The sequence below is a fragment of the Kitasatospora sp. NPDC048365 genome, from assembly GCF_043200835.1.
GTDB lineage: Bacteria > Actinomycetota > Actinomycetes > Streptomycetales > Streptomycetaceae > Kitasatospora > Kitasatospora terrestris.
In genome coordinates this window covers 279,509-323,169 of the sequence record NZ_JBICYJ010000002.1, presented here as the reverse complement: position 1 = coordinate 323,169, position 43,661 = coordinate 279,509, and the positions used below count along the sequence as shown (strand labels likewise).

Sequence of the window (43,661 nt, the reverse complement as noted above, 5' to 3'; positions counted from 1 at the left end):
CGACTGGCTCCACACCTACAATCACCACCGCGGACACACTGCGCTCAGGGGAAAGCCACCCGCCAGCCGCGTTCCCAACCTCTGGGGTCAGAACACCTAGCGCTTGCCGCGGGCGAGCAGTTGGCCCTGGACGTAGGCGGCGAAGTCGGGCCCGGCGGCGGTGGCCACCGGGTCCGCGGCCGTTCCGCCCCTGGTCGTGCCGGAGACTGTGTAGTAGCCGTAACGGCCGATCGCCGCGTGGGTGTTGGTGCAGCCCGCGGAGGTGCAGTAGGCGGTCGAGCCGGCCTTCACCAGGCCCTGCACCTGGCCCTTGTGGGCGGCCTGCGCGGCGTCCGCCTGGGCGCGGGTGTCCATGACGGCGACGCCGACGGTCACCACGCTGGTACCGGAGACGTAGCTGACCCTGAGCAGCGAGCGGCAGCCCTGGGCCGCCAGCACGTCACCGAGGCCGCCGGTGGTGGCCTGCCAGCAGGTGCTCGTGGAGCCGTCGACCAGCCGGGTCCAGGTCTTGCCGTCGACGCTGAGGGTGGCGGCGGGGAAGAGCGCGACCGGGCTGAGGGGCGCGGTGTCGGTGGCGGCGGAGGAGATCACCGTCAGCGGGTCGGGCGGGGTCGGAGGGGCGGCCGGGCCGGTGGTGGTCGCGCTCGCGCTCGGCTTGCCGGCCTTGGTGGCGGAGGGGGTGGCGGAGGCGGATCCGGAGGCCGAGGCCGAGGCCGAGGCGGACGGTGAGCCGGTGGCGGAGGGCGTGGCCGAACCGTCCTCCGGCGAAGGGGCGGTGGCGGTGGGCGCGGTCGGGGCGCCGGTGGCGTCCAGGGCGAGCCGGTCGGCGCCGCCGCCGTCCCCCTTGGCGTGGCCGCCGAGGGCGACGGCGGTCGCGGTGACCCCGCCGACGGCGAGGACGGCGGCCGCCACCGCACCCGCCCTGCGGAGCCGCTTGCGCCGGGACTGTTCGCGCTCGTGCTGTTCGGCCAGCGCGGTCCAGTCCGGCGTGCTGTCCGTCCCCCACCCGTCACTCATGGTCGAGGATCATAGGGCCTGTCCGCTCCCGGCCCGGGGCCGGGAGCGGAGGTGCGGCTCCGTGGTCGGTCAGGCGATGGAGAAGTCGTCGCCGTAGACGTTGGCCTGGCCGTACCAGCCGTGCAGGTACACGGTGACGGTGCCGTTGGCGCCGGTGGTGAACGGGACACTCAACTTGGTCCAGCCGGCCGAGTTGGTCCAGGTGGAGGCGGTGGCGCCGCCCCGGACGCCGAGGTAGGCGTAGCTGCCCTGGACCCACGCGGTGAGCGTGTAGCGGGTGTTGGGCGCGAGCGTGACGCTCTGGCCGCACTCGCCGGTCTGGCCCGCGGTCGGGGCGACCCGCAGGGCGCCGCTGCCGGCGTGCACCGGGCCGGTGGCGAGGCCGCCGCCGGCCTGGCAGGTCCACGGGGCGAGCGTGCCGGACTCCAGGTCGCCGTTGGCGAGTTGGGTCGAGGTGCCGCCGCCGGTGACGGTCAGGGTGTAGACCGCCGAGTGGCTGCCGCTCGCGGAGGTGCCGGTGACGGTCAGCGGGTAGCTGCCGGGGGTGGCCGAGGCGGTGGTGGTGACGTTGAGGCCGGCGCTCGCGCCGGCGGTCACGGTGGAGGCGCTGAGCGCGGCGGTGACGCCGGCCGGGGCGCCGCTCACCGAGAGGTTGACGGTCTGCGCGGTGCCGGAGACCACGGCGGTGGACAGCGTGCTGGAGGCCGAGCCGCCGGGCGCGACCGAGCCGGCGGCCGGGTTCAGTGCGAGCGAGAAGTCGTTGGTGGCCGGGGTGCCGTTGGTGAACGGCGCGAAGATGTGGGTGAAGTCCCAGGTGCCCTGGGCGATGCCGGAGCAGCTGTCCGAGCCGGCCGTGCCGGGGCAGCCGCCGTTGTCGCGCTGCAGGGCCCAGAAGGAGAGGGTGTTGATGCCCTTGGAGACGGCCCAGTTGTAGACGGTGGTGGCGTTGGCGACGGTGAAGGTCTCGGCCGGGCCGAAGTCGTCGATGCCCAGCATCTCGGTGATGCCGATCGAACCCCACAGCTGCGCGGGCGTCCTGGCCGGGTAGAGCTTGGCGAGCTGGTTGTACAGGCCGGTCGCGGCGGTCTGGGTGTCGGCGGCCATGTCGTGCGCGGCGTTGTCGTAGTAGTCGAAGGTCATCAGGTTGACGACGTCGATCCGCGCGTTGTTGGCGACCGCGTTCTTCAGCACGTTGAGGCCGCTGGCCGCCAGGCCCGAGGTGGTCGTCGGCAGGGTGTAGCCGAACTGCACGGTGCGGCCGTTGGCGGCGGCCCAGTCCTCGACCAGCTTGATCGCCTTGTTGCGGCGGTCGATGCCGGCGGTGTTGGTCAGCGAGTTGTCCTCGATGTCCAGGTCGATCCGGGTGATGTCGTAGGTGGTGATCACCTTCTCGAAGGCGGCCGCGATGGCGTTGACGTCGGTGCAGCTGTCGGCGAGTTCGGTGCCGGTGTTGTCGGCGGTGTAGCCGCCGAAGGACGGGATGACATCGCCGCCGTTGGCCCGGATGGTGGCGATGTCGGAGCCGAAGGTGGAGGCGGCCACCGGCATCGCCGGGTCGCCGTTCCACAGCGGGGTGCACGAGCCCTTGCTCTGGGTCTGCAGGAACGCCATGGTCAGGTGCTTGGCCCCGGACTGGGCGGCGAGCGCCGCCGGGCTCTGGCCGGTCCACGCCTCGAAGTAGGGGGCGAAGACGTGCTGCGGCAGGGGTGTGCCGGCCGCGGCGGGCGCCGCGTTCGCGGGTGCGGCGAGCAGGCCCAGCGAGGCGGCCAGCAGGGTGCCGGCCGTGAGCAGGGCGTGCAGGGGTCGGTGCAGTCGCATCAATGCTCCATCAGGCGAATACCGAGGGCGCCGCATGCCCGGGCGGCGCGCGGCGGTGGTGCCTGGTGCAGGGAGGAGCGGCCGGTGGGCACACCCCCACGATGCGTCCCGGTCGGTGGATACAGAGCCCTATGGTTGGTCTGGACCACTCGTCTGTCAAGAGTCCTGACTGTTCGTCAACCATCCTTCCCGCGGCGGCTTCGACCCGGTGCGGTGCGGCGGGCGGAACCACCCGGAGGCCCGGACCGCCGGTGTCGGTCGGGGCCTCCGGAGGGGGCGGTCAGCCGAGGCCGTTGGTCTTCAGCCAGTCCTTGGCGACCGCCGACGGGTCCTCCTTGTCCACCGAGACCCGCTTCATCAGCGCGGTCAGCCCGGCGGTGTCCAGCTTCGCCGAGACCGCGTTGAGCGCCGCGCTCGCGGTGGCGTCCACGCCCGCCTTGTTGACCAGCGGGGTGACGTTCTGGACGCTGAACACGTTCTTCGGGTCGGCCAGCGGGACCAGCCCGAACTGGACGATCCGCGGGTCGGTGGTGAACACGTTGCCCACCTGGATCCCGCCGTCCTTCAGCGCGTTGGCGGTGGTGTCGCCGGTGGGCTTCCACTCCTTGAAGGTCAGCCCGTAGACGTCCTTGAACTGCTGCTCCCGCCGGGTCTTGAACTCCGGCGGGCCGCCGATCGCCAACTCGCCCGACTTGCCCGCCAGATCGGCGACGCTCTTGAGTCCGAGCCGGTCCGCGGTCTCCTTGCTGACGGTCAGCGAGTCCTTGTCCTCGGCGGCCGCCGAGTCCAGGATGCCGAGCGCCGACGGCAGCTTCTCCTTCAGCGCGGCGTTGACCTGCTCGGTGCCGGACGCGGTGCTCTTCGCGTCCAGGTAGCCCAGCAGCGCGCCGTTGTACTCCGGCAGCACGGTCAGCGAACCGCTCTGCAGCTGCCCGTACAGCACCTCGCGGCTGCCGATGTTGAACTTCTCCTCGACCTTCACGCCCTTGGCCTTCAGCGCCTGCGAGTAGATCGACGCCAGCAGCACGTTCTCCGGGAAGTTGGCCGAGCCGACCACCACCGTCGTACCGCCGGACCTGGGGGCGCCGGAGCCGTCCGCGGCCAGCGGGTCGCCGCCGGCGGAGGACGAGCAGGCCGCCGCGCCCAGGACCAGGGCGGCCGCGGTCAGCGTACGTACCAGACGGGTCGTCATATCAGTTCCTCGTGGTGAGTGCGGGTTGAACGGTCAGTGCGGTCGGTCGGGGTGCGCGCGGCCCCGGTGCCGGGCGGCTCCGCCGCGCGGATCAGCACGGCGAACAGCAGTTGGGCGGCCACCGCCAGCAGGACGACCAGCAGGGCGCCGCCGAGCGTGGTGGCGAAGTTCCGGGTGGCCAGGCCGTCCACCACGTACCGGCCCAGACCGCCGAGCCCCGCGTACGCGGCGATCGTCGCCGTCGCGATCACCTGGACGGTTGCGGTCCGCAGGCCCGCCAGCAGCGTCGGCAGCGCGGTCGGCAGGCAGACCCGGAACAGCGTCTGCGGATGGGACAGCCCGATGCCGCGCGCCGCGTCCCGGACCTCCGGGTCGGTAGAGCGGACGCCCTCCGCGGCCGCCACCAGCAGCGGCGGCGCGGCCAGCGCCACCAGCGGCACCAGGACCGAGAGTTCGCCGACGCCCACGAGCAGCACCGCCAGCGTCACCAGGCCCAGCGTCGGCAGTGCCCGGGCGATGCCGGTCAGCGCCGTCACCGCGACGACGCCCCGGCCGGTGTAGCCGATCAGCAGGCCCAGCGGGACCGCCAGTAGCGCGGCCCAGAACAGGGCCTGGGCGGTGAACGCCAGATGCTCCGACACCCGGACGGCGATCGAATCGGGGCCCGCGCGGTGCGCGGGGTCGGCGAGGAAGTCGTTGATCCAGGCCAGCCAGTTCACCGGGCACCGCCCCTCGTCGCCCACGGAGCGAGCACCCGGCCCGCCAGCACCAGCAGCAGGTCCACCGCCAGCGCGAGCAGCACCACCAGCACGATGCCCGCGACGATCGGCGTCGGGAACGTCCGCTGGAAGCCGTCGATGAACAGGTAGCCCAGACCGCCCCGGCCGATCAGCGCGCCGACGGCCGCGAGCGAGATGCTCGACACCGCCGCCACCCGCAGACCCGCCACCAGGAACGGCAGCGCGGCCGGCAGCTCGACGGCCGCCAGGCGGTGCCACGGCCCGTAGCCCATCGCGGTCGCCGCCTGCCGGACCGGATCCGGCACCGTCCGCAGGCCGTCCACCGTGGTGGGCAGCAGCACCGCGACCGCGTAGAACGTCAACGGGATCATCACGGTGGCCATCTCGGCCAGGCCCGTGTACGGGATCAGGACGACGAAGACCGCCAGCGACGGCAGCGCGTAGACGACGTTGAAGACGGCGGCGAGCGGCTGGTAGAGCCGCGGGAACCGCGTGCACGCCAGGCCGAGCGGGACGGCCAGCACCAGCGCGACGGCCACCGGGACGAGGGCGATCACGGCGTGGTCGGCGGTGAGGGAGGAGAGGTAGCCCAGATGGCTCCCGATCCACGGCCACCGCACCAGGGGCTCACCGTCCACGCGGGCCCCCGTCCGGGGAGGTGTGCGCGACCGCGCCCGGCAGGGCGGCTCCGGCCGCCGGTGGCGGGGTGGCGTCCAGGGCGGTGACGACGGCGGCGCGGGTGGCGAGGCCGAGGGGGCGGTGGTCGGGGGTGAGGGCGAGGGCGAGGCCGGTGGGGGAGAGGACGGCGGCGTCGAGGGCGGTGCGCAGGGTGTCACGGCCGGGGTGGAAGGAGGGGGCGGGGTGGAGGCCGGTGGGGCCCCGCCAGCCGAGGGGCCGGCCGTCGGGATCGAGGGCGAGCTCCCAGTCGTGCTGGGCGGGGTGGCCGACGGGAAGGAGTTCGATGTGGTCGGCGGGTCGCAGGCCGAGGCCCCGCAGGCCGCGGTCGCGGCCGAGGAAGGCGGCCACGCCGTCGTCCGCGGGCCGGGTCAGCAGGGTGTGCGGGTCGGCGAGTTGGGCGATCTCGCCGTGCTTGCGCAGGACCACGACCCGGTCGCCGAGCCGGACGGCTTCCTCGATGTCGTGGGTGACGAAGAGCACGGTCTTGTGCAACTCGGACTGCAGGCGCAGCAGTTCCTCCTGCAGCCCGGTGCGGACCAGCGGGTCGACGGCGCTGAAGGGTTCGTCCATCAGCAGGACGGGCGGGTCCGCGGCGAGCGCCCGGGCCACGCCGACCCGCTGCTGCTGTCCGCCGGACAGCTGGGCGGGGTAGCGGCGGCCGAGTTCGGGTTCGAGGCCGACGAGTTCGAGGAGTTCGGCGGCGCGGGCGCGGGCCCGCCGGCGGTCCCAGCCGAGCAGGCGCGGCACGGTGGCGATGTTGTCGAGGACGCGCCGGTGCGGGAACAGTCCGGCCTGCTGGATCACGTAGCCGATGCCGCGGCGCAGTTGTGCGGGCGGCAGGGCGGAGACGTCGGCGCCGTCCAGCAGGACCCGGCCGGCGGTGGGCTCCACCATGCGGTTGACCATCCGCAGGACGGTGGTCTTGCCGCAGCCGGACGGGCCGACCAGCACGGTGATCTGCCCGGCGGGGACGTCGAGGTCGAGGCCCCGGACGGCGATGGTGCCGTCCGGGTGGCGCTTGGCGGCGCCGTCGAATGTGATCACGGAGGGGTTCCTAGCGGGTGGCCGCGGATGGTTCGAACACTGGTCTGATTATGGCGTCAGGCCGGCGGCCCGTCAGGGAATTCGGCGGCGTGTCCGGGTACTGGACGGGTCGTCGGGAGGCCGGCCGCCGCCCAGGCGCGGAATCCGCCGTCGAGGTCGGTGGCCCGGTGCAGGCCGAGTTCGCGCAGGGTGGCCGCGGCGAAGCTGGAGGCGTAGCCCTCCGAGCAGACCACGATCACGGCCTGGTCCGGGCCGGTCGCCTCGGGGATCCGGTACGCCCCGCCGGGCTCCAACCGCCATTCCAGGACGTTGCGTTCGATGACGAGGGCGCCGGGGATGCCGCCCTCCTCGGCGCGCTGCGCGGCGGGCCGGATGTCCACCAGCAGCGCCCCGCCGGCGACCGCCTGCCGGGTCTCGTGCGGGCCGGGCCGGCGGACTCCCGCCCGGGCCCGGGCCAGCAGTTCGTCGACGCTCACCACTGCTCCGCCCCCTCCACCGCGGTGCGGACCAGGCCGCCGGCCCGCAGCTCGTACCGGGACATCGTGCTGAGCGGCGGCGAGTACGCGTGCAGGGTGACCGCCGGGCCGGTGGAGGTGTTGCGGACGTCGTGCAGGTACTGCGGGCCGAACGCGCGGTGCGCGCCGGACGCCAGGCGACGGACCGTCAGGCCGTGGTCGGGCCCGGCGAGGGCGAGTTCCTCCAGTTCGCCGAGGGCGACGGTGAAGGCGCCGCGGGCGCCGCCGTGGTCGTGGAAGCCGGTGGACTGGCCGGGCAGCCAGCTGATCAGCCACACCTCGTGGTCGTCGGCGGTGACCAGCCGTTCGTACCAGCGGTCGGCGTGGGCGAGGCGGACCCGGTGGATCCACTCCTCGGGGCGTTCGGCGAGATCCCGGACGATCGCGCGCAGGGCGTTGGGCGAGAGCGGCTTGACGGCGTGCGGGGACGCCAGATCGACAGGCATGTGTCAGGTCCTCGGGGTGTGCCGGGGCGCCGCGCGGCACGAGGGTGCGCGCGGCGGGGGACGGCAGGTCGGAAGGGGGTGGTTCAGTGGCCCCGGAGGTCGGCACGGGGCTGGGGGGAGAGCGTCAGCGGGCACACATGTCGCTCGCCTGGCGTCGCAGATCGACGTGCAGGCGGCAGACCAGGGGGGTGCCGGGTTTCATGGGGCGATCGTTCACGACCGGGCGCCCGCCCGTCAAGTGACGTCCACGGCGCGGCGGGCCGCGGATGGCGCCGCCGGCCGGACGTGATCTAGGGTCGACGAGGATCGGACGTACTGGGAGGGTCGGGGGATGGACCAGGACGAACTGCTCGCCGCGCGCTTCGAGGAGCACCGCGGTCAGCTGCGCGCGGTGGCGTACCGGATGCTCGGCTCGCTCGGCGAGGCGGAGGACGCCGTGCAGGAGGCGTGGTTCCGGCTGCACCGCGCGGACGTCTCGGAGGTCCGCAACCTCGCGGCGTGGTTGACCACCGTGGTCGGCCGGGTCTGCCTGGACCTGCTGCGCTCGCGCACCTCCCGCCGGGAGGACCCGCTGGAGTGGGAGTCGCACCTGCCGGACCCGGTGATCAGCGGCCCGGACGGGGTCGACCCGGAGCAGCAGGCGCTGCTCGCCGACTCGGTGGGCCTGGCGCTGCTGGTGGTGCTGGACCGGCTGCCGCCGGCCGAGCGGCTGGCGTTCGTGCTGCACGACATGTTCGCCGTGCCGTTCGAGGACATCGCCGAGATCGTGGACAAGTCCCCTGCGGCGACCCGGCAGTTGGCCAGCCGGGCGCGGCGGAAGGTGCAGGGCGCCGGTACCCCCGACGCGGACCTCGCCCGGCAGGCGGAGGTGGTCGACGCGTTCCTGGCGGCCGCCCGCGGCGGGGACTTCGAGGCGCTGGTGGCGCTGCTCGACCCGGACGTGGTGCTGCGGGTGGACACCGGGGTGTCCGCGATCATCCGCCGGGGCGCGGCCGAGGTGGCGAGCCAGGCGATGCTGTTCCGCGAGGCCGCGGCGGTCTCCCGCCGGGTGCTGGTCAACGGCCTGCCGGGGATGGCTGCGGTGCCGGACGGCGGCGCCGTGCAGTCGGTGATGGGCCTGACCGTCCGGGACGGCCGGATCGTCGAGATGTACATCATCGCCGACCCGGAGCGGCTGGCCGGCCTGTCCCGGCTCTGAGGGCGCGCGGCTGCCCCGGGTCCGTCGCGCCCCCCACGGGCGGCGGACCCGGGGCGGTGCTCACTCGTCCCCGGCCGCGTCGCTCTCGGCCTGCGCCGCGGCGCTCTCGGCGGCGTCCACGGCCTGCTGGTACTGCTGCACCTGGGCCGAGTCGTCCTTCGGGCTGCCGCTCGCTGCACCGGAGTTCGGGCCGCACGCGGTGAGCAGCGCGGTCGCGGCGAGAGCCAGCACGCCGACGGCGGCGGCGGTCCGGCGGCGGATCACTTGGACGCCCCGGCGGACTCGCCGTGCGAGGCGCACCACGTGGCCACCGCCTTCAGGTCGTTCTGCCGGGTCTGCAGGGTCGGCAGCAGGCTCTTGCGGAAGGTCAGCCGGTCGTTCAGGTAGGTCCCAATCTCGGCGTGCCCGGCGGTCTTGGCGTTGGCCACCCGCTTCTCCATCCGGGCGACCGAACCGACGACCGTGGCATCGCCGTTGAGGCGCTCCACGGCCTTGGTGACCCGCTCCTGGATCTTCGGCAGCCGCTTGCAGATCGCCTTCGCGCCGTCCCCGGTCGGGACGGGCTTAGGGCTGGCCGCCTGCGCGGGCGCGGCGGCGGCGAGCAGCGAGCCGGCCAGGGCCAGGGCGCCGAGGGCGGTGGCGGTGCGGTTCACGAGCATGGGTCTCCCCTTTCCGGACCCGCGCGGGTCCGCGCGGTCTGCGGGGGAGAGTAGGGATGCTTCTTGTGGATTCCCTGTGACCTCCCCGGCCCGGCGCCGGGCCGGGTCAGTTCCCGCTGATCCAGTCGCGGTGGCGGGGGAGCGGGACGGTCGGGGTGTCGGGGCGCAGCAACGGCAGGCGGACCTCGATCCGGCAGCCCGGGGCGGCGTCCGGTGCCGTGCCCGGTGCCGTGCCCGGTGCCGTGTCCGGGGCGGCTTCCGGCGGTGGGAGGACGCGGACGGTGCCGCGGTGCAGGGCGGCCTGCTGGGCGACCAGGGTGAGGCCGAGGCCGGAGCCGGGGCTGTCGGGGCGGCGGTGGAAGCGGCGGAAGACCGCCTCGCGCTGCTCGGCCGGGATGCCGGGGCCGGTGTCGTCGACGGTGAGGACCGCCCGGCCGTCGTCGGTGCCGAGGCGGACGGTGATCCGGGCCGGGGCCCCGGCGGTGCGGCCGTGCACGGCCGCGTTGCCGAGCAGGTTGGCGACCATGATCCGCAGGCCCGGCTCCCAGCCGAAGACCCGCGGCTCGGCGTCGGTCTCGGCGGTGATCACGGTCTCCGGGTGGCGGCGGGCGGCCTCCGCGACGGCGGCGTCCAGCAGGTCGGCCAGGTCGACGGGGCCGAACGCGGAGACCTCCACCAGGTCGCCGCGGGCGAGCGCGGCGAGCGCGGTCAGCAGGTCCTGCAGCCGGGTGTGGTCGGCACGCAACTCGCCGACCACCTCGGCCTGTTCACCGGCGGGCAGGTCGGGGTGGGCGGCCAGTACGTCCAGGTTGGTGCGCAGGCTCATCAGCGGGGTGCGCAGCTCGTGCGAGGCGGCGGAGGAGAACGAGCGGGCGGTGTCCAGGGCCTGCGCGGTGCGGGCGGCCTGCTCGTCGTAGCGGGAGAGCAGCAGGGCGATCGCGTCGGCGAGCTCGTCCACCTCGGCGGTGCCGCTGCGGTCGGGGGCGAAGGCGGCCGCGCCGGCCTGCGGGTCGAGGGTGGCGGCGCGGCGGCCGAGCCGGCGCAGCGGGGCGGTGGCGAACTCGGCGAGGACGAAGGCGAGGACGGCGGCCAGCGGCGCGGACAGGGCGGCGACCAGGAAGACCCGGCGGCGGACGGTCCGGGCCTGGGCCTCCGGCGCGTCGGCGGGCGCGGACACCCACAGCGTGGCGTGCGCGGTGCCGCTGTCCACCGGGACGGCGAGCACCCGCCAGGCGACCGCGTCCGGCTCGCGGACGGTGACCGGCTTGCTCGGCGCGGGCGGCAGCCGGCTCGGGTCGGCGGGCTGCGGGCCGACGGACAGCAGCACCGTGCCGTCCTCGGCGACCACCCGGACCCCGGCGTCCAGCGCCGAGTCCACCACCTTGCGCTGCTGGTTCTGCTCGGCCTTGGGGCGGCCCTTGCCGTCCGCGGTGACCAGCGCCCTCACCCCGGGCAGCACCGCGGCCGCGCGGTCGTTGAGCCGGGCGTCCTGCTGCTTGCGCAGGTCGGCGGTGACCAGTGGGAGCAGCAGCAGCCCGGCGGCCAGGACCAGCAGGGTGACCAGGGCGGCGGCGCCGAGCGCGAGCCGGGTGGCGAGCCTCACCGCGCACCGTCCTCGGCCGGGGCCCGCAGCACGAAGCCGACGCCGCGCACGGTGTGCACGATCCGGGGCCGCCCGCCCGCCTCCAGCTTGCGCCGCAGGTAGCTGACGAAGGTGTCCACCGCGTCGGTGCGGACCTCGAAGTCGTAGCCCCACACCCGGTCCAGCAGCAGCTCCCGGGAGAGCACGATGCCCGGGTTGCGGGCGAACTGGGTGAGCAGCTCGAACTCGCGCCGGGTCAACTGCAGCTCCTGGTCCGCCCAGGCGGCCCGGCGGGTCTCCGGCTCGACGGTCAGCGGGCCGACGCACAGCCGGTCGGAGGGCGCGGGCGGGCGACGGCGCAGCAGTGCGTGCAGCCGCAGCACCAGCTCCTCCAGCGCGAACGGCTTGACCAGGTAGTCGTCCGCGCCCGCCTGCAGGCCGGCCACCCGGTCGGCCAGCTCGTCGAGTGCGGAGAGCATCAGCACCGGGGTGTCGTCGCCCCGGGCGCGCAGGGTGCGGCAGACCTCGGTGCCGGACAGGCCGGGCATCGAGACGTCCAGCACCAGCACGTCCGGCGGTCCGGCGGCCGACTGCTCCAGCGCGGCGGCGCCGTCCGCGGCGAGGGCCACGCTGAACCCGGCCAGCCGCAGCCCGCGCTCCAGCGCGCGCCGGATGGCGGCGTCGTCGTCGACCACCAGGACCCGTCCGTTGCTCATGCCCGGCACCCTCTCACGCCGGCGCCCCCACCGGGGCGGGCCCGGGCCCGGAGAGGGCTCCGCCGGCGCGCCAGGCCGAGGGCCGGCCCGAACTGCCCGGTCCGCGACAGTGAGCGGCAACCGTCGGCCCCGGCTGCTCGCCACCCGGGGCCAGGACGGCACGGTCGGATGGTCCTTGAGCGCGGCGAACGGCCGACGCCTCGCCTGCTCGGCGACCGGCTACCGTTCGGAGGAGACGCTGCGGTCCGCCCTGCGCCTTCTTCCTCGCCACCCACGACACCCCGGGCCGGATCGTGGAGGCCGGGCCGACCGCCAGGATCTTCGCCGACCCCGCCGACCGGCGCACCGCCGACTACGTCAACGGCCGCTTCGGCTGAGGTGGGGTGGGCCGCGGGCGGTCCGGCCCGCGGCCCACGGCCCGGGCTACGGCTTGCGGGCGACCGCGCCGTACATCGAGACCCGGTCGGCGCCGGCCGGCGGCTCGGTGTCGGGGCGCCAGAGCGGGACGGTCACCACGCCCGGGTCCAGCAGGTCGAGGCCGCTGCCGGTGAGGAACGCGCCGACCTGCTCCCGGCTGCGGCCCACCAGCGGCGCGGTCGCCTTGCTGTAGACGCCGGTCACCCGGTCCCGGATCTCGGCCGGGATGAAGTCCGCGGTGCCGTGCGAGAGCACCAGGTGGCTGCCCGGGGCCAGCGCGTCCACCAGGGTCCCCACCACCTCGGCGGGCTTGTCCTCGTCGGTGAGGAAGTGCAGCACGGCGGCCAGCACCAGCACCACCGGGCGGGAGAAGTCGATCAGCTCGCGGACCTCGGCGGAGGCCAGGACGCCCGCCGGGTCGCGCAGGTCGGCCTGGACCACCTCGGTGCGGCCCCGGCCCATTCCGGCCATCAGCGCGCGGGCGTGGGTGAGCACGATCGGGTCGTTGTCCACGTACGCCACCCGGGCCTGCGGGTCGACGTCCTGGGCGATCTCGTGGGTGTTGCCGGCGGTCGGGATGCCGGTGCCGATGTCCAGGAACTGGTCGATGCCCAGGCCCGCGGTGAACCGCACCGCGCGCTGCAGGAAGCCCCGGTTGGCGCGCGCGGTCGAGCGGAACTCCGGGTTGGCGGCCAGGGCCCGCTCGGCGGCCTCCCGGTCGGCCGGGAAGTTGTCCTTGCCGCCCAGGTAGTAGTCGTACATCCGGGCCGGGTGCGGTATCTCCGGGCGCAGATCGGCCGACGGCGTCACACCCGGCTCTCGCGTGCTGTCCTGCCCCACGGCGGATCCCCTCCACTCGAACATGATCACAGCGGTCGGGGCGACAGCCTATGCGGTCGGCGGCGGCGGGTCGACGGGCGATCAGAAACGCGCTGCCGGACGACCGTTCGGGCGGCCCCCGGACGGCCGGAACCGGGCGCCGCCGTGTCCGCGTCCCCTCAGGAGGGAGGCGGACACGGATTCGCCGCCGCGGACGGAGGGCAGGACACCTACATGAGCGTCATCAGCTGGATCATCCTCGGCCTGCTGGCCGGAGGCATCGCCAAGTTCCTGCTGCCCGGCCGGGATCCGGGCGGCCTGATCGTCACCACGCTGATCGGCATCGCCGGCTCCTTCGTCGGCGGCTGGCTGGCCAGCAAGGTGCTGCACCGGTCGATCAGCGCGAGCTTCTTCGACCTGCCGACCTGGATCGCGGCGATCGCCGGCTCCCTGGTGCTGCTGATCGCCTACCGGATCGTCTTCGGGAACTCGCGCAGCTGACCCGTCAGGCCGCGTCGGCGACCCAGGCAGGCAGCTGCTCGCAGGCGGCCCACCACGGCGCCGGGACCTGCCCCGGCCCCGTCCGGGCCGCCACCACGCCGGCCGCGATCGCGCAGGTGGTGTCCCGGTCGCCCCAGCCGCCCAGGGTGTCCCAGACGGCCTCCGGCAGCGAGTCCGGCTGCCCGGCCGCGGACCAGAGCGCGAAGGGCACGGTGTCCGGCGCGGAGACCCGCTCGCCCGAGCCGAGCACCACCGCGGCGTGCCGGACACCGGTGCCCTCGGGCATCCGCGCGGCGATCCGCAGACCCGAGCGGACCTCGCCCTCCGGCAGCCGCCCGGCGATCTCCAGCAGGAACTCGGACCGCGCCGGGGCCGCGCCGCCCCGGCTGCGGGCCGCCAGGGCGGCACCGAGCGCCACCGCGACCGCGCCGGCCGCGGCCTCCGGGTGGAAGTGCGTCACGGCGGCGGACAGCGCCGCCTGCTCGGCGACCCGGTCGAGGTCGTCGGCGAACCAGGCGCCCAGCGGGGCGACCCGCATCGCCGCGCCGTTGCCGTGCGAGCCCTGGCCGCCGAACATCCCCGAGGTGACGGCGTACCAGCCTTCCCCGGCGTGGATCCGCCGCATCACCTGGTGCATCGAGGGCCCGTACTTGCGGCCCGGGTCGGCGGTGTACATCGCCGCGAAGCCGCGCGCCAGCTCGTCCTGCCGCACCTCGCCGTGCTCGACCAGGTGGCGGACCAGGACCAGGGCCATCGCGGTGTCGTCCGTCCACCCCCAGGGCACCGGGCGCAGGGTGCGCGAAGCGTGCGCCAGCTGCCCCTCGTCCACGTCGGAGAAGAACCAGCGGTCGCCGAAGGCGTCACCGAGCGCCAGGCCGTGCAGGCTGTCCAGGGCGGCGATCGGGGCGGGCATGTTGTCCTCCAGGTGAGAATGACTGAGGGTGGTCATTCTGCCGACCCGCCGGACCGCGGTGCGAACGGTTTTGCCGGACGGGTCAGCCGGCCCGCAGGCCGTTCAGCAGCAGGGACCAGACCGCCTCGAAGTCCGCGTCGGCGCGGTCGTGCTTCCACTCCGCCGCGTGCACCGGGTCGTGGAAGTGCGCGGTCGCCTGGAACACCGCGCGGGCCGTGAACTCCGCGTCGGCCGGACGGAACTCGCCCCGGTCGACGCCGTCCCGGACGATCTGCGCGATCTGCGCGACCAGCGTCTCGATGTGCTCCTCCACCGTGCTGCTCAGCTCGCCGACCAGGGCCTGATAGGTGGCGAACAGCTCCGGATCCTCCAGCGCCTTGCGCTTCTTGGCCGCGAACAGCGTCGCCAGCCAGCGGTGCAGCCGCTCGTCGGCCGGGCCGGGCTCGGCGGAGATCGCCTCCAGGGCGGCGTGCGCCTGGTCCAGCCAGCGCTGGGTGACCGCCTCGCGCAGCGCCGCCTTGCTGGGGAAGTGCCGGTAGACGCTGCCGTGGCTGACCCCCAGGGCGCGGGCGATGTCGACCACGGTGGCCTTGGCCGGGCCGTACCGACGCAGGACGTCCTCGGCCGCGGTCAGGATCTGCTCGGGCGTGAGAGTACTGTCCGTGGTCACGGCGGGGACGTCCTCCGGTGGGTGGATGCGGGCTGGTCAGCGCTCGCTGTCCAGGTGGGCCATCTGTGCGGCAGCGTACCGCTCGCCCGCCGCCGCGCCGTCCGGCACCGCGGCCTCGATCGCCGCCAGGTCGGCCGCCGACAGCTCCAGCCCCCGGGCGCCCAGTGCCTCCGCCAGCCGCTCGCGCCGGCGGGCGCCGACCAGCGGCACGATGTCCGCCCCGCGGGAGGCGACCCAGGCGATGGCCACCTGGGCCACAGTCGCGCCCTTGGCCGCGGCGACCGCGCGCAGCGCCTCCACCAGCCGCAGGTTGTGCGCCAGGTTGTCGCCCTGGAAGCGCGGGCTGTGGCCGCGGAAGTCGCCCGCCGCGAGCGGCCGGTCGGCCTGCCAGTGGCCGCTGAGCAGACCGCGGGAGAGCACCCCGTACGCGGTGATGCCGATGCCCAGCTCGCGGGCGGCGGGGAGGACCTCGGCCTCCAGGCCGCGGGAGAGCAGCGAGTACTCGATCTGCAGGTCGCTGATCGGGTGCACGGCGGCCGCCCGGCGCAGCGTCTCGGCGCCCACCTCGGACAGGCCGATGTGTCGCACGTACCCCGCCTTCACCAGCTCGGCGACGGCGCCGACGGTCTCCTCGATCGGCACCGCCGGGTCGAGCCGGGCCGGGCGGTAGACGTCGACGTAGTCGGTGCGCAGCCGGCGCAGGGTGTACGCCAGGGACGCCTTGGTGTGGGCCGGGCTGCCGTCGAAGCCGAGCCAGCTGTTGTCCGGCCCGCGCAGGGCGCCGTACTTGACGCTGATCTCGACCGAGGCGCGGTCGCGGCCGCGCAGCGCCTCGTGCAGCAGCAGCTCGTTGTGGCCCATGCCGTAGAAGTCGCCGGTGTCGAGCAGGGTGACGCCCGCGTCGAGCGCGGCGTGCACGGTGGCGATCGACTCCGCCTCGTCGGCCGGGCCGTACAGGTCGGACATGCCCATCAGGCCGAGGCCGAGCGCCGAGGTCTCCGGGCCGGCCGTGCCGAGGGTGGTGCGCGCGGTGGTGCCGGACGCGGTGCGGGGAGTGGTGCTGGTCACAGTGGGCTCCCGTGAAGTCGGAGTGCTGACGCCCTCAACCATGGCATGGCGGATGACAGATTTCAATATCTGTCATTCCAAGGGGTGGTGCGGCCGTGGGGAGGGGGAGGGGCCGGGACTGGTACCAAAGGCTGATCCGACGTCACTCATCCGGCGTGCTCGGGCCGGGCGCGAGCGGCGCCGTGCTGCCGAACCACGGGCGACGCGCGATGGTGGGAACAGGGCGTGATCGGCCGAGCGCGCCCCGCACTACGCGCCAGGCCCCGGGCATCGCGCGCGCCCCCGACGACACCGTCCGCCGGGTGCGCGCCCCCCGGTCGGGCGGGGGCACGCGGTGGGCGGGCCACCTCGCAGGGAAGCGAACGAATCTTCTAGGCTCCCCTCCAGGCCCCCGCAACCGGTGTCCGGCGGCACCGCGCGCGGCCGACGTCCACGGGCCCCGGGCCGAGCCGGGGTCACCGGACCGAGCGAGGAGGACGCAGTGTCGCCCAGCACGAGGTCGCTTCACCCGGCGTTGCCCACCCCGACACCGCGCCGCCACACGGGCGCCCGTCATCCGCTCGAACGGCGCACCGGGGGCGCGCGATGAGTGCCCATACCGTCGCGCCCGCCTCCGCAGGACCGGCCGCCACCGCCACCACCGGCGCCGCCGGAACCGCCGCGGGCCAACGCACCGCCCCCGACGCCTCGCCCGAGGGCGACCATCCCACCGCGGCCGCCGGACCCCGCCCCGCCCCGTCGGCCGCCCCCACCCCGAGCGTGAAGACCGCCGCTCCCGCGCCCGGCGCGAAGCCGAAGGCCGCCACCGCGCCGCCCACCGTGAAGGCCGGCACCGCGCCGCCCACCGTCAAGGCCGGCACCGCGCCGCCCACCGTGAAGGCCGGCACCGCCGCGCCGAGCGTGAAGACCGCCGCTCCAGCGCCCACCCTGAAGTCCACGGCCCCCGCGTCCGGCGCCAGGGCCACCGCCACCGCCACCGCCGCGCACGTCAAGGCGGCCACCGTGACCGCCCGGGCGAGCGTGACCGCCCGCACCGCCCCGGCCGCCGGCCCCACCGCACAGGCCCCCGCCGCCCCCGCCGCCGCCCCCGCCGCCCCGGCCGAGTCGGCCGCGACCGCGACCGCCGCGACCGCCGCGCTGCCCGGCGTACCGCAGGCGCTCACCGCCCGGGCCCGCACCCTGGCCGGCGCGGTCCGGCGCCGCTGCGCCGAACTGGCCCGGATGGAGTCCCCGTCCGGCGACGCCCGGCGGCTGGACGCCCTCGCCGAGGAGCTCACCGCGGGCTTCACCGCCACCGGCGCCACCGCCCGCCGCGAACCCGGCCCGGCCGGCGACCACCTGGTGCTCGAATGGCCCGGCGAGCGCGAGGACCTCGGGCACCTGCTGGTGGTCGGCCACCACGACACCGTGTGGCCGGTCGGCACCCTCGCCGACTGGCCGGTCGAGGAGCGCGACGGCCTGCTCAGCGGCCCCGGCGTGCTCGACATGAAGGGCGGGCTGGCCCTGCTGGAGGGCGCGTTCGCGTTGCTCGCCGACCTGGGCCAGCGCCCGCACCGCCCGGTGCGGCTGGTCGTGGTCGCCGACGAGGAGATCGGCAGCCCCAGCGGCCGCCGGGTCTTCGAACGTCAGCTCCCCGGCGCCGCCGCCGTCCTCGGCCTCGAACCCGGCCACCCCGACGGCCGGCTGAAGACCGCCCGGCGCGGCTCCACCCGGGTCCGGCTGACCGTCACCGGCCGCGAGGCGCACGCCGGCAACGACGCCGCGCACGGCGTCTCCGCGGTGGACGAGCTGGTCGACCAGCTGGTCGCCGTCCGCGGCCTGGCCCAGCCCGGCGCCGAACTCAACACCGGCCGGATCACCGGCGGCACCCGGGCCAACGTCATCGCCGGCCGGGCCGAGGCCGAGCTCGGCTGGCGCTTCGCCACCGCCGAGGCCCAGCGCCGCACCCTGGACACGCTCGCCCACCTCACCGCGCTGCGCCCCGGCGCCAAGGTCCGCGCCGAGGTGCTCTCCAGCCGCCCCGCCTGGCCCGAGTGCAGCGGCAACCCGCTGCTGCGGCACGTCCGCTCGCTCGCCGCGGTGCTCGGCCAGCAGCTCGACGGCGCCCCGGCCGGCGGCGCGGGCGACACCAACCTGGCCGGTGCCCGCGGCCTGCCCACGCTGGACGGCCTCGGCGCCGTCGGGGCCGGCCCGCACGCCCGCCACGAACACCTCCGGATCGACCAGCTCGCTCCCCGGATCGCCCTGCTCACCGCCCTGCTCGCGGTCCCGCTGCCGCGCCTGCGCGACCGCACCTGACCGCCTGCCCGCCGGGCGGGGCGACCCCGTCCGGCGGGCGACTCGCCGCCGATCCTTGTCAGGGGGTGGCCTCCGGCTACACAATGGAACCGACCGAACGGACGGTCGGGAGGTGGGTGGACAGTGACGGCGACGGAGCCGGGCGAGCGGGCCCTGGAGGGCCACTTCGAGGCGGTGGTCGCCGCCGACCAGCGGATCGAGCCGCGGGACTGGATGCCGGAGGCGTACCGCGCGACGCTGGTGCGGCAGATCGCCCAGCACGCCCACTCGGAGATCATCGGCATGCAGCCGGAGGGCAACTGGCTGACCCGGGCGCCCTCGCTGCGCCGCAAGGCGATCCTGCTGGCCAAGGCGCAGGACGAGGCCGGCCACGGCCTGTACCTGTACGCGGCCGCCGAGACGCTGGGCGTCGACCGCGCCGAGCTGACCGAGAAGCTGATCGACGGCCGGCAGAAGTACTCCTCGATCTTCAACTACCCGACGCTGACCTTCGCCGACGTCGGCGTGATCGGCTGGCTGGTGGACGGCGCGGCGATCTGCAACCAGGTGCCGCTCTGCCGCTGCAGCTACGGCCCCTACGCCCGGGCGATGGTGCGGGTCTGCAAGGAGGAGTCCTTCCACCAGCGGCAGGGCTACGAGCTGCTGATGACGATGATGCGCGGCACCGAGGCGCAGCGCGCGATGGTGCAGGACGCGGTGGACCGCTGGTGGTGGCCGTCGCTGATGATGTTCGGCCCGCCGGACGGCGACTCGCCGAACTCCGAGCGCTCCATGGCGTGGCGGATCAAGCGCCACACCAACGACGAGCTGCGCCAGCGCTTCGTCGACATGACCGTGCCGCAGGCCCAGCACCTGGGCGTCACCCTGCCGGACCCGGCCCTGGCGTGGAACGAGGAGCGCGGCGGCTGGGACTTCGGCGAGCCGGACTGGTCCGAGCTCAAGCAGGTGATCAAGGGCAACGGGCCGTGCAACGCGCAGCGCGTCGAGCGTCGCCGGGCCGCCCACGAGGACGGCGCCTGGGTCCGCGAGGCGGCCCTGGCGTACGCGAGCAAGAGGAGTGCGCAGTGAGCGAGTCCAAGGCCGGCTGGCCGCTGTACGAGGTGTTCGTGCGTCCGCGCCGCGGGCTGAACCACGTCCACGTGGGTTCGCTGCACGCCGCCGACGACCGGATGGCGCTGCTGAACGCCCGCGACCTGTACACCCGGCGCAACGAGGGCGTCAGCCTGTGGGTGGTCCGCTCCGACGCGATCACCGCCTCCGCGCCCGACGAGCGCGACCCGTTCTTCGCGCCCAGCGGCGACAAGGTGTACCGCCACCCGACCTTCTACGACATCCCCGAGGATGTCCCGCACATCTGACGACGGGGACCACACGATGACCGACGACCACGTCTACCTCTCCCTCTCCGAGGCGGGCGCCGAGCCGGAGGGCGAGGCCCGCTGGGCCTACGGCACCGGGTTCACCGACCCGCTGCTCGGCGTCGACACCGCCCTGCCGGCGGGTGTGGACGGCGAGGACCTCGCCGCGTACTGCCGGATGCTCGGCGACGACGCCCTGGTGCTCGCCCAGCGGCTGATCGAGTGGGTCACCCGCGCGCCCGAGCTGGAGGAGGAGGTGGCGCTCGCCAACCTCGGCCTCGACCTGCTCGGCCAGGCCCGCCACCTGCTCACCCGTTCGGGCCAGGCGGACGGCAGCGGCCGCACCGAGGACGACCTCGCGTACCTGCGCGAGGACCACGAGTTCCGCAACGTCCGGCTGGTCGAGCTGGAGAACGGCGACTTCGCCGAGTGCGTGGCCCGGCTGCTGCTCTTCGCCACCGCCCGGCACGCGCTCTACCTCCGGCTCGCCGACCACCCGGACCGGGTGCTCGCCGCGATCGCCGCGCGCGGCGTCAAGGAGCTGGCGTACCACCGCGAGTACGCCGAGTCCTGGGTGCTGCGGCTCGGCGACGGCACCGCGTACTCGCACCGGCGGATGCAGGACGCGCTGGACGCGCTCTGGCCCTGGCTGGACGAGCTGTTCACCCCGCACGAGGTCGAACTGCGGCTCGGCGTCGACCCGTCCGAGCTCCGCGAGCCGGTGCTCGCCGCACTCGGCGCCGTCGTCACCGAGGCCACCCTGACCGTGCCCGAGGCCCAGCCGCGCGCCTACGTCAACGGCCGGGCCGGACGGCACGGCGTGCACACCGAGGCGCTCGGCCCGATGCTCGCCGAGCTCCAGGTGGTGGCCCGGGCCCACCCGGGGGCGACGTGGTGAGCGTGCTGAGCCGAAACCGGGCCTGGGAGGTCGCGGCCGCCGTGCCCGACCCCGAACTGCCCATGCTCACCCTCGCCGACCTCGGCATCCTCGCCGAGGTCAGCGAGCAGGACGGCGCGGTGACCGCCTGGATCACCCCCACCTACTCCGGCTGCCCGGCCGTCGCCGAGATGGCCGCCGACGTCGACGCCCGGCTGCGCGCCGCCGGCTACCACGAGGTCGCCGTCCGGCTGCGGCTCGACCCGCCGTGGTCCACCGACCTGATCAGCGCCGAGGGCCGGCGCAAGCTCGCCGAGGCCGGCATCGCACCGCCGACCGCCGGCACCGCACCGCCGGCCGCCGGCGGACTGCTCCGGCTCGGGCCCACCCGGCGGGTGGTGACCTGCCCGCAGTGCGGGTCCCAGGACACCGAGGAGCTGTCCCGCTTCGGCTCCACCGCCTGCAAGTCGCTCTGGCGCTGCCGCAGTTGCCGCGAACCCTTCGACCGGATCAAGGAGATCTGATGGCCGTCCGCCGACCGACGTTCCACGAGCTGCGGATCGCGGCCCTGGAGCCGCTGTGCGAGGACGCCGTCGCCGTCACCTTCGCCGTCCCCGACGCCCTCGCCGAGGACTTCGCCTTCCTCCCCGGCCAGACCCTCACCCTGCGGCGGATCGTCGACGACGCCGACGAGCGCCGCTCGTACTCGCTCTGCTCACCGGTCGGCGGGCCGCTGCGGATCGCCGTCCGCGAGGTGCCCGGCGGGCTGTTCTCGCGCTGGCTGGTGCGCGACGCCCAGGTCGGCGAGAGCATCGAAGTCCTGCCGCCCTCCGGCCTGTTCAGCCCCTCGCTGGACACCCCGGCCTCGCACGTGCTGATCGCCGCGGGCTCCGGCATCACCCCGATGCTCTCCATTGCCGGATCCGTCCTCGACGCCCACCCCTCGTCGCGGGTCGCCCTGCTGTACGGCAACCGGCGCAGCGACACCGTGATGTTCGCCGACGAGCTCGCCGACCTGAAGGACCGCCACCTCGACCGGTTCCAGCTCGTCCACGTGCTCTCCCGGGAGAGCCGCGACGCCGAACTGCTCAGCGGCCGCCTCGACCCGGACCGGCTCAAGGCCCTGCTCGCCGACCTCGTCGGGGTCGACGGCAGCGACCACTACTGGCTCTGCGGCCCCTACGGCATGGTCACCGGCGCCCGCGAGGTCCTCACCGAACTGGGCGTACCCGCCGAGCGGGTGCACCAGGAACTCTTCCACGCCGAGGACGAACCGGTCGCCGAACGGGTCGAGGCCGAAGTGGACGGCGAGGCCAGCGAGGTCACCGTCGTCCTCGACGGCCGGGCCAGCACCCTCAGCCTGCCCCGCGACCGCTCCATCCTGGACGGCGCCCAGCGCTCCCGCCCCGACCTGCCGTTCGCCTGCAAGGGCGGCGTCTGCGGCACCTGCCGCGCCCTGGTCTGCGACGGCGAGGTCGAGATGCGCCGCAACTTCGCCTTGGAGGAGAAGGAACTCGCCGCCGGCTACGTCCTCACCTGCCAGGCCCGCCCCCTCACCGACAAGGTCACCGTCGACTACGACCGCTAGGTCTTTCCTACGGCGGGGGGATCGGGCCGGGGGCCGGGGCGGAGGTGGGGTGCCAGGTGCTGCCGTCGGGCAGGTTCTGGCGCCCGCCGAGCAGGTAGTCGATGCCGTCCTCGAACTCGATCTCCCACCCGCCGTCGGCGAGGGCCTGCCGGAACGCCGCCTTGACGGTGTCGCTCAGCGGGTACACGCCGGCCAGCAGCCACTCGTCCGGGCCCCGGTCGAAGAGGTGCCGGACCAGCAGGACGTGCTCGCGGTCGAGCGTCGATTCGGTGTGCAACTCCTCGCCGCGCCAGCCCTCCAGCTCCCAGAGCACGTTCCGGCCGTCGGCGAACGGATAGTCGTCGATCATGGCGTCGAGCCTACTGGTCGGACCCCGGCCGGAACCGACTCGGCCGGGGCGGCGGCGGTCCGCGGGTCGCCGAGGAGTTCGACGATCGCGTCGACCGGCAGCTCCTGGTCGCCCCGGGCGACGCCGCGCTCGGTCAGCCGTCGACTACGACCGCCGAGCCGCCGGATAGGCTCCGCGCATGATCGACGGGACGCGCTGGACCGGGATACGCGAGCGCTGGCTGCCGTTCGCTCCGCGACGGGGCTTCTGGCGCCCGCGGCCCTGGCTCGCGCAGCCGCTCACCGAGCGGCAGGTGGCCGCGGCCGAGGCGGAGCACGGCATCCGGCTGCCCGCCGACTACCGGTCCTTCCTGCTGGAGGTCGCGGCCGGCGGCCCGGGCCTCGCCACCCTCCAGGAGACCCCGAGGGGGTGGCGCTGGTACGGCCCCGGGATCTCCACCGACGTGAGCACGTTGGCGAAGCCCTTCCCGCTCCCCGACAGCTGCTCGCCGGAGCTGCGCGACGTGCTCGCCCGCGAGCCCGGATCGCCGAACTGTCCGCCCGAACTGTGGCTCTCCGAGGACGAGTTCGAGCGCGCCTTCGTCAATGCGTTCGATGACGAACTGGGGTCCGGTGTCATCGAGCTGGCCGCCTACGGCCACGGCCCGATGCCGGTGCTGCTGGTGGTCACCGGGCCCGAGCGCGGCACGATGTGGGCCGACCGGCGCGGCATCCACTGCGACGTGGTGCCGCTGCGCAACGAGAAGGGGCAGCAGATCGGCTTCGCCGAGTGGTTCAGGGAGCGGCTGCGGTGCGGGGAGAACCGAGCCCCTCAGACTCCGAGCTGGGAAGCCTCCGCGGGGACGCCGAAGGTCTGGGCGCCGGGCCCGGTCCGAGCGCCCAGCAGTTCGACGATCTCGTTGACGGCGGCGCGGCCGGCTCGGTTGGCGCCGACGGTGGAGGCGGAGGGGCCGTAGCCGACCAGGTGGATGCGGGGGTCGGCGGTGGCGCGGGTGCCGTCCACCCGGATGCCGCCGCCGGGTTCGCGCAGGCCCAGCGGGGCGAGGTGGGTCGTCTCGGCGCGGAAGCCGGTCGCCCAGACGATCGCGTCGACCGGCAGCTCCTGGTCGCCCCAGGCGACGCCGTGCTCGGTCAGCCGGTCGAACACGGGCCGCCGCTGCAGCACCCCGAGCTGCTCCGCGCGCCGGTACGCGACGCTCGGACCGAGCCCGGTCACGCTCACCACGCTGCGCACCGGCAGCCCCTGCCGGACCCGCTTCTCCACCTCGGCGACCACCGCGCGCCCGTACTCGGGAGTGAACGGCCCCTCGTGGAAGACGGGTTCGCTGCGGGTGACCCACACCGTCTCGGCGACGCCGCCGAGTTCGGAGAGCACCTGGATCGCCGACGCCCCGCCGCCGACCACCACCACGCGCTGTCCGGCGAAGGACTCCGGCCCCCGGTAGTCGGCGTAGTGCAGCTGCCGCCCGGCGAAGTGCCCCGGGTAGTGCGGGAGGAAGGGCCTGCTCCAGGTCCCGGTGGCGTTGATCAGGGCGCGGGCCGTCCACCGGCCGGCGTCGGTGTCCACCAGCAGCCGCCCGTCGGGCAGTGACCGCACCGCCCGGACCCGGACCGGCCGGACCACCGGCAGGGCGTGCTTCGCCTCGTACGCGGCGAAGTACCCGGGCACCACCTCGCGGGCGGGCGCCTGCGGGTCGGTCGGCGGCAGCTCGAAGTCCGGCAGGTCGTGGAAGCCGTGCACGGTCGCCATCCGCAGGGACGGCGAGCGGTGCGCCCACGCGCCGCCGGGCGTCGCGTCGGCGTCCAGCACCACGTAGCCGGTGTACGGCGCGAAGCCGCGCCGTCGCAGGTGGTACGCGGCCGACAGGCCGGCCTGGCCGGCGCCGATCACCACCACGTCCACCGGACGGGGCGCGGAACCTTCTGTTGCACCGTAAACAGTCACGGTGGTGAAACATCGCGGCCGGGTCGGCTGTTCCCGGGCAGCCGCCCGGGTCAGTGCCCCAGGGCCGCCTGCACGGCGCGGACCAGCCGCTCCGGGCCGTCCGGCAGGTGGGTGAGGAACAGGCGCGGCTCGGTCAGCTCCAGCTCGATCAGCACCGGCGAACCGTCCTCGGTGCGCACCAGGTCCACCCGGGCGTACAGCAGCTCCGCCCGCTCCGGCACGGCGGCCAGCACCTGTTCGGCCACCGCCAGCTGGTCGGCGTCCGGCTCGCGCACCGCGTCCTCGAACCCGACCTCGCCGGAGAGCATCGGCCGCCGCCGGATCGCGTGGCTGAACCGCCCGCCCAGGAACAGCAGCGAGGTCTCGCCCTCCCGCTCCACCATCGGCAGGTACGGCTGCACCATCGCGGTGCGGCCCGCAGCCGTCAGCGTCCGGACGTGCGCGAGCGCCTCGGCGCGGTCCGTGGTGCGCACGGTGTCCCGTGCGCCCGAGGAGACGGTCGGCTTCACCACCAGCTCCGGCCACGGCGCGAAGCCCTCACCGGCGCCCCCGCCGATCTCGTCGCCGGGCGCCGCCCAGGCGGTCGGCACCACCGGCACGCCCGCCTCGGCGAGCGCCCGCAGGTACGTCTTGTCGGTGTTGCGCTCCAGCACCGGCACCGGATTGGCCAGCCGGGTCACCGCGGCGACCTTCTCCGCCCACGCCAGGAACGCGGGCCGGTCGAGGATGTAGTCCCACGGGCTGCGCACCACCACGAGCGCGAACCGGCCCCAGTCGACCGACCCGTCCCGCCAGTCGACCGCCTCCGCCGGCACCCCGAGCCGCTCGAACGCGGCCAGCACCGCCGACAGCTCGGGATCCTCGATCAGCCCACTGGTCACGTAGGCCACGGGCAGGGTGCTGCTGGTCACGGAGTCTCCCGAACGCTGGTCACTTGATCACCAGCTGCCGACCCTCCTTCCCGACCCGCGCCCGTGTCAACCGGTTTCCGCAGGTCGGGAGGGGTCGGGGGGTCAGCCGACCGGGGAGATCACCGCGGCGGTGCCGTAGGCGCAGATCTCCGTCCCCAGGTCGGCCGCCTCCGTCACGTCGAACCGCATCATCAGGACCGCGTTGCCGCCGCGCGCCCGGGTCTGCTCGACCAGCCGCTCCATCGCCTGGTTGCGGCTCTCGACCAGGGTCTTGGTCAGGCCCTTGAGCTCACCGCCCATCAGGGACTTGAAACCGGCACCGATCTGCGAGCCGATGTGCCGGCTGCGCACGGTCAGGCCGAAGACCTCGCCGATCACCCGGTCGACCCGGTGGCCCGGCACGTCGTTGGTGGTCACCACCAGGACACTGTCCGACGGGCGCTGCCCGCCGCCGTACTCGTCGATGTTGCTCATTCCCCCACCCTGCGGGACGGCGGGTGGTTCGGAGCGCCCGACGCGCCGGGCGGGGCGGCGCGCCGCCCGGGCCGACCACAGCTCAGTCCGCCGGTCAGTGGACTCGCCGTGCCGCGTTCTGCAAACCTTGTCGCATGGGCGAGCGAAGCGATCATCCGCAGGGGCCGGGCGCCACCGAGAACTCCGGTGCGCAGGAGATCGAGGCGACCGTGGTGCTCGGCATCCGGATCACCGACTGGCCGGCGCTGCGCGCAGCCGCCCGCGCCGCCGTCGAGGACCTCGACTTCGCCGGGATCGACCCGGCCGGGCAGCGCGAGGAACTCCTGCGCGAGGTCTCCGAGGACCCCAACGCGGCACTCGGGGCCCTCCTCCACCCCGATCGGCTGGTCGCCGCCATCCCCGGCATCGAGGCGCTCGGCGGCACCCTGGAGATCAGCGTCACCGACGACTTCGCCCCCGACTTCGCGGAACTCTTCCCGCTGGAGAGCGAGGACGGCGACAGCGGCGACTGGACCCTCACCCCGCGCACCGCCTGCCTGCTGCACACCCAGCTGATCGGCCTCGCCGACGCCGCCTACGACGACCTGGAAGAACACGGCGACGACCCCGTCACCGACGAGGACGAGGGCGACTGGACCGTCTTCGGGCGGCTCCCCGCCCGCACCTGGCACCTCCACCGGGGCTGGCGCCGCGCCCTCGCCCGTACCTTCGACGACCTCGCCGACGACCTCGCCCTCGGCGAATGGCCGCTGCCCCGCTGCCTCGCCGAGGAGATCGCGCTGCGCCTCGCGCTCAGCGACGCCCGCGCCCTGCTCGGCGCCCAGCCCGAGTCCGTCGCCGACATGATGGGCGACCTGCCCGCCGACCTGTACGACTACGACTGGGACGGCTGCGCCGACGAACTCTTCGGCGTCTTCGGCCCCGACGACGGCGACCCCGACCTCAGTACCGCCCAGCGGACCGAGGCGCTGCTCGCCGCGACCCACCCCGAGGGCTGGTTCCTGCCGTACGAGGACGCGGAGGAGCGGGACACCGGGCGCGGCTACCGGCGCTGAGCCACCGGGAGGGCCGGGAGGGCCGGCAGGGGCGGAGCTGGCATGCTGGTGGGGTGAGTTCACCGTTCGATGACCCGGCCGCCGCCCCCGCCCCCGACTCGCGCGACGCCAAGGAGCAGTACGTGCTCCCGCTGGTCGTCCGGCTGGAGCGGACCGACCCGCCCGCCCGCACCGACGCGCTGGAGACCTCGGCGCGGGCCGTCCTGACGCTGCTCGCGGACCCCCGGGTCACCGACGACGGCGGCGAGTGGGCCGAGCGGGTCGACGCCTGGGAGGACGCCCGGATCCGGAAGGTCGTCCGGCGGGCCCGCGGCGGCGAGTGGCGCAAGGCCGGCGAGCTGCCCGGCATCACCGTGGCCGGGGAGGGCGCGGAGGTCCGGGTGTTCCCACCGGTGCCGCTGGACGGGTGGCCCAAGGAGCTCGCCAAGCTGCAGGTGTCCGGCACCGACCTGGACGACCCGGCGGAACCCGGCCCGGTCCCGGACGGGACGCCGGTGCTGTGGCTCAACCCGGAGGTCGGGATGAGCGCCGGCAAGGCGATGGCGCAGACCGGGCACGCGGCGCAGCTCGCCTGGTGGCGGCTGGACGGGGCGCAGCGCAAGGAGTGGGCGGAGAGCGGCTTCGCGCTCGCCGTCCGCACCGCGACGGCCGAGGCCTGGGCGGAACTGACGGCGAGCGGGTTGCCGCTCGTCCGCGACGCGGGCTTCACCGAGATCGCCCCGGGCAGTTGCACGGTCGTCGCCGACCACCCGGCGCTCCGGTGACCACGCCCTAGCTGTCCTTGTGCCGGAGGACGCGCAGTCCGCCGTAGGCGGCGAGGGCGGTCCAGCACAGCATCACCAGGAGCCCGGTGGTGTGGCCGATCGGGATGTCGGGGTTCTCGCCGAGGCGCAGGGCGTGGAGCCCGGCGCGGTCGGGGAGGATCCAGGCGACTTCCCGCAGGCCCGGCAGGGCGCTGAGGATCGTGGTGCCGAGGAAGAGCATCGGCGTGAGCAGTCCCATCGCGGCGGTGAGGTTGCGCAGCATGGTGGTGAGGCCGAGGCAGAGGACCACCAGCAGCGGGTGGTAGAGGACGCCGGCGACGAGGGCGCGGACGGCGCCGGGGCGGCCGAGGTCGAGTCCGACGGTGCCGGCGGTGGCGAGGGCGGAGCCGGCGACGGTGACCAGGCCGACGGCGAGGCCGAGGCCGGCGCCGATCAGGAGCTTGCCGCGGTAGAACCGGGTGCGGTCGGGGACGGCGGTGAGCGAGGTGCGGACGGTGCCGGTGGCGTACTCCTGGCCGATCAGCAGGATGCCGAGGCAGGCGACCGCGACCTGGCCGAAGTTGAGGCCGTAGTAGAGGCCCACCATCGGGTCCTCGGTGAGCGAGGTGTCGACCTTGCCGTAGGCGATCTGGACGGCGGTGGTGATGCCGACGCTGAGGACGGCGGCGAGCAGCGGAGTGGTCCAGAGCGGGCGCAGGGTGGTGACCTTGACCCACTCGGCGCGCAGGGGGTGGGTGGTGGCGGTCATGCCGTCACCGCCCGGTACTCGACGGCGTCCGCGGTCATGCGCATGAAAGCGTCCTCCAGGGAGTCGTGCCGGACGGAGAGTTCGACGAGGGTGACCCGGTGCGCGGCGGCGAGGGCGCCGAGCGCCTCGGGGTCGGTGTCGGCGACGTCGTAGGCGCCGCCGGCGACGGGTTCGGCGGTGAGGCCGTTGGCGCGCAGGAGCTCGGCGAGGGCGGCCGGGTCGATCGCCCGGACGCGGACCCGGCGGCGGCCGTGGCTGTGCAGGAAGTCCTCGGTGCTGGTGTCGGCGAGCAGCCGGCCGCGGCCGATGACCACCAATTGGTCGGCGGTCTGCGCCATCTCGCCCATCAGGTGGGAGGAGATGAGCACGGCCCGGCCCTCGGAGGCGAGGCCGCGCAGCAGGGTGCGGATCCACCGGATGCCCTCGGGGTCGAGGCCGTTGACCGGCTCGTCGAGCAGCAGGGCGGCCGGGTCGCCGAGCAGGGCGGCGGCGAGGCCCAGGCGTTGGCGCATGCCGAGGGAGAAGCGGCGGATCCGCCGGCCGGCGGCGTCGGCGAGGCCGACCTGGGCGAGGACCTCGTCGACCCGGCGGGCGGAGAGACCGTTGCTCGCGGCGAGCCAGCGCAGGTGGCCGCGGGCGGTGCGGCCGCCGTGCACCGCGTCGGCGTCCAGCAGGGCGCCCACCCGGCGCAGCGGGTCGGCGAGTTCGGCGTACGGGCGGCCGTCGATCAGGGCCTCGCCGGAGGTCGGCCGGTCCAGGCCGAGCAGCAGGCGCAGGGTGGTGGACTTCCCGGCGCCGTTCGGGCCGAGGAAGCCGGTCACCCGGCCGGGTTCGACCCGGAAGTCGAGCCGGTCGACGACGGTGGCCCCGCCGTACGTCTTGGTGAGCGAGCGGACCTCGATCACGGGCTGCCTCCCCTGGTTGCGGTTGATGCCCCGAGTCAACCCGGCGGGGCGGGTCCGGCGGATCCCGCCGGGGAGTGGACCGGCTCCCTCCCGGGAGGGAGCCGCCGGCGGAGGGGCCGCTGGCAGGATGGGGGGATGCCCGTGATCTTCGCCTCGCTGTTCCGCCCGGTCACCTACTCGCGCTGGCTGCACCTGTTGATCGGTTGGGTCTTCGCCGGGGTGGTGTTGCTGGTCTACCCCGGGACGGAGGGGTTGTCCGTCGTTCGGGTGGTGGTGCTCAGCGCGGCGGTGGACTCGGTCCTGTTGACCGCGGTCGCGATGATCCCGGCGATGCGCCGGGCGGAGGGCGTGCAGGCGCGGCTCCTGCTGGTGCCGGAGCGGGAGGAGTCGATCGGTGCGGCGCCGTCGGCGAGTTGGCGGGACCGGGCGCGGACCGCGCTGTGGCTGATCGCCCGGGTCGGGCTCGGCTTCGCGGTGGGGATGTCGACGGTCGGCGTGCTGACCTTCGGCGCGTCGCTGGTGCGGCCGTCGGTGGGTACGGGCGCGCTGCTGCTGCCGGTGCTGGCGTTCGCCCTGTTGTGGCTGGTCGTCTTCGCGGGGCGGCTGCAACTGTGGCTGGCACAGAAGCTGTTGGGCCCGTCGGCGGCGGAGCGGCTGGCCGAGGCCGAGCTGCGCGCCGAGCGGCTGCTCGAACGCAACCGGCTGGCCCGGGAGTTGCACGACTCGATCGGCCACGCGCTGACCGTGACGGTGCTGCAGGCGGGCGCGGCCCGGGAGGTCGCCGATCCGGCGTTCCGGGAGCGGGCGCTGGAGGCGATCGAGACGGTCGGGCGGCGGGCGATGGAGGACCTGGAACGGATGCTGGTCCTGCTGCGCGAAGCGCCGGACGCGGTGCCCGCCGAACAGCCGGGCATCGACCGGGTCGGGGAACTCCTCGAAGGGGCGCGGGCGGCGGGCAGCCCGATCGAGGCCGACGTGGCGGTACGCGGCGCCGAGTTGCCCGGCGTGCTGTCGCGGGAGGCGTACCGGATCGTCCAGGAGGGCGTCACCAACGCGCTCAAGCACGCGCCCGGCGCGCCGATCCGGGTACGCGCCCGGGTGGAGGACGAGACGCTGGTGCTGAGCTGCCGCAACGTGCTGGTCGGCGGCGGCCGCAAGGGCGGCGGGAAGGGCCTGCGCGGGATCCGGGAGCGGGCGGTGCTGCTCGGCGGTGACGCGACGAGTGAAGCGGTCGACGGGGAGTGGGTGCTGCGGGTGCGGCTGCCGGTACGGTTGGCCGGATGACGATGATCAAGGTTCTGCTGGTCGACGACGAGGAACTGGTCCGAGCCGGGCTGCGGGCGGTGCTGGAGGCCCAGGACGGCATCACCGTGGTCGGCGAGGCCGGCGACGGCGCGGACGTCCCCGCGATGGTCCGGTCGACGGAACCCGACGTGGTGCTGATGGACGTCCGGATGCCCGGCGTCGACGGGCTCACCGCGACCCGGTCGCTGGTCGCGGGCGGCGGCCCCGGCGGCGGACCCGCGCCGAAGGTGCTGGTGGTCACCACCTTCGAGAACGACGACTACGTGTACGAGGCGCTGCGGGCCGGCGCGGACGGGTTCCTGCTCAAGCGGACCCGGCCGGCGGAGATCGTCCAGGCGGTCAGGACCGTCGTGGCGGGGGAGTCGCTGCTGTTCCCGGCCGCGATCCGGCAGCTGGCCGGCGGCCGGGCCGACCGGGCGGCCGCCGAGGCGATGGTCCGGGCCGCACTCACCGCCCGGGAGGCGGAAGTGCTCCGGCTGATGGCCCGCGGCCTGTCCAACGCCGAGATCGGGGAACAGCTGTACCTCGGCGTGCAGACGGTCAAGACCCACGTCAGCAGCGTGCTCGGCAAACTCGGCGCCCGCGACCGCACCCAGGCGGTCATCGCGGCGTACGAGTCCGGCTTCGTCGACGCGAGGGGCTGAGCTCAGGCCGGGTAGGCGTGGGTCTGGGCGGCCTTCACGGCGGCCCACACCTCGGTGCCCGGCGCGAGGTCGAGCTCGGCGGCCGCGGCGGGGGTGAGGTCGGCCAGCAGCGGGACGTCCCCGGTGAGGTCCACGCGGACCTGGTCGCCGTGCAGGTCGAGGCCGGCGACGGTGAGCCGCCAGACGTTGCGGGCGCTCGACTCGGGGCGGCCGCGGTGCAGCGTCACCGCGGCGGGCGGGAACGCCACGAACGCCTCGCCGGTCAGCTCCTCCGTGGTGAACAGCTCCTGGCCGTCCGGCAGTTCGACGCGATGGCCGGCGGCGGTCCCGCGGTACAGGTTGAGACCGACGAGACGGGCGATGTAGTCGGTGCGCGGCCGCCGGGAGATCTCCGCGGGAGCGCCCGCCTGGACCACCCGGCCCTCCTCGATCACCACCAGCCGGTCGGCCAGCACCATCGCGTCCAGCGGGTCGTGGGTGACCAGCACCGCCATCGCCTCGAACTCGGCGAGGTGACGGCGCAGCCCCGCCCGGACCTCCAGCCGGGTCCGGGCGTCGAGCGCGGCGAGCGGCTCGTCCAGCAGCAGCAGCCGCGGGCGGACCGCGAGCGCGCGGGCCAGCGCCACGCGCTGCGCCTGGCCGCCGGACAGCGCGGACGGGCGGGCGCCGGCCCGGTCGGTGAGACCCATCCGCTCCAGCCACGGCAGGGCGAGCGCGCGGGCCTCGCGACGGCGGTGGCCCCGGCAGCGCAGGCCGAAGGCGATGTTGTCGAGCGCGGACAGGTGCGGGAAGAGCAGGTAGTCCTGGAAGACGACGCCGACGGGACGGTGCTCGGCGGGCGTGTGCACGCCCGCCGCCGGGTCCTCCAGGGTGGCGTCGTCCAGCCGCAGGTGCCCGCCGGTCAGCGGCAACAGCCCGGCGAGCGCCCGCAACGCCGTCGACTTCCCGGCCCCGTTCGGCCCGAGCAGCGCGACCACCTCCCCGGCCCGCGCACTCAGCGGCAGGTCCAGGTGGAACCCCTCACGGGACACTTGCAGATGAGCATCAAGCATGGACAGAGGCTTTCCGACGACGGGACGCACAACGACAGGGGCTCGGGGAACTGCGAGGCCGACCACGGGATCGGGTACCCATGTGCGCGGGGCCGACCACGGGCGTGGCTACGGACCTCGTGTGCCCCATCAACCGGTCCAGCGGCCGCGGAGGGTGGCGAGGACGGTGATGGAGACGGCGAGCAGGACGAGGCTGAGGGCGATCGCGGCCTCGGGTTCGGACTCCATGGCGAGGTAGACGGCGAGCGGCATGGTCTGGGTGCGTCCGGGGAAGTTGCCGGCGAAGGTGATCGTCGCGCCGAACTCGCCGAGCGCGCGGGCCCAGGCGAGGACCGCACCGGCGCCGATGCCGGGGGCGACCAGCGGGAGGGTGACCCGCCGGAACGCGGTGAGGCGGCTCGCGCCGAGGGTGGCGGCGGCCTCCTCGTAGCGGGGGTCGGCGGCACGCAGCGCGCCCTCGACGCTGATCACCAGGAACGGCATGGCGACGAACGCCTCGGCGACGACCACGCCCGCCGTGGTGAACGGCAGGGTGAGGCCGAACGCGGAGTCCAGCCACCGTCCGACGATGCCGTTGCGGCCGAGGACGAGCAGCAGGGCGACGCCGCCGACCACCGGCGGCAGTACCAGCGGCAGGGTGACGAGCGCCCGGATCAGCCGTCGCCCGGGCACCTCGGTGCGGGCGAGCAGCCAGGCGAGCGGCACCCCGAGCACCATCGAGACGGCCGTCGCGGCGGTGGCGCTGATCAGGGAGAGTCGGAGTGCCTCCCAGACCTCGGGGCTGGCGAGCTGCTCGGGCAGGGCGCTCCAGGGGGCGCGGACCAGCAGGCCGACCAGGGGCAGGACGAGGAAGGCGAGTCCGAGCAGCGCGGGCAGCAGCAGGGCGAGGGGTGGTACCCGGCTGCCGGCCCGGCGCGTGCGTGCGGAGGGTGTCACGGGGTCTGGAAGCCCGCCTCGGCGAGCAGCTTCTTGGCGTCGGCGGACTGGATGTAGCCGACGAAGGCGGCGGCGCCGTTGGCGTTGCCGGCCTTGGCGAGTGCGGCGATCGGGTAGTCGTTGACGGCCGAGGCGGCCTCGGGGAACTCCACGCCGTCGATCTTCGCAGCGTCGGCCTTCACATCGGTCTTGTACACGAGGGAGGCGTCCACCTCGCCGAGCTCGACCTTGGTGAGGGCGCCCTTGACGTCCTGCTCCAGGGTGACCGGGGTGAGCTTCACGCCGGCGGCGTCGAGGGCCTTGTTGGCGGCGGCGCCGCAGGGGACCTCCTTGGCGCACAGGGCGGTCTTGACCCCGGTGAGGTCCTTGAGGCCGGCGATGTGCTTGGGGTTGCCCTTGGGGACGGCGATCTCCAGGGTGTTGCGGACGAACACCTTGGGGTCGCCGGTGGCCGCCTTGGCGTCGGTGACGGTCTTCATGGTGGCCGGGCTGGCGGCGGCGAAGACGTCGGCGGGGGCGCCGCCGACGATCGACTGGGCGAGCGCCGAGCTGCCGCCGAAGTTGAAGGTGACCTTGGTGCCGGGGTACGCGGCCTCGAACTTCTTGCCGAGCTCGGTGAAGGACTCCTTCAGCGAGGCGGCGGCGAACACCGTCACGGTGCCGGAGACGGAAGGGGCGCCGGAGGAGCCGGCCGGAGCGGCGTTGTTGCTGCTGCCGCCGCTGCTGCTGCAGGCCGCGAGGGCGATCGCGGCGGTGGCGGCGGCGGTGGCGGCGAGGATACGGCGTCTGGCGCTGGTCATGACTGCTTCCGTTCTGCGAGGTCGATGGCGATCATAGTGCCGCATCTGCGGTCGGAAAATCCGCTGTTTCATCGCACAGGCCAGCCTGCCCACCTGCATCGGGTCGCATGTGCGAAGGCACCGGCCGAAAACGGGTGGCCGCCCCCGGCGCCCGCCCGCCACAGTGGCGTGCACACCGACAGCACTGCGGGGGAGACATGTCGACACTGCGGGTCACGGCCGAGCGCCTGACCATCCACGAGCACCCCAACGCCGACGCGCTGGAGCTGGCCCAGGTGGGCCTCTTCCGCGCGGTGGTCGCCAAGGGCGCCTACCGCACCGGCGAGTACGCGCTCTACATCCCGGAGCAGTCCGTGCTGCCCGCCGGGCTGATCGAGGAGCTGGGACTGACCGGGAAGCTGGCCGGGTCCGGCGCCGACCGGGTCAAGGCGGTCCGGCTGCGCGGCGAGCTCTCCCAGGGCATCGTCTGCCTGCCCGGCGCGCTGGCCGGCGACGACCTGGCGGCGGCCGCCGAGTCCGGCGAGGACTTCGCCGAGCGCCTGGGCATCACCAAGTGGGCGCCGCCGATCCCGACCTCGATGAGCGGCGACGTGGAGGCGGCCCCGGACCTGCTGCCCTGGGTGGACATCGAGAACCTCAAGCGCTTCCCCGGCGTCTTCGAGCCCGGCGAGCCGGTGGTGATCACCGAGAAGCTGCACGGCAGTTGCTGCCTGCTCACGTTCCACGCCGCGACCGGCACGGTGCAGGTGTCCTCCAAGGGCATCGGCGCCCAGGGGCTCGCGCTCAAGGAGGACGAGCGCAACGTCTACTGGCGGGCGGTGCGCGCCCACCGCGTCGGCGAGGTGGCGGCGCGGCTCGCCGAGCGGCTCGGCGCGTCCCGGGTGGGCGTCTTCGGCGAGGTGTACGGCGAGGGCGTCCAGGACCTGGCGTACGGCTCGTCGGCGCGCGCCGACCGGATCGGCTACGCGGCGTTCGACGTCTCCGCGGAGATCGACGGCCAGGTCCGCTGGCTGGACGCGGCGGAACTGCTCGACGGCGACCTGCCGCTGGTGCCCGCGCTGTGGAGCGGACCGTACGACGCGGAGACCGTGCTGCGGCTGGCCGAGGGCCGGGAGACCGTCTCCGGACGTGAACTGCACGTCCGCGAGGGCGTGGTGGTCCGTCCGGCGGTCGAGCGGTACAGCCCGGTGCTGGGCGGCCGGGCGATCGCCAAGGCGGTCGGCGGCGGCTACCTGACCCGCAAGGGCGGCACGGAGTACGAGTGACCCGGCCGCGTGCTGACAGGTGGTCAGTTAGGTTGGAGGGGTACGCACACCCGTCCGCTCCGACCACCTGTGGAGGACGCCCATGCCGGACACCCGTATACCCGGGCCGCCCGGACTGCCGCTGATCGGGTCGATGCTCGACCTGCGGCGCGACGCGCTGAAGGCGTACCGGGACGCCTTCAGCGCCCACGGCGACGTGGTGCGCTTCAGCGCCGGGCCGCCCGGGCTGCGCGCCACCTTCTGGATGGTGTACTCGCCGGAGGGTGCCCAGCAGGTGCTGGCCACCGAGTCGGCCAACTTCCGCAAGGAGAACGCCTTCTACGAGGAGATCCGGCAGAGCTTCGGCAACGGCCTGCTCACCTCGCAGGACCAGGACTACCAGCGCCAGCGCCGGCTGATCCAGCCGCTGTTCACCCGCCGCCGGGTGGACACCTACGCGGACGCGATCGGTATCGAGGCCGAGGCGCTGGCCGAGCGCTGGGCGGCGGCGCCGGGCGGGGTGGTGGAGGCGGGCGAGGAGATGTCCGCGTTCGCGCTGCGGGCGGTCTCCCGGATCCTGTTCGGCACCGACGTGGACGAGGCGATCCGCACCGTCCGGGAGAGCTTCCCGGTGCTCGGCGAGTTCGTCCGCACCCGCGGCTTCTCGCCGGTGCGGCTGCCCCGCGACTGGCCGCTGCCGCTGCACAAGCGGGCACTGGCCGCCGAGCAGGCGCTGTACGCGGTCTGCGACCAGATCATCGCCCGCCGGGCCGGCGCGGAGTCCGAGGACCTGCTGGGCCTGCTCGCGCACGCCCGGGACGAGGACGGCAACCAGCTGGACGCCACCGAGCTGCGCGAGCAGGTGCTGATCTTCCTGCTGGCCGGGCACGAGACCACCGCCACCTCGCTGACCTTCGCCCTGCACCTGCTGGGCCTGCACCCCGAGCAGCGCAAGCTCGCCCAGGCGGAGGTGGACGCGGTGCTCGGCGACGGCCGCCGGCCGACCGCCGAGGACTACAACGCGCTGCCGTACGTGACCAAGGTGCTCAAGGAGGCGATGCGCCTCTTCCCGGCGGCCCCGGCGATGGGGCGGCGCTCGGTCGAGGAGACGGTGATCGGCGGGGTGACGATCCCGGCCGGCTCGGACGTGCTGGTCGCGCCGTACATCACCCACCGCCACCCGGCGCACTGGGAGGACCCGGAGCGCTTCGACCCGGAGCGGTTCACCCCCGAGCGGGAGGCGGCCCGGCACCGGTACGCCTGGTTCCCGTTCGGCGGCGGGCCGCGGGCCTGCATCGGGCAGCACTTCTCGATGCTCGAGTCGGTGCTCGGACTCGCGGTGCTGCTGCGGGAGTTCGAGGTGGAGGCGGTGGACACCGAGGTGGAGCTGGGCCAGGGGATCACCCTGGAGGCCCGTACCCCGGTCCGGATCAGGATCGCCGGGCGGCGCTGATCCGGACCGGGTGCCGCGCCCGGGTCAGCGCAGGGTGCAACTGACGGCGGTCGGGGCGGTGTTGGTGCCGCTCCAGCTGCCGTTGAACCCGAACGAGGTGCTGCCGCCGGGCGCCAGCGTGCCGTTGTACCCCAGGTTGGACACCGACACGTTGGCGCCGGTCTGGGTGTAACTCCCGTTCCAGAGCGAGGTGACCTGCTGGCCGTTGGCGTAGGTCCAGCTGATCGTCCAGCCGGTGGAGGCGGTGGTGCCGGTGTTCTTCACCGTCACCGAGGCGCCGAAGCCGCCGCCCCACTGGTTGGTCACCGCGTAGCTCGCCGTGCAGCCCGAACCGCCGCTCGGCGAGGGGCTGGTGGAGGGGCTGCCGGACGGGCTCGGGCTGGGCGAGGGCGACGGCGAGCCGGACGCCGAGGTGGACGGCGAGGTGGACGGCGACGGCGAGCCGGTGGGCACCGCACTGGTGTCGCCGACGATGATGCCGCGCCCGTTGGTGGAGACGTACACCCGGCCGTAGACCCGCGGGTCACCGGTGATCGCCGCGCCGGTCCAGGCCCACTGGTGGGCGTCGTCGTTGATCCGGGTCCAGCTCGCGCCGGCGTTGTCGGAGCGGAAGATGCCGCGCACCCCGCCGATCTGGGCGCTGGTGTAGATCGCCGGGTAGCCGGTGCCGGTCGCGGAGCGGCCGAAGCCGATGGAGTCGGCCTTGTCCACGCCCGCCACCCGGCCGAACGAGGCGCCGGAGTCGGTGGAGTGCCACAGGCCGTAGGTGCTGTTGTCCTTGCCGCCGGCCAGCCAGACGTCGCCCTCGGCGTTGCTGAGCGCCTTGAAGCGGACGTTGCCGTCCACCGGCAGGCCGCTCGCGGCGGTCTTCGCGAAGGTCAGGCCGCCGTCCGTGGAGAGGTAGAAGGCGCCGGCCGCGACGCCGTAGAACTTCTTCGGGTTGACCCGGTCGGCCTGCACCGAGGCGCCCGCCGGGAGGCCGCTCGCGGCCGCCCAGGAGCTGCCGCCGAAGGCCGAGGCGACCGGGGCGGCACCGGCCGGCGACCAGACCACCCGGCTGCCGTCGGCGGCCAGCGCGACCGTGCCGCCGCCGGTGATGCCGGTCGGTTCGCCGCTCGCCTGGTACCAGTTGGCGCCGTTGTCGTTGGAGAAGCCGATGTGGGTGGTGGCGGTCGAGCCGCTGTCGGTGTTGCCGACCCGGACCACCTGGTTGGGGTTGGCCTGGGCGAAGTCCAGGGCGGTGGTGGAGCCGTGGGTGGGGGACTGGTACATCATCGCGGGCACGGCGGTCAGCGAGGTGTGCCGGAAGCCGCTGATGTCGCCGAGCGCGCTGAGCAGCGGGGCGCCGCTCGGCGGGCTGATCAGGTCGTTGACGGCGGTCTCCTCCAGGCCCTGCACCATCGGCTTGATGGTGATCTTGGTGCCGGCGTCCCAGGAGGTGAGGTTGTCGGTGCCGTAGAGGGTGGCGCCGGTGCCGTACATCATCCGGTCGGAATTGAACGGGTCGATCTCCAGCGCCTCGGTCATCCAGCCGAGCTTGGGCGCCTCCTCCGGCGGGGACGGGTTCTTGCCCCAACTCAGCCACGGGGACGAGGAGATGTCCATGGTGTAGTGGTCGACCCGGTTGGGGTAGCCGTTGTACTCCCAGATCGGCTTCCAGGTCGCCCCGAAGTCGGTGGACCGGTAGATCTGGGTGTCCGGCCACCAGGAGGAGTAGCCGGTGACCATCAGCACGTTGGGGTGCTGCCGGTCGACGGTGAGGCCGCTGTAGCCGAAGTAGGCGCCGGAGTCGGAGGACTTGAGCGGGCTGATCTGCGTCCAGGTGCCGGTCTTCGTGGCGTAGCGCCAGACGTCGCCCTTGCCGCCGTCGTACGGGCCGCCGGTGTCGCTGGTGGCCAGGTAGAGGTAGCCGTTGACCGGGTCGAGGACGCCCTTGTGCGGCAGGAAGCCGGTGGGCTGGCCGGCCAGCCGGGTCCAGGTGGTGCCGCCGTCGGTGGAGCGGTAGACGCTGTTGTCCTTGTCGGCGACGCCGACGTACACGGTCTGGGTGGTGTTCCCGGCGGTGGCGCTGGACTTGTCGAAGGTCACCCACAGGACGCCCTGGGTGGCGCTCAGGTAGCCGTTGGTGTCGGTCGGGTCGGGGGCGTAGTTGCCGACGTTGGGGAAGGCGGTGACCTGGGACCAGGTGACGCCGTAGTCGGTGGAGCGCCACAGCCCGTTGCCGGACGGCGCGCCGAAGTACAGCACCTTGTCGTTGTTGGGGTCGATCGCCAGGCGCTCGCCCATGCCGCGGCCCGGCATGTTGCCGCCGACCTTGAACGGCAGCGTGGTGCGCTGCCAGGTGGCGCCCTTGTCGGTGGAGCGCAGGATGGCGCCGTTGTTCGGGTCCCAGGAGTTGGTGTACGTGCCGGCGGCGACGTAGACCCGGTTGGTCTGGACGGGGTCGGTGGCCAGCGAGGCGACGCCGGTGAGGTTCCAGTCGTTCCAGCCGAGCGAGTCCAGCAGCGGGATCCACTTCTTGCTGGTGGGGTCCTGCCGGTAGGCGCCGCCGATGTCGGTGCGGGCGTAGACCAGGCCGGGCTCCGTCTGGTTGAAGACGATGCCGGGCACGAAGCCGCCGCCGTCGATCCGGACGTTGCTCCAGGAGTAGGTGGACGCGGTGGCGTCGGTGGCCGCGGTGGCGGTGGAGTGCAGGCCGGTCAGCCAGGTGACCGCGAGGCCGCAACTGAGCGCGAGTGCCGTGACCGCCGTCCGCGGACGGGTGGGGGTGGTGGGAGGCATGGGTGGGACGCTAGCCCCGGGCCGCTGGGGGCAGAAGAGCATGCGGACAGCTCTGTCCGCATGTGGACATGACGTGCCGTCAGTTGTCGCAGCGTCCACACCTTGGCCCATTCGAGCACAAGCGACCCGTGCGGGGGGCGGCTTTTCACATCTTCGGGTGACCTTCTTCCGGCCCTCGATAGCGTCCTGCGCATCCGAGACCGCGATCGCACATGCGAGAGGCATATGACCTCCCGCTCGGAGGCTGCCGCATGGGAAACCTGAACCACTTCAGCTTCGGCTGGCTCACCCCGACGCTGTCGTACCTGATGGCCTGCGTCGGCGCCGCACTCGGCCTGCGCTGCACCCTGCGGGCCCTGGCCGCGACCGGCACCTCCCGCCGCAACTGGCTGTTCACGGCCGCCGCCGCGATCGGCTCGGGCATCTGGACCATGCACTTCGTCGCCATGTTCGGCTTCACCGTGGACGGCACCGAGCTGCGCTACGACGTCCCGCTCACCATCCTCAGCCTGGTGGTGGCGGTCCTGGTGGTCGGCCTCGGCGTCTTCGCCGTCGGCTACGGCCGGCACCGCGGCCGCAGCCTGCTGCTCGGCGGCCTCACCACCGGCGTCGGCGTCGCGGCCATGCACTACATCGGGATGGCCGCGGTCCGGATCCACGGCGGCATCGACTACGACCCCGGCACGGTCGGCCTGTCCGTGCTGATCGCGGTCGGCGCCGCCACCGCCGCGCTCTGGGCCGCGATCACCATCCGCACCATGCTCGCCGCCGGCGGCGCGGCCCTGGTGATGGGCATCGCGGTGAGCTGCATGCACTACACCGGGATGGCCGCCGTGCACGTCCACATGGTGCCCGACCGCGCCGACCTCGGCGGCGCCACCCCGATGCAGTTCATCTTCCCGCTGGCCGTCGGCCTGGGCTCGTTCCTCTTCCTCACCTCCGCCTTCGTCGCGCTCTCCCCGACCGCCCAGGAGCGCGCCGCCTACCGCGAGGCCGGCGAGATCGCGGTCGAGGACCTCACCGCCACCTCGCTGGACCGCGCCGCCTGAGACCGACCGGCCCGGGACCCGACCGGCCCGAGAACCACCGCCGCCACCAGCACGCGTCCGACGAGAGGCAGCCCCATGCGCACCCGCACCCGCAGCGGCCCGGCGGCCCCGGCCGCCACCCGCGGCCCGGCCCGACCCGGCCCCACCGGTCAGCGGCGCGGCGCCCACGCCGGCCCGCCCGCCCCCGAGGACCTCACCGGACTCGACGTCCTCGCCGGCCCGCGCGGCGGACTGCGCCCGCGCACCGTCCGGGCCCGGATCCTCGCCCTGCTGATGGTCCCGGTGGTCTCCGTGCTGGCGCTCTGGGCGTTCGCCACCGTCACCACCGCCAACAACGTCTGGGACCAGCTGCGGATCCGCGAGGTCACCACCACCCTGCTCGACCCGCTGGACGCCACCGTCGCCGGGCTGCAGGCCGAACGCGCCGCCGCCGGCCAGCTGCTGGCCGCCGCCGGACCCGCCCGGGAGAGCGCCCTGCGCGAGGCCGGTGCCGCCACCGACCGGGCGGCCGCCCCGCTCACCCTCGCCGACCGGTACAACCGCGCCGACGCCGAGGGGCTCGGCGCCGAGGCCGCCACCCGGCTGGACGCCCTCGGTGCCGCGGTCGCCGCCCTGCCCGAGCTGCGCACCCGGATCCTGGCCCGCTCGGCCGGCTGGCCCGAGGCGTACGCGGCCTACACCACCGCGGTGGAGCGGGCGTTCGCCGTCTCCGGCTCGGTCACCGCCCTGCAGGACCGCGGCGCCTCCTCCGACGCCCGGGTGCTGCTGGAGTTCGCCCGCTCCCGCGAACTGCTGGCCCGCGAGGACGCCCTGCTGCGCTCCGCGCAGGGCGCCGGGCGGCTCACCGAGGACCAGCACCGCGAGTTCGCCGCGGCCGTCTACGCCCGCCGGCTGTTCGAGCAGGCCGCCGCCCGCGACCTGCGCGTCGCCGACCGCGCTGCCCTGCAGACGGTCACCGGCGGCGCCGACTACCAGGAGCTGCTCCGGCTGGAGGACGCCGTGCGCGCCGCCGAGGACGGCCGGCAGGCGGTCCTCGCGGTGGCCGCCGACCGCTGGGCGGTGGCCGCCGACAACAGCGCCCGCACCCTGCGCGCGGTGGCCACCGGCGCGGGCAGCGCCGCCGCCGACCGCGAGAACCCGTACGCGCTCGGCCTGTCCACCCCCTCGGGGGCGGCGGTGCTGCTCGGCCTGGTCGCGGTGGTCGCCTCGCTGGCCATCTCGGTGCAGATCGGCCGCGGCCTGGTCACCGAGCTGACCGGCCTGCGCAACTCCGCCCTCGAACTGGCCGGACGCAAACTCCCGGCCACCATGCGGCGGTTGCGGGCCGGCGAGGAGATCGACCTGGACACCGAGGCGCCACTGGTGCCGCACGGCGACGACGAGATCGGCCAGGTGCACGGCGCGCTCGGCACCGTGCAGCGGGCCGCGGTCACGGCCGCGGTCGAGCGCGCCGAGGTGCTGTCCGGGGTGTCCGGGGTCTTCGTCAACCTGGCCCGGCGCAGCCAGGTCCTGGTCCACCGCCAGCTCACCCTGCTGGACGCCATGGAGCGCCGCACCGAGGACCCCGCCGAGCTGGACGACCTGTTCCGTCTCGACCACCTCACCACCCGGATGCGCCGCCACGCCGAGGGCCTGATCATCCTCTCCGGCGCCGCCCCCGGCCGGGCCTGGCGCCGACCCGTGCCGCTGATGGACGTGGTCCGGGCCGCCGTCTCGGAGATCGAGGAGTACGCCAGGATCGAGGTGCACCGCTTCCCGTACGCCGCGGTCGGCGGTCAGGCGGTCGCCGACCTCACCCACCTGATCGCCGAACTGGTCGAGAACGCCACCGGGTTCTCCCCGCCGCACACCAAGGTGCACATCCGCGGCGAACAGGTCGGCAACGGCTACGCGCTGGAGATCGAGGACCGCGGGCTCGGCATGGGCCCGGAGGCGCTGGCCGACGCCAACCGGCGGATCGAGGCCTCCGAGCAGGTCGACCTCTTCGACAGCGACCGGCTCGGCCTGTTCGTGGTCAGCCGGCTCGCCAAGCGGCACCGGGTGCGGGTCGCGCTGCGGCCGTCCGCGTACGGCGGTACCACCGCCGTGGTGCTGCTGCCCACCGAACTGCTCGACCTGCGGGACCCCGGGGCCGCCGAGCCGGCGTCCGCCCCGCCGACCGTCCCCTTCCCCCTCCCGGTCCCCGTCCCGGGGCCGCGGACCGTTGCCGCCGCACCGCGACCGGCCGCGGCCCCCGCCCCGCTGCCTCCGCCGCCCGCGGCGGACCCCGACCCGGAGCCGGAGCCGGCCGCCCCTGCCCCCGCCCCGGTGCCGGCCGCCCCGGCCGTGCCGCCGTCCGACGAGGAGGAACTGCCGCGCCGGGTGCGGCAGGCGAGCCTGGTGCCGCAGCTGCGCGAGGCCCCGGCCGAGCCGCCCGCATCCGCCGCCGGCGGTCCGGCCGGCCGCGACCCGGAGGCGGCCCGGGCCGCGATGTCCGCCTTCCAGCGCGGCTGGGCGCGAGGCGGCGAGAAGTCCCGTACCGACGAGCGAGGAGAGACAGCGTGATCGGCACCACCCATCAGGCCGGTGAACTCAACTGGCTGCTCGACGAGTTGGTCTCGCGGGTCGCCCAGGTCCGGTTCGCCGTGATGCTCTCCGCGGACGGCCTGGCGATCGGCACCTCGGCGGGCCTCGGCCGCGAGGACGGCGAGCACCTGGCCGCGGTCGCCTCCGGCTTCCACAGCCTGGCCAAGGGCGCCGGACGGCACTTCGAGGCCGGCGAAGTCAGGCAGACCATGGTCGAGTTGGAGCATGGATACCTGTTCGTCGCGGCCGCCGGCCGGGGCACCTGCCTGGCCGTCTTCTCGCACGCCGACGCCGACCTGGGCCTGGTCGCGTACGAGATGGCCCGGCTGGTCCGCCGGGTCGGCGAGCACCTGGGCACCGCACCGCGCGGTCCGATCGGCGGGTGAGCCCGGTGCCCGCCCCGACGCCCCCGCCGCGACCGCCGGAGCCACCCGGCCCGCCCGGCATGCCGGTCCCGCAGGGCCCGCCGGTCCCGCCGCCGGAGGGGGAGTGCTGGTACGACGACGCGGCCGGGCCGATGGTCCGCCCGTACGCGATGACCGGGGGCCGCACCCGGCCCGGCCAACGG

The 43,661-nt window shown here is 74.6% G+C and carries 44 protein-coding genes and 2 pseudogenes (1 of these 46 cut by a window edge); 20 read left to right on the top strand and 26 right to left on the bottom strand.

What is annotated here, in order from left to right:
* Positions 1-100: pseudogene (locus ACGFX4_RS03235) on the top strand (IS481 family transposase); the annotation flags it as partial.
* On the opposite strand, the gene ACGFX4_RS03230 reads toward ACGFX4_RS03235, so the two are convergent.
* The 8 genes from ACGFX4_RS03230 to ACGFX4_RS03195 all read right to left on the bottom strand — a co-directional run bounded on the left by ACGFX4_RS03230 (position 97) and on the right by ACGFX4_RS03195 (position 7,450).
* Positions 97-1,017: a hypothetical protein gene (locus ACGFX4_RS03230; RefSeq protein WP_393069779.1), complete on the bottom strand. Its 921-nt coding sequence runs from the start codon at positions 1,015-1,017 to the stop codon at positions 97-99. The pseudogene ACGFX4_RS03235 and the gene ACGFX4_RS03230 overlap by 4 nt on opposite strands.
* 69 nt (positions 1,018-1,086) lie before the next feature.
* Entirely contained in the window at positions 1,087-2,835 is a 1,749-nt protein-coding gene (locus ACGFX4_RS03225) for a glycosyl hydrolase family 18 protein (protein ID WP_393069777.1), read from the bottom strand.
* 280 nt (positions 2,836-3,115) lie between these two features.
* The gene (locus tag ACGFX4_RS03220; protein WP_393069775.1) at positions 3,116-4,027 is read right to left on the bottom strand and encodes an ABC transporter substrate-binding protein; all 912 of its coding nucleotides are present in this window, start codon (positions 4,025-4,027) and stop codon (positions 3,116-3,118) included.
* Complete coding sequence (locus ACGFX4_RS03215; protein WP_393069773.1) at positions 4,024-4,746, bottom strand: ABC transporter permease; 723 nt, start codon at positions 4,744-4,746, stop codon at positions 4,024-4,026. The genes ACGFX4_RS03220 and ACGFX4_RS03215 overlap by 4 nt, the downstream gene beginning before the upstream one ends.
* Positions 4,743-5,405: an ABC transporter permease gene (locus tag ACGFX4_RS03210; protein ID WP_393069772.1), complete on the bottom strand. Its 663-nt coding sequence runs from the start codon at positions 5,403-5,405 to the stop codon at positions 4,743-4,745. The genes ACGFX4_RS03215 and ACGFX4_RS03210 overlap by 4 nt, the downstream gene beginning before the upstream one ends.
* Entirely contained in the window at positions 5,395-6,489 is a 1,095-nt protein-coding gene (locus ACGFX4_RS03205; RefSeq protein WP_393069771.1) for an ABC transporter ATP-binding protein, read from the bottom strand. Before ACGFX4_RS03205 ends, ACGFX4_RS03210 begins: the two co-directional genes overlap by 11 nt.
* 56 nt (positions 6,490-6,545) lie before the next feature.
* Complete coding sequence (locus tag ACGFX4_RS03200) at positions 6,546-6,965, bottom strand: rhodanese-like domain-containing protein (protein WP_393069769.1); 420 nt, start codon at positions 6,963-6,965, stop codon at positions 6,546-6,548.
* A complete protein-coding gene (locus ACGFX4_RS03195; RefSeq protein ID WP_393069767.1) occupies positions 6,962-7,450 on the bottom strand; it encodes a cysteine dioxygenase in 489 nt (162 codons plus the stop codon). Before ACGFX4_RS03195 ends, ACGFX4_RS03200 begins: the two co-directional genes overlap by 4 nt.
* Before the next feature lie 331 nt (positions 7,451-7,781).
* Here ACGFX4_RS03195 and ACGFX4_RS03190 point away from each other — a divergent pair, with 331 nt between their 5' ends.
* Positions 7,782-8,648: a sigma-70 family RNA polymerase sigma factor gene (locus tag ACGFX4_RS03190; protein WP_393069766.1), complete on the top strand. Its 867-nt coding sequence runs from the start codon at positions 7,782-7,784 to the stop codon at positions 8,646-8,648.
* A gap of 60 nt (positions 8,649-8,708) precedes the next feature.
* Here ACGFX4_RS03190 and ACGFX4_RS03185 read toward each other — a convergent pair whose 3' ends face one another.
* From ACGFX4_RS03185 to ACGFX4_RS03165, 5 genes are all read right to left on the bottom strand, one after another.
* Complete coding sequence (locus ACGFX4_RS03185) at positions 8,709-8,912, bottom strand: hypothetical protein (protein ID WP_393069765.1); 204 nt, start codon at positions 8,910-8,912, stop codon at positions 8,709-8,711.
* A complete protein-coding gene (locus ACGFX4_RS03180; RefSeq protein WP_393069764.1) occupies positions 8,909-9,307 on the bottom strand; it encodes a hypothetical protein in 399 nt (132 codons plus the stop codon). The genes ACGFX4_RS03185 and ACGFX4_RS03180 overlap by 4 nt, the downstream gene beginning before the upstream one ends.
* A 106-nt stretch (positions 9,308-9,413) precedes the next feature.
* A complete protein-coding gene (locus tag ACGFX4_RS03175; RefSeq protein ID WP_393069763.1) occupies positions 9,414-10,910 on the bottom strand; it encodes a sensor histidine kinase in 1,497 nt (498 codons plus the stop codon).
* The gene (locus ACGFX4_RS03170; protein ID WP_393069761.1) at positions 10,907-11,605 is read right to left on the bottom strand and encodes a response regulator transcription factor; all 699 of its coding nucleotides are present in this window, start codon (positions 11,603-11,605) and stop codon (positions 10,907-10,909) included. The genes ACGFX4_RS03175 and ACGFX4_RS03170 overlap by 4 nt, the downstream gene beginning before the upstream one ends.
* Positions 11,606-12,028: 423 nt before the next feature.
* Positions 12,029-12,862 (bottom strand): SAM-dependent methyltransferase, encoded by an 834-nt coding sequence (locus ACGFX4_RS03165; protein ID WP_393069760.1) that lies wholly within the window; start codon positions 12,860-12,862, stop codon positions 12,029-12,031.
* Positions 12,863-13,075: 213 nt separating this feature from the next.
* Here ACGFX4_RS03165 and ACGFX4_RS03160 point away from each other — a divergent pair, with 213 nt between their 5' ends.
* Positions 13,076-13,342 carry a GlsB/YeaQ/YmgE family stress response membrane protein gene (locus tag ACGFX4_RS03160; protein WP_393069758.1) on the top strand — a complete coding sequence of 89 codons (267 nt, stop codon included), beginning with the start codon at positions 13,076-13,078 and terminating at the stop codon, positions 13,340-13,342.
* A gap of 4 nt (positions 13,343-13,346) precedes the next feature.
* On the opposite strand, the gene ACGFX4_RS03155 is transcribed toward ACGFX4_RS03160, so the two are convergent.
* Genes ACGFX4_RS03155 through ACGFX4_RS03145 form a run of 3 tightly spaced genes read right to left on the bottom strand, consistent with a single transcriptional unit; the run spans position 13,347 to position 15,897 of the window.
* Complete coding sequence (locus ACGFX4_RS03155) at positions 13,347-14,291, bottom strand: ADP-ribosylglycohydrolase family protein (RefSeq protein WP_393069756.1); 945 nt, start codon at positions 14,289-14,291, stop codon at positions 13,347-13,349.
* 46 nt (positions 14,292-14,337) lie between these two features.
* Positions 14,338-14,925, bottom strand: a complete 588-nt coding sequence (locus ACGFX4_RS03150) for a TetR family transcriptional regulator (protein ID WP_393069755.1) — start codon at positions 14,923-14,925, stop codon at positions 14,338-14,340.
* Positions 14,926-14,961: 36 nt separating this feature from the next.
* Positions 14,962-15,897 (bottom strand): aldo/keto reductase, encoded by a 936-nt coding sequence (locus tag ACGFX4_RS03145; RefSeq protein WP_393069788.1) that lies wholly within the window; start codon positions 15,895-15,897, stop codon positions 14,962-14,964.
* A gap of 681 nt (positions 15,898-16,578) precedes the next feature.
* Here ACGFX4_RS03145 and ACGFX4_RS03140 point away from each other — a divergent pair.
* The 6 genes from ACGFX4_RS03140 (at position 16,579) to paaE (ending at position 22,114) form a co-directional block, all read left to right on the top strand.
* Positions 16,579-18,291 (top strand): M20/M25/M40 family metallo-hydrolase, encoded by a 1,713-nt coding sequence (locus ACGFX4_RS03140; protein WP_393069754.1) that lies wholly within the window; start codon positions 16,579-16,581, stop codon positions 18,289-18,291.
* A gap of 123 nt (positions 18,292-18,414) precedes the next feature.
* Positions 18,415-19,359 (top strand): 1,2-phenylacetyl-CoA epoxidase subunit PaaA, encoded by a 945-nt coding sequence (paaA, locus tag ACGFX4_RS03135; protein WP_393069753.1) that lies wholly within the window; start codon positions 18,415-18,417, stop codon positions 19,357-19,359.
* Positions 19,356-19,649 carry a 1,2-phenylacetyl-CoA epoxidase subunit PaaB gene (gene paaB / locus ACGFX4_RS03130; protein WP_345699793.1) on the top strand — a complete coding sequence of 98 codons (294 nt, stop codon included), beginning with the start codon at positions 19,356-19,358 and terminating at the stop codon, positions 19,647-19,649. Before paaA ends, paaB begins: the two co-directional genes overlap by 4 nt.
* A gap of 16 nt (positions 19,650-19,665) precedes the next feature.
* A complete protein-coding gene (gene paaC / locus ACGFX4_RS03125; RefSeq protein WP_393069750.1) occupies positions 19,666-20,547 on the top strand; it encodes a 1,2-phenylacetyl-CoA epoxidase subunit PaaC in 882 nt (293 codons plus the stop codon).
* The gene (gene paaD / locus ACGFX4_RS03120) at positions 20,541-21,050 is read left to right on the top strand and encodes a 1,2-phenylacetyl-CoA epoxidase subunit PaaD (protein ID WP_393069748.1); all 510 of its coding nucleotides are present in this window, start codon (positions 20,541-20,543) and stop codon (positions 21,048-21,050) included. The genes paaC and paaD overlap by 7 nt, the downstream gene beginning before the upstream one ends.
* Positions 21,050-22,114, top strand: coding sequence for a 1,2-phenylacetyl-CoA epoxidase subunit PaaE (gene paaE, locus ACGFX4_RS03115; RefSeq protein WP_393069747.1), 1,065 nt, complete (start codon positions 21,050-21,052; stop codon positions 22,112-22,114). Before paaD ends, paaE begins: the two co-directional genes overlap by 1 nt.
* A 7-nt stretch (positions 22,115-22,121) precedes the next feature.
* Here the strand turns inward: paaE and ACGFX4_RS03110 are convergent, their stop codons facing one another.
* Positions 22,122-22,463, bottom strand: coding sequence for a hypothetical protein (locus ACGFX4_RS03110; RefSeq protein WP_393069746.1), 342 nt, complete (start codon positions 22,461-22,463; stop codon positions 22,122-22,124).
* Positions 22,464-22,641: 178 nt separating this feature from the next.
* On the opposite strand from ACGFX4_RS03110, the pseudogene ACGFX4_RS03105 reads away from it, so the two are divergent.
* A pseudogene (locus ACGFX4_RS03105) lies at positions 22,642-22,872 on the top strand (SMI1/KNR4 family protein); the annotation flags it as partial.
* A gap of 401 nt (positions 22,873-23,273) precedes the next feature.
* Here the strand turns inward: ACGFX4_RS03105 and ACGFX4_RS03100 are convergent.
* The 3 genes from ACGFX4_RS03100 to ACGFX4_RS03090 form a co-directional block, all read right to left on the bottom strand.
* Positions 23,274-24,365, bottom strand: a complete 1,092-nt coding sequence (locus ACGFX4_RS03100; RefSeq protein WP_393069744.1) for an FAD-dependent oxidoreductase — start codon at positions 24,363-24,365, stop codon at positions 23,274-23,276.
* Between the two features lie 92 nt (positions 24,366-24,457).
* On the bottom strand, positions 24,458-25,318 hold the full coding sequence (locus ACGFX4_RS03095) for a RimK family alpha-L-glutamate ligase (RefSeq protein WP_393069743.1): 861 nt from the start codon (positions 25,316-25,318) through the stop codon (positions 24,458-24,460).
* A gap of 102 nt (positions 25,319-25,420) precedes the next feature.
* Positions 25,421-25,792 (bottom strand): YbjQ family protein, encoded by a 372-nt coding sequence (locus ACGFX4_RS03090; protein ID WP_393069741.1) that lies wholly within the window; start codon positions 25,790-25,792, stop codon positions 25,421-25,423.
* Between the two features lie 134 nt (positions 25,793-25,926).
* On the opposite strand from ACGFX4_RS03090, the gene ACGFX4_RS03085 reads away from it, so the two are divergent.
* The gene (locus tag ACGFX4_RS03085; protein WP_393069739.1) at positions 25,927-26,847 is read left to right on the top strand and encodes a hypothetical protein; all 921 of its coding nucleotides are present in this window, start codon (positions 25,927-25,929) and stop codon (positions 26,845-26,847) included.
* Between the two features lie 53 nt (positions 26,848-26,900).
* On the top strand, positions 26,901-27,611 hold the full coding sequence (locus ACGFX4_RS03080) for an aminoacyl-tRNA hydrolase (protein WP_393069738.1): 711 nt from the start codon (positions 26,901-26,903) through the stop codon (positions 27,609-27,611).
* A gap of 7 nt (positions 27,612-27,618) precedes the next feature.
* Here the strand turns inward: ACGFX4_RS03080 and ACGFX4_RS03075 are convergent, their stop codons facing one another.
* On the bottom strand, positions 27,619-28,359 hold the full coding sequence (locus tag ACGFX4_RS03075; protein ID WP_393069737.1) for a hypothetical protein: 741 nt from the start codon (positions 28,357-28,359) through the stop codon (positions 27,619-27,621).
* Positions 28,356-29,264: an ATP-binding cassette domain-containing protein gene (locus tag ACGFX4_RS03070; protein ID WP_393069735.1), complete on the bottom strand. Its 909-nt coding sequence runs from the start codon at positions 29,262-29,264 to the stop codon at positions 28,356-28,358. The genes ACGFX4_RS03075 and ACGFX4_RS03070 overlap by 4 nt, the downstream gene beginning before the upstream one ends.
* Positions 29,265-29,399: 135 nt before the next feature.
* Between ACGFX4_RS03070 and ACGFX4_RS03065 the strand changes: the two genes are divergently transcribed.
* Positions 29,400-30,548, top strand: a complete 1,149-nt coding sequence (locus ACGFX4_RS03065) for a sensor histidine kinase (protein ID WP_393069733.1) — start codon at positions 29,400-29,402, stop codon at positions 30,546-30,548.
* On the top strand, positions 30,545-31,213 hold the full coding sequence (locus ACGFX4_RS03060) for a response regulator (protein WP_393069731.1): 669 nt from the start codon (positions 30,545-30,547) through the stop codon (positions 31,211-31,213). The genes ACGFX4_RS03065 and ACGFX4_RS03060 overlap by 4 nt, the downstream gene beginning before the upstream one ends.
* Positions 31,214-31,215: 2 nt before the next feature.
* Here ACGFX4_RS03060 and ACGFX4_RS03055 read toward each other — a convergent pair whose 3' ends face one another.
* The 3 genes from ACGFX4_RS03055 to modA all read right to left on the bottom strand — a co-directional run bounded on the left by ACGFX4_RS03055 (position 31,216) and on the right by modA (position 34,001).
* Complete coding sequence (locus ACGFX4_RS03055) at positions 31,216-32,265, bottom strand: ABC transporter ATP-binding protein (protein ID WP_393069730.1); 1,050 nt, start codon at positions 32,263-32,265, stop codon at positions 31,216-31,218.
* A gap of 129 nt (positions 32,266-32,394) precedes the next feature.
* Positions 32,395-33,201 (bottom strand): ABC transporter permease, encoded by an 807-nt coding sequence (locus tag ACGFX4_RS03050; RefSeq protein WP_393069729.1) that lies wholly within the window; start codon positions 33,199-33,201, stop codon positions 32,395-32,397.
* Positions 33,198-34,001, bottom strand: coding sequence for a molybdate ABC transporter substrate-binding protein (gene modA, locus ACGFX4_RS03045; RefSeq protein WP_393069727.1), 804 nt, complete (start codon positions 33,999-34,001; stop codon positions 33,198-33,200). Before modA ends, ACGFX4_RS03050 begins: the two co-directional genes overlap by 4 nt.
* A gap of 197 nt (positions 34,002-34,198) precedes the next feature.
* Between modA and ACGFX4_RS03040 the strand changes: the two genes are divergently transcribed.
* Entirely contained in the window at positions 34,199-35,266 is a 1,068-nt protein-coding gene (locus ACGFX4_RS03040) for an RNA ligase (ATP) (protein WP_393069725.1), read from the top strand.
* A gap of 82 nt (positions 35,267-35,348) precedes the next feature.
* Complete coding sequence (locus tag ACGFX4_RS03035; RefSeq protein ID WP_393069723.1) at positions 35,349-36,698, top strand: cytochrome P450; 1,350 nt, start codon at positions 35,349-35,351, stop codon at positions 36,696-36,698.
* A gap of 24 nt (positions 36,699-36,722) precedes the next feature.
* Here ACGFX4_RS03035 and ACGFX4_RS03030 read toward each other — a convergent pair whose 3' ends face one another.
* The gene (locus ACGFX4_RS03030) at positions 36,723-39,479 is read right to left on the bottom strand and encodes a cellulose binding domain-containing protein (RefSeq protein ID WP_393069721.1); all 2,757 of its coding nucleotides are present in this window, start codon (positions 39,477-39,479) and stop codon (positions 36,723-36,725) included.
* 251 nt (positions 39,480-39,730) lie between these two features.
* Between ACGFX4_RS03030 and ACGFX4_RS03025 the strand changes: the two genes are divergently transcribed.
* The 4 genes from ACGFX4_RS03025 to ACGFX4_RS03010 all read left to right on the top strand — a co-directional run.
* Entirely contained in the window at positions 39,731-40,528 is a 798-nt protein-coding gene (locus ACGFX4_RS03025) for an MHYT domain-containing protein (protein WP_393069720.1), read from the top strand.
* Between the two features lie 75 nt (positions 40,529-40,603).
* Positions 40,604-43,072, top strand: coding sequence for a nitrate- and nitrite sensing domain-containing protein (locus ACGFX4_RS03020; protein WP_393069719.1), 2,469 nt, complete (start codon positions 40,604-40,606; stop codon positions 43,070-43,072).
* Entirely contained in the window at positions 43,069-43,479 is a 411-nt protein-coding gene (locus ACGFX4_RS03015) for a roadblock/LC7 domain-containing protein (RefSeq protein ID WP_393069717.1), read from the top strand. The genes ACGFX4_RS03020 and ACGFX4_RS03015 overlap by 4 nt, the downstream gene beginning before the upstream one ends.
* Positions 43,480-43,538: 59 nt before the next feature.
* Positions 43,539-43,661, top strand: the 5' end (the start) of a protein-coding gene (locus ACGFX4_RS03010) for a DUF742 domain-containing protein (protein WP_393069716.1). It continues 279 nt past the right edge of the window; only the first 123 of its 402 coding nucleotides appear in the window; it begins with the start codon at positions 43,539-43,541; its stop codon lies beyond the right edge, outside the window.

Coding starts and splice junctions, on each gene's coding strand:
- paaE (WP_393069747.1), top strand. CDS start 21,050: ATGGCCGTCCGCCGACCGACGTTCCACGAGCTGCGGATCGCGGCCCTG.
- ACGFX4_RS03140 (WP_393069754.1), top strand. CDS start 16,579: ATGAGTGCCCATACCGTCGCGCCCGCCTCCGCAGGACCGGCCGCCACC.
- modA (WP_393069727.1), bottom strand. CDS start 34,001: ATGACCAGCGCCAGACGCCGTATCCTCGCCGCCACCGCCGCCGCCACC.
- ACGFX4_RS03110 (WP_393069746.1), bottom strand. CDS start 22,463: ATGATCGACGACTATCCGTTCGCCGACGGCCGGAACGTGCTCTGGGAG.
- ACGFX4_RS03195 (WP_393069767.1), bottom strand. CDS start 7,450: ATGCCTGTCGATCTGGCGTCCCCGCACGCCGTCAAGCCGCTCTCGCCC.
- ACGFX4_RS03225 (WP_393069777.1), bottom strand. CDS start 2,835: ATGCGACTGCACCGACCCCTGCACGCCCTGCTCACGGCCGGCACCCTG.
- ACGFX4_RS03075 (WP_393069737.1), bottom strand. CDS start 28,359: ATGACCGCCACCACCCACCCCCTGCGCGCCGAGTGGGTCAAGGTCACC.
- ACGFX4_RS03085 (WP_393069739.1), top strand. CDS start 25,927: ATGGGCGAGCGAAGCGATCATCCGCAGGGGCCGGGCGCCACCGAGAAC.
- ACGFX4_RS03020 (WP_393069719.1), top strand. CDS start 40,604: ATGCGCACCCGCACCCGCAGCGGCCCGGCGGCCCCGGCCGCCACCCGC.
- ACGFX4_RS03145 (WP_393069788.1), bottom strand. CDS start 15,897: ATGGGCATGTCCGACCTGTACGGCCCGGCCGACGAGGCGGAGTCGATC.
- ACGFX4_RS03055 (WP_393069730.1), bottom strand. CDS start 32,265: ATGCTTGATGCTCATCTGCAAGTGTCCCGTGAGGGGTTCCACCTGGAC.
- ACGFX4_RS03160 (WP_393069758.1), top strand. CDS start 13,076: ATGAGCGTCATCAGCTGGATCATCCTCGGCCTGCTGGCCGGAGGCATC.
- paaC (WP_393069750.1), top strand. CDS start 19,666: ATGACCGACGACCACGTCTACCTCTCCCTCTCCGAGGCGGGCGCCGAG.
- ACGFX4_RS03170 (WP_393069761.1), bottom strand. CDS start 11,605: ATGAGCAACGGACGGGTCCTGGTGGTCGACGACGACGCCGCCATCCGG.
- ACGFX4_RS03230 (WP_393069779.1), bottom strand. CDS start 1,017: ATGAGTGACGGGTGGGGGACGGACAGCACGCCGGACTGGACCGCGCTG.
- ACGFX4_RS03180 (WP_393069764.1), bottom strand. CDS start 9,307: ATGCTCGTGAACCGCACCGCCACCGCCCTCGGCGCCCTGGCCCTGGCC.
- ACGFX4_RS03025 (WP_393069720.1), top strand. CDS start 39,731: ATGGGAAACCTGAACCACTTCAGCTTCGGCTGGCTCACCCCGACGCTG.
- ACGFX4_RS03060 (WP_393069731.1), top strand. CDS start 30,545: ATGACGATGATCAAGGTTCTGCTGGTCGACGACGAGGAACTGGTCCGA.
- ACGFX4_RS03040 (WP_393069725.1), top strand. CDS start 34,199: ATGTCGACACTGCGGGTCACGGCCGAGCGCCTGACCATCCACGAGCAC.
- ACGFX4_RS03030 (WP_393069721.1), bottom strand. CDS start 39,479: ATGCCTCCCACCACCCCCACCCGTCCGCGGACGGCGGTCACGGCACTC.
- ACGFX4_RS03090 (WP_393069741.1), bottom strand. CDS start 25,792: ATGAGCAACATCGACGAGTACGGCGGCGGGCAGCGCCCGTCGGACAGT.
- ACGFX4_RS03190 (WP_393069766.1), top strand. CDS start 7,782: ATGGACCAGGACGAACTGCTCGCCGCGCGCTTCGAGGAGCACCGCGGT.
- ACGFX4_RS03220 (WP_393069775.1), bottom strand. CDS start 4,027: ATGACGACCCGTCTGGTACGTACGCTGACCGCGGCCGCCCTGGTCCTG.
- ACGFX4_RS03065 (WP_393069733.1), top strand. CDS start 29,400: ATGCCCGTGATCTTCGCCTCGCTGTTCCGCCCGGTCACCTACTCGCGC.
- ACGFX4_RS03035 (WP_393069723.1), top strand. CDS start 35,349: ATGCCGGACACCCGTATACCCGGGCCGCCCGGACTGCCGCTGATCGGG.
- ACGFX4_RS03155 (WP_393069756.1), bottom strand. CDS start 14,291: ATGACCACCCTCAGTCATTCTCACCTGGAGGACAACATGCCCGCCCCG.